The 54,482-nt window shown below is 68.2% G+C and carries 61 protein-coding genes, 4 tRNA genes and 1 pseudogene (1 of these 66 running past the window's edge); 38 read left to right on the top strand and 28 right to left on the bottom strand.

Annotated features, from left to right (window positions below):
* Positions 1–305: the 3' portion of a carboxymuconolactone decarboxylase family protein gene (locus A5757_RS02040; protein WP_066828295.1), read on the top strand. The gene continues 163 nt to the left of window position 1, outside the view; the window shows 305 of its 468 coding nt (coding positions 164–468); its start codon lies off the left edge, out of view; the stop codon is at positions 303–305.
* 1 nt (position 306) lies between these two features.
* On the opposite strand, the gene A5757_RS02035 is transcribed toward A5757_RS02040, so the two are convergent.
* The gene (locus A5757_RS02035) at positions 307–594 is read right to left on the bottom strand and encodes a hypothetical protein (protein ID WP_066828294.1); all 288 of its coding nucleotides are present in this window, start codon (positions 592–594) and stop codon (positions 307–309) included.
* A 54-nt stretch (positions 595–648) separates the two neighbouring features.
* On the opposite strand from A5757_RS02035, the gene A5757_RS02030 reads away from it, so the two are divergent.
* On the top strand, positions 649–1,410 hold the full coding sequence (locus A5757_RS02030; RefSeq protein WP_066828293.1) for a phosphotransferase family protein: 762 nt from the start codon (positions 649–651) through the stop codon (positions 1,408–1,410).
* Here the strand turns inward: A5757_RS02030 and A5757_RS02025 are convergent.
* The 6 genes from A5757_RS02025 to A5757_RS02000 all read right to left on the bottom strand — a co-directional run bounded on the left by A5757_RS02025 (position 1,407) and on the right by A5757_RS02000 (position 6,310).
* A complete protein-coding gene (locus A5757_RS02025) occupies positions 1,407–1,739 on the bottom strand; it encodes a zf-TFIIB domain-containing protein (RefSeq protein WP_066828292.1) in 333 nt (110 codons plus the stop codon). The two genes, A5757_RS02030 and A5757_RS02025, sit on opposite strands and share 4 nt — an antisense overlap.
* Before the next feature lie 39 nt (positions 1,740–1,778).
* Positions 1,779–3,152, bottom strand: a complete 1,374-nt coding sequence (locus A5757_RS02020) for an HNH endonuclease signature motif containing protein (protein WP_066828291.1) — start codon at positions 3,150–3,152, stop codon at positions 1,779–1,781.
* Positions 3,153–3,252: 100 nt separating this feature from the next.
* Complete coding sequence (locus A5757_RS02015; RefSeq protein WP_066828290.1) at positions 3,253–4,083, bottom strand: ABC transporter permease; 831 nt, start codon at positions 4,081–4,083, stop codon at positions 3,253–3,255.
* Positions 4,080–4,964: a glycosyltransferase gene (locus tag A5757_RS02010; protein ID WP_066828289.1), complete on the bottom strand. Its 885-nt coding sequence runs from the start codon at positions 4,962–4,964 to the stop codon at positions 4,080–4,082. The genes A5757_RS02015 and A5757_RS02010 overlap by 4 nt, the downstream gene beginning before the upstream one ends.
* A complete protein-coding gene (locus A5757_RS02005) occupies positions 4,957–5,778 on the bottom strand; it encodes an ABC transporter ATP-binding protein (RefSeq protein WP_066828288.1) in 822 nt (273 codons plus the stop codon). The genes A5757_RS02010 and A5757_RS02005 overlap by 8 nt, the downstream gene beginning before the upstream one ends.
* Before the next feature lie 7 nt (positions 5,779–5,785).
* A complete protein-coding gene (locus A5757_RS02000; RefSeq protein ID WP_066828287.1) occupies positions 5,786–6,310 on the bottom strand; it encodes a bacterial proteasome activator family protein in 525 nt (174 codons plus the stop codon).
* Positions 6,311–6,546: 236 nt separating this feature from the next.
* Here A5757_RS02000 and A5757_RS01995 point away from each other — a divergent pair, with 236 nt between their 5' ends.
* The gene (locus tag A5757_RS01995) at positions 6,547–7,743 is read left to right on the top strand and encodes a cysteine desulfurase-like protein (RefSeq protein ID WP_066828286.1); all 1,197 of its coding nucleotides are present in this window, start codon (positions 6,547–6,549) and stop codon (positions 7,741–7,743) included.
* 16 nt (positions 7,744–7,759) lie between these two features.
* Here A5757_RS01995 and A5757_RS01990 read toward each other — a convergent pair whose 3' ends face one another.
* Positions 7,760–8,743: an NAD(P)H-quinone oxidoreductase gene (locus A5757_RS01990; protein ID WP_066828285.1), complete on the bottom strand. Its 984-nt coding sequence runs from the start codon at positions 8,741–8,743 to the stop codon at positions 7,760–7,762.
* Positions 8,744–8,818: 75 nt separating this feature from the next.
* Between A5757_RS01990 and A5757_RS01985 the strand changes: the two genes are divergently transcribed.
* The 3 genes from A5757_RS01985 (at position 8,819) to A5757_RS01975 (ending at position 10,128) form a co-directional block, all read left to right on the top strand.
* Positions 8,819–9,331, top strand: a complete 513-nt coding sequence (locus A5757_RS01985; protein ID WP_066828284.1) for a MarR family winged helix-turn-helix transcriptional regulator — start codon at positions 8,819–8,821, stop codon at positions 9,329–9,331.
* 19 nt (positions 9,332–9,350) lie between these two features.
* Positions 9,351–9,437: transfer RNA gene (locus A5757_RS01980), tRNA-Ser, on the top strand.
* A gap of 40 nt (positions 9,438–9,477) precedes the next feature.
* Positions 9,478–10,128: an MBL fold metallo-hydrolase gene (locus A5757_RS01975; protein WP_066828283.1), complete on the top strand. Its 651-nt coding sequence runs from the start codon at positions 9,478–9,480 to the stop codon at positions 10,126–10,128.
* On the opposite strand, the gene A5757_RS01970 is transcribed toward A5757_RS01975, so the two are convergent.
* Entirely contained in the window at positions 10,115–10,930 is an 816-nt protein-coding gene (locus tag A5757_RS01970) for a crotonase/enoyl-CoA hydratase family protein (RefSeq protein ID WP_066828282.1), read from the bottom strand. The genes A5757_RS01975 and A5757_RS01970 overlap by 14 nt on opposite strands.
* A 9-nt stretch (positions 10,931–10,939) precedes the next feature.
* Entirely contained in the window at positions 10,940–11,269 is a 330-nt protein-coding gene (locus tag A5757_RS01965; protein WP_197497227.1) for a hypothetical protein, read from the bottom strand.
* Between the two features lie 36 nt (positions 11,270–11,305).
* Between A5757_RS01965 and A5757_RS01960 the strand changes: the two genes are divergently transcribed.
* A complete protein-coding gene (locus tag A5757_RS01960; RefSeq protein ID WP_066828333.1) occupies positions 11,306–11,890 on the top strand; it encodes a TIGR03086 family metal-binding protein in 585 nt (194 codons plus the stop codon).
* Here the strand turns inward: A5757_RS01960 and A5757_RS01955 are convergent.
* Both A5757_RS01955 and hisC read right to left on the bottom strand, forming a co-directional pair.
* A complete protein-coding gene (locus A5757_RS01955) occupies positions 11,887–12,369 on the bottom strand; it encodes a DUF4334 domain-containing protein (protein WP_066828280.1) in 483 nt (160 codons plus the stop codon). The genes A5757_RS01960 and A5757_RS01955 overlap by 4 nt on opposite strands.
* Complete coding sequence (gene hisC / locus A5757_RS01950) at positions 12,366–13,430, bottom strand: histidinol-phosphate transaminase (protein WP_066828279.1); 1,065 nt, start codon at positions 13,428–13,430, stop codon at positions 12,366–12,368. Before hisC ends, A5757_RS01955 begins: the two co-directional genes overlap by 4 nt.
* Before the next feature lie 97 nt (positions 13,431–13,527).
* On the opposite strand from hisC, the gene A5757_RS01945 reads away from it, so the two are divergent.
* Together A5757_RS01945 and A5757_RS01940 are read left to right on the top strand one after the other, a co-directional pair.
* A tRNA-Ser gene (locus tag A5757_RS01945) sits at positions 13,528–13,619 on the top strand.
* Between the two features lie 15 nt (positions 13,620–13,634).
* Positions 13,635–13,707, top strand: a tRNA-Arg gene (locus A5757_RS01940).
* A 4-nt stretch (positions 13,708–13,711) separates the two neighbouring features.
* On the opposite strand, the gene A5757_RS01935 is transcribed toward A5757_RS01940, so the two are convergent.
* Positions 13,712–14,434 (bottom strand): cutinase family protein, encoded by a 723-nt coding sequence (locus tag A5757_RS01935; protein WP_066828278.1) that lies wholly within the window; start codon positions 14,432–14,434, stop codon positions 13,712–13,714.
* Between the two features lie 55 nt (positions 14,435–14,489).
* Here A5757_RS01935 and A5757_RS01930 point away from each other — a divergent pair, with 55 nt between their 5' ends.
* The 12 genes from A5757_RS01930 (at position 14,490) to A5757_RS01875 (ending at position 26,027) form a co-directional block, all read left to right on the top strand.
* The gene (locus A5757_RS01930; RefSeq protein WP_066828277.1) at positions 14,490–14,873 is read left to right on the top strand and encodes a nuclear transport factor 2 family protein; all 384 of its coding nucleotides are present in this window, start codon (positions 14,490–14,492) and stop codon (positions 14,871–14,873) included.
* Positions 14,873–15,376 (top strand): metallophosphoesterase, encoded by a 504-nt coding sequence (locus tag A5757_RS01925; RefSeq protein ID WP_066828276.1) that lies wholly within the window; start codon positions 14,873–14,875, stop codon positions 15,374–15,376. Before A5757_RS01930 ends, A5757_RS01925 begins: the two co-directional genes overlap by 1 nt.
* Positions 15,369–15,809 carry an MmcQ/YjbR family DNA-binding protein gene (locus tag A5757_RS01920; protein ID WP_066828275.1) on the top strand — a complete coding sequence of 147 codons (441 nt, stop codon included), beginning with the start codon at positions 15,369–15,371 and terminating at the stop codon, positions 15,807–15,809. The genes A5757_RS01925 and A5757_RS01920 overlap by 8 nt, the downstream gene beginning before the upstream one ends.
* Positions 15,810–15,822: 13 nt before the next feature.
* The gene (gene zwf, locus A5757_RS01915) at positions 15,823–17,328 is read left to right on the top strand and encodes a glucose-6-phosphate dehydrogenase (RefSeq protein WP_066828332.1); all 1,506 of its coding nucleotides are present in this window, start codon (positions 15,823–15,825) and stop codon (positions 17,326–17,328) included.
* Between the two features lie 167 nt (positions 17,329–17,495).
* Positions 17,496–18,113 (top strand): GntR family transcriptional regulator, encoded by a 618-nt coding sequence (locus tag A5757_RS01910; RefSeq protein ID WP_231983856.1) that lies wholly within the window; start codon positions 17,496–17,498, stop codon positions 18,111–18,113.
* Between the two features lie 93 nt (positions 18,114–18,206).
* Positions 18,207–19,451 carry an ABC transporter substrate-binding protein gene (locus A5757_RS01905; RefSeq protein ID WP_066828330.1) on the top strand — a complete coding sequence of 415 codons (1,245 nt, stop codon included), beginning with the start codon at positions 18,207–18,209 and terminating at the stop codon, positions 19,449–19,451.
* Positions 19,452–19,540: 89 nt separating this feature from the next.
* Positions 19,541–20,404: a branched-chain amino acid ABC transporter permease gene (locus A5757_RS01900; RefSeq protein ID WP_231983855.1), complete on the top strand. Its 864-nt coding sequence runs from the start codon at positions 19,541–19,543 to the stop codon at positions 20,402–20,404.
* Complete coding sequence (locus A5757_RS01895; RefSeq protein ID WP_066828274.1) at positions 20,405–21,388, top strand: branched-chain amino acid ABC transporter permease; 984 nt, start codon at positions 20,405–20,407, stop codon at positions 21,386–21,388.
* Positions 21,385–22,161 (top strand): ABC transporter ATP-binding protein, encoded by a 777-nt coding sequence (locus A5757_RS01890; RefSeq protein WP_066828273.1) that lies wholly within the window; start codon positions 21,385–21,387, stop codon positions 22,159–22,161. The genes A5757_RS01895 and A5757_RS01890 overlap by 4 nt, the downstream gene beginning before the upstream one ends.
* A complete protein-coding gene (locus A5757_RS01885) occupies positions 22,158–22,880 on the top strand; it encodes an ABC transporter ATP-binding protein (protein WP_066828272.1) in 723 nt (240 codons plus the stop codon). The genes A5757_RS01890 and A5757_RS01885 overlap by 4 nt, the downstream gene beginning before the upstream one ends.
* Positions 22,881–22,896: 16 nt before the next feature.
* Positions 22,897–24,108, top strand: a complete 1,212-nt coding sequence (locus tag A5757_RS01880; protein WP_066828271.1) for a RidA family protein — start codon at positions 22,897–22,899, stop codon at positions 24,106–24,108.
* Positions 24,109–24,149: 41 nt separating this feature from the next.
* Entirely contained in the window at positions 24,150–26,027 is a 1,878-nt protein-coding gene (locus A5757_RS01875; RefSeq protein ID WP_066828270.1) for an alkyl/aryl-sulfatase, read from the top strand.
* Here the strand turns inward: A5757_RS01875 and A5757_RS01870 are convergent.
* The gene (locus tag A5757_RS01870; RefSeq protein WP_066828269.1) at positions 26,024–26,785 is read right to left on the bottom strand and encodes an SDR family NAD(P)-dependent oxidoreductase; all 762 of its coding nucleotides are present in this window, start codon (positions 26,783–26,785) and stop codon (positions 26,024–26,026) included. The two genes, A5757_RS01875 and A5757_RS01870, sit on opposite strands and share 4 nt — an antisense overlap.
* Positions 26,786–26,804: 19 nt before the next feature.
* On the opposite strand from A5757_RS01870, the gene A5757_RS01865 reads away from it, so the two are divergent.
* The gene (locus A5757_RS01865; RefSeq protein WP_066828329.1) at positions 26,805–27,407 is read left to right on the top strand and encodes a histidine phosphatase family protein; all 603 of its coding nucleotides are present in this window, start codon (positions 26,805–26,807) and stop codon (positions 27,405–27,407) included.
* A gap of 20 nt (positions 27,408–27,427) precedes the next feature.
* Positions 27,428–28,450, top strand: coding sequence for a phosphotransferase family protein (locus A5757_RS01860; RefSeq protein ID WP_066828268.1), 1,023 nt, complete (start codon positions 27,428–27,430; stop codon positions 28,448–28,450).
* On the opposite strand, the gene A5757_RS01855 is transcribed toward A5757_RS01860, so the two are convergent.
* Positions 28,447–28,830 carry a lipopolysaccharide assembly LapA domain-containing protein gene (locus tag A5757_RS01855; protein WP_066828267.1) on the bottom strand — a complete coding sequence of 128 codons (384 nt, stop codon included), beginning with the start codon at positions 28,828–28,830 and terminating at the stop codon, positions 28,447–28,449. The genes A5757_RS01860 and A5757_RS01855 overlap by 4 nt on opposite strands.
* 96 nt (positions 28,831–28,926) lie before the next feature.
* Here A5757_RS01855 and A5757_RS01850 point away from each other — a divergent pair, with 96 nt between their 5' ends.
* Genes A5757_RS01850 through A5757_RS01830 form a run of 5 tightly spaced genes read left to right on the top strand, consistent with a single transcriptional unit; the run spans position 28,927 to position 33,009 of the window.
* Complete coding sequence (locus A5757_RS01850) at positions 28,927–29,838, top strand: glycine betaine ABC transporter substrate-binding protein (RefSeq protein WP_156618116.1); 912 nt, start codon at positions 28,927–28,929, stop codon at positions 29,836–29,838.
* The gene (locus tag A5757_RS01845; protein ID WP_066828265.1) at positions 29,835–30,932 is read left to right on the top strand and encodes an ABC transporter ATP-binding protein; all 1,098 of its coding nucleotides are present in this window, start codon (positions 29,835–29,837) and stop codon (positions 30,930–30,932) included. Before A5757_RS01850 ends, A5757_RS01845 begins: the two co-directional genes overlap by 4 nt.
* Before the next feature lie 3 nt (positions 30,933–30,935).
* Complete coding sequence (locus A5757_RS01840) at positions 30,936–31,601, top strand: ABC transporter permease (RefSeq protein WP_066828264.1); 666 nt, start codon at positions 30,936–30,938, stop codon at positions 31,599–31,601.
* Positions 31,598–32,356 (top strand): ABC transporter permease, encoded by a 759-nt coding sequence (locus A5757_RS01835; protein WP_066828263.1) that lies wholly within the window; start codon positions 31,598–31,600, stop codon positions 32,354–32,356. Before A5757_RS01840 ends, A5757_RS01835 begins: the two co-directional genes overlap by 4 nt.
* Positions 32,357–32,400: 44 nt before the next feature.
* On the top strand, positions 32,401–33,009 hold the full coding sequence (locus A5757_RS01830) for a putative glycolipid-binding domain-containing protein (RefSeq protein ID WP_066828262.1): 609 nt from the start codon (positions 32,401–32,403) through the stop codon (positions 33,007–33,009).
* Here the strand turns inward: A5757_RS01830 and A5757_RS01825 are convergent.
* A complete protein-coding gene (locus A5757_RS01825; protein ID WP_156618114.1) occupies positions 32,972–33,916 on the bottom strand; it encodes a prephenate dehydrogenase in 945 nt (314 codons plus the stop codon). The genes A5757_RS01830 and A5757_RS01825 overlap by 38 nt on opposite strands.
* Positions 33,917–34,011: 95 nt before the next feature.
* Between A5757_RS01825 and A5757_RS01820 the strand changes: the two genes are divergently transcribed.
* The 4 genes from A5757_RS01820 to A5757_RS01805 all read left to right on the top strand — a co-directional run bounded on the left by A5757_RS01820 (position 34,012) and on the right by A5757_RS01805 (position 35,523).
* Positions 34,012–34,521 carry a tRNA adenosine deaminase-associated protein gene (locus tag A5757_RS01820; RefSeq protein WP_066828260.1) on the top strand — a complete coding sequence of 170 codons (510 nt, stop codon included), beginning with the start codon at positions 34,012–34,014 and terminating at the stop codon, positions 34,519–34,521.
* Positions 34,518–34,970, top strand: a complete 453-nt coding sequence (locus A5757_RS01815; protein WP_066828259.1) for a nucleoside deaminase — start codon at positions 34,518–34,520, stop codon at positions 34,968–34,970. Before A5757_RS01820 ends, A5757_RS01815 begins: the two co-directional genes overlap by 4 nt.
* Positions 34,971–35,019: 49 nt before the next feature.
* A tRNA-Ser gene (locus tag A5757_RS01810) sits at positions 35,020–35,110 on the top strand.
* A gap of 23 nt (positions 35,111–35,133) precedes the next feature.
* Entirely contained in the window at positions 35,134–35,523 is a 390-nt protein-coding gene (locus A5757_RS01805) for a DUF2237 family protein (protein ID WP_066828328.1), read from the top strand.
* Here A5757_RS01805 and A5757_RS01800 read toward each other — a convergent pair.
* Genes A5757_RS01800 through A5757_RS01785 form a run of 4 tightly spaced genes read right to left on the bottom strand, consistent with a single transcriptional unit; the run spans position 35,516 to position 39,503 of the window.
* The gene (locus tag A5757_RS01800; RefSeq protein ID WP_066828258.1) at positions 35,516–35,896 is read right to left on the bottom strand and encodes a hypothetical protein; all 381 of its coding nucleotides are present in this window, start codon (positions 35,894–35,896) and stop codon (positions 35,516–35,518) included. The two genes, A5757_RS01805 and A5757_RS01800, sit on opposite strands and share 8 nt — an antisense overlap.
* A 4-nt stretch (positions 35,897–35,900) precedes the next feature.
* Entirely contained in the window at positions 35,901–37,664 is a 1,764-nt protein-coding gene (locus A5757_RS01795) for a penicillin-binding transpeptidase domain-containing protein (RefSeq protein WP_066828257.1), read from the bottom strand.
* A 38-nt stretch (positions 37,665–37,702) separates the two neighbouring features.
* Positions 37,703–38,836, bottom strand: coding sequence for a hypothetical protein (locus A5757_RS01790; RefSeq protein WP_066828256.1), 1,134 nt, complete (start codon positions 38,834–38,836; stop codon positions 37,703–37,705).
* Between the two features lie 22 nt (positions 38,837–38,858).
* Entirely contained in the window at positions 38,859–39,503 is a 645-nt protein-coding gene (locus A5757_RS01785) for a hypothetical protein (protein WP_156618109.1), read from the bottom strand.
* A gap of 520 nt (positions 39,504–40,023) precedes the next feature.
* Between A5757_RS01785 and A5757_RS01780 the strand changes: the two genes are divergently transcribed.
* From A5757_RS01780 to A5757_RS01770, 3 genes are read left to right on the top strand one after another with little or no spacing between them, the layout of a single operon-like run.
* Entirely contained in the window at positions 40,024–42,243 is a 2,220-nt protein-coding gene (locus A5757_RS01780; protein WP_066828327.1) for a propanediol/glycerol family dehydratase large subunit, read from the top strand.
* Positions 42,240–42,575: a diol dehydratase small subunit gene (locus tag A5757_RS01775; RefSeq protein WP_066828254.1), complete on the top strand. Its 336-nt coding sequence runs from the start codon at positions 42,240–42,242 to the stop codon at positions 42,573–42,575. Before A5757_RS01780 ends, A5757_RS01775 begins: the two co-directional genes overlap by 4 nt.
* Entirely contained in the window at positions 42,572–44,281 is a 1,710-nt protein-coding gene (locus A5757_RS01770) for a diol dehydratase reactivase ATPase-like domain-containing protein (RefSeq protein WP_066828253.1), read from the top strand. Before A5757_RS01775 ends, A5757_RS01770 begins: the two co-directional genes overlap by 4 nt.
* Here the strand turns inward: A5757_RS01770 and A5757_RS01765 are convergent.
* The gene (locus A5757_RS01765; protein WP_304440360.1) at positions 44,268–44,738 is read right to left on the bottom strand and encodes a lipoprotein LpqH; all 471 of its coding nucleotides are present in this window, start codon (positions 44,736–44,738) and stop codon (positions 44,268–44,270) included. The two genes, A5757_RS01770 and A5757_RS01765, sit on opposite strands and share 14 nt — an antisense overlap.
* Positions 44,739–44,862: 124 nt before the next feature.
* On the opposite strand from A5757_RS01765, the gene tgt reads away from it, so the two are divergent.
* A complete protein-coding gene (gene tgt / locus A5757_RS01760) occupies positions 44,863–46,092 on the top strand; it encodes a tRNA guanosine(34) transglycosylase Tgt (RefSeq protein WP_066828251.1) in 1,230 nt (409 codons plus the stop codon).
* Here the strand turns inward: tgt and A5757_RS01755 are convergent.
* From A5757_RS01755 to A5757_RS01735, 5 genes are read right to left on the bottom strand one after another with little or no spacing between them, the layout of a single operon-like run.
* Positions 46,089–46,472: a DUF1304 domain-containing protein gene (locus A5757_RS01755; RefSeq protein ID WP_066828250.1), complete on the bottom strand. Its 384-nt coding sequence runs from the start codon at positions 46,470–46,472 to the stop codon at positions 46,089–46,091. The two genes, tgt and A5757_RS01755, sit on opposite strands and share 4 nt — an antisense overlap.
* Complete coding sequence (locus tag A5757_RS01750) at positions 46,469–47,839, bottom strand: FAD-dependent oxidoreductase (RefSeq protein ID WP_066828249.1); 1,371 nt, start codon at positions 47,837–47,839, stop codon at positions 46,469–46,471. Before A5757_RS01750 ends, A5757_RS01755 begins: the two co-directional genes overlap by 4 nt.
* 24 nt (positions 47,840–47,863) lie before the next feature.
* The gene (locus A5757_RS01745; RefSeq protein ID WP_066828248.1) at positions 47,864–48,628 is read right to left on the bottom strand and encodes an amino acid ABC transporter ATP-binding protein; all 765 of its coding nucleotides are present in this window, start codon (positions 48,626–48,628) and stop codon (positions 47,864–47,866) included.
* Positions 48,625–50,124: an ABC transporter permease subunit gene (locus A5757_RS22630; RefSeq protein ID WP_082929265.1), complete on the bottom strand. Its 1,500-nt coding sequence runs from the start codon at positions 50,122–50,124 to the stop codon at positions 48,625–48,627. Before A5757_RS22630 ends, A5757_RS01745 begins: the two co-directional genes overlap by 4 nt.
* Before the next feature lie 44 nt (positions 50,125–50,168).
* Positions 50,169–50,810 carry a flavin reductase family protein gene (locus A5757_RS01735; protein ID WP_066828247.1) on the bottom strand — a complete coding sequence of 214 codons (642 nt, stop codon included), beginning with the start codon at positions 50,808–50,810 and terminating at the stop codon, positions 50,169–50,171.
* Positions 50,811–50,903: 93 nt separating this feature from the next.
* Between A5757_RS01735 and A5757_RS01730 the strand changes: the two genes are divergently transcribed.
* Positions 50,904–52,154: a KasA/KasB family beta-ketoacyl-ACP synthase gene (locus A5757_RS01730; protein WP_066828246.1), complete on the top strand. Its 1,251-nt coding sequence runs from the start codon at positions 50,904–50,906 to the stop codon at positions 52,152–52,154.
* 4 nt (positions 52,155–52,158) lie between these two features.
* Here A5757_RS01730 and gluQRS read toward each other — a convergent pair whose 3' ends face one another.
* Both gluQRS and A5757_RS01720 read right to left on the bottom strand, forming a co-directional pair.
* Positions 52,159–53,031, bottom strand: a complete 873-nt coding sequence (gene gluQRS / locus A5757_RS01725; RefSeq protein ID WP_066828325.1) for a tRNA glutamyl-Q(34) synthetase GluQRS — start codon at positions 53,029–53,031, stop codon at positions 52,159–52,161.
* Positions 53,028–53,990, bottom strand: a complete 963-nt coding sequence (locus A5757_RS01720; RefSeq protein ID WP_066828245.1) for a squalene cyclase — start codon at positions 53,988–53,990, stop codon at positions 53,028–53,030. Before A5757_RS01720 ends, gluQRS begins: the two co-directional genes overlap by 4 nt.
* A 48-nt stretch (positions 53,991–54,038) precedes the next feature.
* Here A5757_RS01720 and A5757_RS01715 point away from each other — a divergent pair.
* Positions 54,039–54,482, top strand: a pseudogene (locus tag A5757_RS01715) (HNH endonuclease); the annotation flags it as partial.

Here is a 54,482-nt window from a genome sequence, read left to right as displayed (position 1 = left end):
CCTTCTGCCTCGACATGCACACCCGGGACGCGCGCAAGCTGGGTGAGAGCGAACGGCGGCTGGCCCTGATCGCGGCGTGGGAGGAGGCCGGCGATCTGTTCACCGAGCGGGAGCAGGCGGCGCTGGCGCTGGCCGAGGCGATCACCGAGGTCGCCACCCGCGGACCCGTCTCCGACGAGGTCTACGCCCGCGCGGCGGCGGTCTTCACCGATCGCGAACTCGCGCAGGCCGTGGCGATGGCGGTGACGATCAACGCCTGGAACCGCATCAATCTCGCGGCGCCGCAGGCACTTCCGAAGCACTGAGTCAGGGTATGTAGCTCGGTGGGTTGGCCAGCCGGCCGTCAGCAGGCTGCCTGCCGGGTCCCAGGATGTCGCAGATCTTGACCGGGGCCAGGTAGGAACCGAACCCCCTGGGGATGTAGTTGGTGACGCCCGCGCAGCGCTGCCAGGTGCCGTCGAACTGGACGGGTCCGTCGCACTTGCTGATCACGTCGCCGCCGTACAGACATCCGGCGTTGGCCGATGGGGCGGTGGTGAGCAAACCCGCGGCGAGTAGCACCACAGCCGATCCGCCGACGATGCCGCGCTTCATGCTCGCGACGCTACGCCGATTTCGACGTGCTGATCGGTGGTTTACCGTCGCAAGGTGCTCACCCGGTCCGGCGCCGCGATCACCGTCGACGGTGACGTGGTGTCGAAGCTGCACCGACAGGAGACGTCGCCGCGTCAGTTGTGTCGTCGACTCGAGCTCGCCGCGCAGCTGCGGGGTATCGCGGCCGCACCGTTGGCCGTCACGCCGGAAGCGGTTGATGGACGCTGGCTGACCAGGTGGCCGCGGCTGGAGACGGTGGAGCCCGATCCGGATCGATTGCCCTGGGCGCAGGCGGGTGAGCTGCTCGCGCGCCTGCATGCCGCGCCGGTGCGTGCGCGAGTGGCCCACGGGTGGCCGGCGCGGATGCGGCGGTCGGTCGAACGGATGCGCGCAGTCGGCGACGACGTCGCGGAGGTGCGGCGGGCGGCGGCAGAGCTGCCCGATCGGGCATGGCGGGCGGGGTCAACGGATCGGCCGAGAACCTTGGTGCACGGCGACTTTCACCTGGGCCAGCTCGGCCGGCACTCCCCGGCGGACCCGTGGCTGCTCATCGACGTCGATGACCTCGGCGTCGGCGACCCGGCCTGGGATCTGGCCCGGCCCGCCGGCTTGTGGGCTGCGGGCCACATCCCGGATCGCGACTGGACGGCGTTCCTGGCCGCGTACCGGAGAGCGGGCGGCGCTGCGCTCGACGGCGTCGGGGACGACCCGTGGCCGGTGCTCGAACTGTTCGCCCGCGCGGCGGTGATCGCCGCCGCCGCAGCCCATCCCGAAGACCCCCTGCTGGGCGCGGCGTGCGCGCGGATGGCGTCCTAGCTCGAGAAGAAGAGCCGGCCGAAACCCTGCTTGCGGTAGTGCTTGTTGCCGCGGTGACCCCAGCCCGGGCCGTAGTCGTAGCCGGATCCGTAGCCGTGTTGCGGCGGGGGTGGGGGAGGTGGTGCCGCCTGCATGAAGCGGTTCTCCATCTGGGTCAGCGATTCGAGCTCTCCGAAGTCGAGGAAGATTCCGCGGCACGAGTCGCACTGCTCGAGGTGGATCCCGTTGCGCTCGTAGGTTCTCATCACCCCGGCGCATTTCGGGCACAGCAGCGTGTTGCCGGGCCCCTGCGTCGGAGAGGACGGCGGTTGATACGGCGGGATGCTCATATCCGCATCACGCTAGTTCACCGGGCAGAATCCCGGGAGCTAAAACGGTGGCGGATCGGCGGCGTACCGGGCCCGGTTGAGGCCCCGCTCCCACTCGATCCGGTACTCCCGCTCCTGCGTTCGAGTCCGCCGCCGGGTGGGCATCGCCAGCCCGCCGCCCGCCGCCGATCCCGCAGGCACATGTCCGGTGGGCTGCGCCAGCTGAGGGAAGAACAGCGCGCCGTCCGGCACGGTGACGTAGCGCCGCCCGGTGGGCGACGTCCACGTCACGGTGCCGTCGGGCGATTGGCGTTCACTCCAGCCGCCCGGACCGGCGAAGAACGTCTTCAGCAGGTGGTGTGTCCGGCAGTACGCCTTCAGATTCGAGGGATGGGTGGGGCCGGCGGGATAGGGCACCGTGTGGTCCACATCGCAGCGCTCCGCGGGTTCGTCGCAACCGGGGAAACGGCACGACAGGTCGCGGCACCGGACGAAGTCGGCGAGCTTCGCCGACGGCCGATAGCGGTCTTCGCCCGTCGGCGCATGCAGTGCTCGCACCGTCGCGGTTGGTGTCAGCCGCCGGACCGCCTCGGCCGGAACGGTCCCGTAGCCGGCGAGCAGCGCGGGCGCGGCACCGTGACCCTCGACCGTCGCCGCATCGGCCAGCACGTGGATGACGACCTTGCTGCGCGCGACGCCTGCCGGATCGGCCGGGCAGTCCTCCCGACCGCATTCGCACGGCATTGCCGTCCCGCCTGCCGTCAACACGTCGACGGCGTCGGCTCGACGTTGGCCCTTTGTCCTGGGGTCGTCGGCGCACACGGTCGCGGCCAGCTCATCGAGCCGTTGGTCGAGCGCCACGGCGGCCGCGGCGCGGAGGGTGCCGTAGACCTCGGCCGTACCGTTCTGGCCTGGCGTGACTTCGATGTGGCGGTCGGCGTCGCTCTCGCGGGCGACCCGGACGGCTTCCGGATCGAGTTCGATCACCATCCAGTCGACCCGTTCGGTGATCTTCCTCCGGGAGAGTTTGTTCCACCGCCGCACCTGCCGGGCCAGCATGCGATCGATCTGTGCCAGCACGCCCTCGTCGACGACGAGTTGGGTGCGGCTGATCGCGATGTCGACGATGCGGTAGTCGACCTCACCCGTGGCGAAGACCTCGCCGAGCTTCGGCAGCCGCTCGATCAGCGTCGTCCCGTGATGCATCTGCGAGGACGCCCACTGCCGGCTGATGCCCAGTTCGGCTCCGACTTCGGCGGCGACGGCCTCCCAGTCGTCCACACACCAGTTGCCGTGTGCGTCTCCGAGCTCGGCGAGCCGCCGCAGGGCGAAGCGGCCCACTGCGAGCAGGCGTCGCGCCGTTGCCGACCGCTCGTCGCGCTGCGCGGCACACATCGCGTCGAGGAGGGCCGGGGCGGATAGTGTTTCGAACACATCTTCGATTGTCCAGCCTGCGCCGTCTCTGCGCACCCACCGATCGGCGAGCCTGTGGATCAATTCGCCGCTGGGGATAACTCGCCGGTCTCCGCTCGAGTCAGACCCAGTACGGCACCCGCGCGCGGTACTGCTTCATCGCAAACGCCGCCATGATCCAGCCGATGATCGTCAACGTGATCACCACGACCCAGTGCCGCAACTCCTGATCGGCGCCCAGCAGCGGCGCCCGCACGATGTCGAGATAGTGCAGCAGCGGATTGAGTTCGACGATCGTCGCGTAGTTCCCGGCGCCCTGCTGCTGCAGCGTCGCCTCGTTCCAGATGATCGGCGTCATGAAGAACAGCAGCTGCACCAGGGAGAACAGCAGCGGGCTGATGTCGCGGTAGCGGGTGGCCAGGATCCCGAAGCACAACGACACCCACACGCAGTTCAGCACGATCAGCATGAAGGCCGGGATCACCGCCAGCGACGTCCAGTGCCAGGGCTGGGGAAAGATGATCGCGATGATCACGAAGATGATCATGTTGTGGCCGAACAGGATGATCTGCCGCCACACCAGCCGGTAGACATGCACCGACAGCGGCGTCGGCAGCTGTTTGATCAGGCCCTCGTTGGCGACGAACACGTCGGCGCCTTCGATGATCGCGGCGTTGATCAGGTTCCAGACGATCAGACCCATCGTCACGTACGGAAGGTGTTCGGCCAGTTCGAGTTTGAACAGCTTCGAATACAGCAGACCCATCGCGACGGCGGTGGCGCCGGTGGCGATGGTGATCCAGAACGGGCCGAGCACCGAACGGCGGTAGCGCTGTTTGATGTCCTGCCAGCCCAGGTGCAGCCAGAGTTCCCGTTTACCGAACCCGGAGCGCAGGTCGCCCCACGCCCGCGCCATCGTCTTCGACTGCGCCGCCGCGTCAACGATCGTCATCGCGAAAACCTCTCTCGCCGGCCCAGCCTCCGCAACCGGATCCACTCCCGCAGCCCGGCCGGATCGCGCCGCGACACCAGGAAGTACCAGCCGAATCGCACCCATTCCTGCGGAAGCAGTTTCCGCAAACCGGGCTGGGACAGCAGATATCCACGGTTGCGGTAGGTGAAGAACCGTTTGGTGTCGTCGTCGGGATACTGCGTGTGCATCCGCCCACCCAGGATCGGCTTGAATTCATCTGTGCCACAGGGGTGGACGTAGGTCGCGTCCAGACACGTCCCGAACGGCAGACCCGAGCGCACCAAACGCCGGTGCAATTCCACCTCGTCGCCGCGGACGAACAACCGCAGATCGGGTACGCCCACGGCGTCCACGGTGGACGCCCGGAACAGAGCGCCGTTGAACAGCGACGCGATCCCGGGCAGCAGATCACCCGACCCCAACTCGGAGGCGCGCCGCCGCCACACCAATCCGCGGCGCAGCGGAAACGCCAGCCGCGTCGGGTCGGCGATGTCGCACACCATCGGTGACACCTCCGCCAGGCCGTGCCGCGACGCGCAGTTCAGCAGCGTCTGCAGCACCGTGGAGTCCAACGGCCTGCCGTCGTCATCGGCCAGCCAGATCCAGTCGGCCCCCTCTGCCAGTGCGTGCAACATTCCGAGCGCGAAACCGCCTGCGCCACCGAGGTTGCGGTGCGAACCGAGATAGGTGTTGGGTACCGGCTGCCCGGCCACCAGATCGCGCACCGCGAAATCGCAGTCGTTGTCCACCACGATCAGCTTGTCGGGCGGGCGGGTCTGGCTGCAGATCGCCGACAGGGACTGCGCCAGCGAGTCGGGACGACGATGGGTGACGACGACCGCGATGACCGTGTCAGTCATCGGCACCCGCAGTGGCCGGCCAGTCGGCCCGGTGCTCGTCCAGTACCTCGCGCACATGCCGCGCGGCGTCCTCGCCCTCGTAGGCCCGCACGACCTCCTCGATACCGCCGGCCATCCGGATGGTGCCGTGGTCGATCCACATCGCGGTCTTGCACAGCCGGGCGAGGAACTCGTTGGAGTGGCTGGCGAACACCAGGATCCCGGACCGTTCGACGAGCTTCTGCAGCCGCGTCTGCGCCTTCTTCAGAAATTCCGCGTCGACGGCGCCGATGCCCTCGTCGAGCAGCAGGATCTCCGGGTCGATGCTCGTGACCACACCCATCGCCAACCGCACCCGCATACCGGTCGAGTACGTGCGCAGCGGCATGGACAGGTACTCGCCGAGTTCGGTGAACTCCGCGATCTCGTCGACCTTTGCCAGCATCTGCTTGCGCGTCTGCCCGAGGAACAGCCCGCGGATGATGATGTTCTCGAATCCGGAGATCTCCGGATCCATGCCGACGCCGAGGTCGAACACCGGCGCCACCCGTCCGGTGACCGTCGCCGAACCACGGGTGGGTTCGTAGATCCCGGAGAGCAGCCGCAACAGCGTCGACTTACCCGCACCGTTGTGTCCGACCAGCCCGACCCGGTCGCCCAGGGACAGCGACAGCGTGATGTCGCGCAACGCCTCGATGACGACGACGTTGGAGTCGTTCCGCCCGATGGCGCCGCCGGCCTTGCCGAGGAACGCCTTCTTCAGCGAGCGCGTCTTCGCATCGAAGATCGGGAATTCGACCCACGCGTCGCGGGTCTCGATGTGCGGTTCCGACACAGCAGCCCTACAGGTACTGACCCGTGCCGGGGTGCGACGGACCGCCGCGCTGACCCGGTGCCCCCAGACCGGGTGGCAACGCCCCCTGGCGCATCTGCTCGAGCTGCGCGCGGGCAGCCATCTGCTGGGCGAACAGCGCGGTCTGGATGCCGTGGAACAGGCCCTCCAGCCAGCCGACGAGCTGGGCCTGTGCGATGCGCAATTCGGCGTCCGACGGGGTGCCGTCCTCGGTGAACGGCAACGTCAGCCGCTCGAGTTCGTCGCGCAGTTCCGGGGCCAGACCCTCTTCGAGTTCGCGGATGCTGGTGCGGTGGATGTCGCGCAGCTTGTTGCGGCTGGCCTCGTCCAGCGGTGCGGCCCGCACCTCTTCGAGCAACTGTTTGATCATGGTGCCGATCCGCATGACCTTGGCGGGCTGTTCGACCAGGTCGGTCAGGGATTTGCCCTCGCCTCCCGCTGCGGCACGGTCGTCGGTTTCGATGTCGTCGCCACCGATGATCTCGATGTTGTCGTCGTCGTTGTTCAGCGTCATTGAGTCAGCATTCCCTCTTGTGGCTGTCTTACCGGTAGGGCCGTACCGTGCCGGTTCGAATGCGACACTAGTCTCCTCTGCCCCAGCGAACGGCCCACGGCAGCTGTCGCGCGCTCGACTAGTATGGCTGGCCAGGTGCCCGGATCAGGGTTCAGCATCAACGAAGGATGCACGGTCGGGCGCCCGCCAGATTCGTGTCGCTTCCTGTGAAAACCGAACGATCTAAGGTGGCTGGAATGGCATACGACGTCGCCCGGGTGCGTGGGCTGCACCCGACGCTGGGCGACGGGTGGGTTCACTTCGACGCACAGAACGGCATGTTGCTGCCCGATTCGGTCGCAACGACGGTGTCCACGGCGTTCCGCGGATCCATGGCCACGACCGGCGGACCCCATCCGTCGTCGCGCCGCAGCGCGGCGGTGCTCACCGCCGCCCGCCAGGCCGTCGCTGACCTGGTCAACGCCGATCCGGCCGGGGTGGTGCTCGGGGCGGACCGTGCGCTGCTGCTGGCCTCGCTGGCCGACGCCGCATCGGCCCGGGTCGGACTGGGCTACGAGGTGGTCGTCACCCGACTGGACGACGAGGCCAACATCGCACCGTGGCTGCGGGCAGCCAACCGGTTCGGCGCCAAGATCAAGTGGGCCGAGGTCGACATCGAGACCGGTGAGCTGCCGACCTGGCAGTGGGAGGGTCTGATCACCGGCCCGACCCGGCTGGTCGCGATCGCGTCGGCCTCCTCGACGCTGGGCACCGTCACCGACCTGAGCGTGGTCGCCAAGCTGGTGCACGAGGTCGGCGGTCTGGTGGTCGTCGACCATTCGGCCGCGGCGCCGTACCGGCTCTTCGACATGAACGAGGTGGACGCCGACGTCGTCGCCGTCAACGCCGTCGCCTGGGGCGGGCCGCCGATCGGTGCGCTGGTCTTCCGCGATCCGGCAACGATCGACACCCTCGGTTCGGTCTCGCTCGACCCGTTCGCCACCGGCCCGGCTCGACTCGAGGTGGGCGTCCACCAGTTCGGCATGCTCGCAGGCGTGGTGGCCAGCATCGAGTACCTCGCCGGGCTCGACGAATCCGCCTCCGGGACCCGACGCGAACGACTGGCGTGGTCGATGCAGTCGGCGACGGCCTATCTGGGCCGCCTGTTCGACTACCTGGTGATGTCGCTGCGCTCGCTGCCGCGAGTGATGCTGATCGGCGAGCCCGAGGTGCGGATCCCCGTGCTCAGCTTCGCCGTGCGCGACGTGCCCGCGGAGACCGTGGTGCGCCGCCTCGCCGACAACGGCGTGCTGGCGATCGCCGACGCGAGTTCGCGGGTGCTCGACGTCATCGGCGTCAGCGACATCGGTGGTGCGGTGACGGTCGGGTTGGCGCACTACAGCACCACCGCCGAGGTGGATCAGCTGGTGCGCGCGCTCGCCTCACTGGGGTAGGCGATAGGCGGACGCGTCAGTCGCGTACCCGCAGCAGCACCTTGCCGGAGACCTCGCCGGAGTCGAGCATCTCGTGGGCGGCCTGCGCCTCGGCGATCGGATACTCCGCGCCGATGATCGGGCGCACCCGGCCGTCGGCGACCATCGGCCACACGTGGCGCACCACCTCGGCGACGATCTCGGCCTTGCTGTTCGGCCCGGTGACAGGACGGCCGCGCAGCGTCGTGGCGATCACCCCGGCGCGCTTGCCCAACAGCTTGCCGATGTTCAGTTCGGCCTTGGCCCCGCCCTGCGCGGCGATGATGACGAGCCTGCCGTCGAGCGCCAGGGCGTCGACGTTGCGGTCAAGGTAGGCCGCCCCCATGATGTCGAGGATGACGTCGGCTCCGGCGCCGTCGCTCTCGGCGCGCAGCCGCTCGACGAAATCCTCGTCGCGGTAGTTGATCGCGGGATCGGCCCCCAGTTCGCGGCAGAGGTCCAGCTTGTGGCGGGACCCGGCGGTGACGGCGACGCGACAGCCCATGGCGCCGGCCACCTGGATGGCGTGGGTTCCGATACCGCTGCCCCCGCCGTGCACGAGCAGCAACTCGCCGGGCTGCAGCCCGGCGGTCATCACGATGTTCGACCACACCGTGCAGGCCGCCTCGGGCAAAGCCGCCGCATGGTCGAGATCGACCCCTTCGGGCACCGGCATGACCTGTTCGGCCGGCACGTTGACGTACTCCGCGTAGCCGCCGCCGGCCAGCAAAGCGCACACCGGCTGGCCGACCGACCACTGCGTCACCCCGTCGGCGACCGCGGCGATCCGGCCGGACACCTCGAGGCCGATGATCTCGCTGGCGCCCTTCGGCGGCGGATACTTGCCCGCGGCTTGCATCAGGTCCGCGCGGTTCATGCCCGCGGCAGTCACCTCGATGGTCACCTCGCCCTCCCGCAGAGGCGTTTCCGGGACGTCGGACCAGGTCAGGCGGCCGGATTCGGCCGCCACGATGGCGCGCATCCTGGCTACCCTACTCGCCCGGACCCGCTGCGCCTCGTCCTTCCCGGGCTCGGATCGGTGTTTTACGATGATCCGATGGAGGGGATGATCGGGGGGCGCACGGCAAGCGATATGCCGGGGCTCGACATTGCAGAACAACGCTCGTGGCAAAACTTTTTGGACGCCGCACTGCGGTTGCACGCGACACTCAACAAGTCGCTCGTCGAGGAGCATCAGCTGACGCTCAACGACGTACGGCTGCTGGACGTCCTGGACAAGTCGCCGACGGCCTCGGTGCGGATGGGGGATCTGGCCGAGGTGCTGATGTCGTTGCCCAGCAGGGTGACCCGGCAGATCCGGCGCCTGGAGACGGCCGGTCTCGTGCGTCGCGGCGCCAGTCCGGAGGACGGACGCGGGGTGCTGGCGTCGATCACCGAGGAGGGCCGCGCGCAGGTGCGGGCAGCGATGATCACCTACGGTGACGCGGTGCGTGCGCACTTCCTGGGCCGGCTGTCACGTCCGCAGATCTCGGCGATGGGGGAGAACTGCCGGCGCATCAGCGTCGGGCTGCGAAGCGCCGACACGCCCGCCAGAGCCGCCCGGGCCTGAAGCCCGTACGCTGTTGCGCGGTGGCGTGGCAGAGCGGCCTAATGCACTCGCCTTGAAAGCGAGAGACGGCTAACACCGTCCGGGGGTTCAAATCCCTCCGCCACCGCTCTTTACCTCGACAAAGGTTGAGGTTGCAGGCTGGGGTCATGAAACAGATCCGACCCGACCTGTGGGAGACGCGAAGCCACTCGCCCTTCCCGGGACTCAACACCCACGCCTATCTCTGGACGCCGGCGCACGGCGAGAACGTGATGTTCTACTCGCCTGGTACCGACGACGACCTCGGTACCGTCGCCGACCTCGGCGGCGTTGCGCGCCAATACCTCTCACACCGCGACGAAGCCGGTCCGATGCTGGCCACGATCGCCGCACGGTTCGGTGCGCGGCTGCACGCACCGGCCGCCGAGGTCGACGACATCAGCCGATTCGCACCCGTCCACGTCCCGCTGGAGAAGCGCCACGTCGACGATCTCGGGATCGAGGTCATCCCCTCGCCCGGACACACGCCCGGCAGTACGAGCTACCTGGTCCCCGGAATCGGCGGTGAGACATACCTGTTCACCGGCGACACGATGTTCACGCTCTCTGACGGCGGCTGGGCGGCCGGCTACATCCCGCCGGTCAGCGACGCCGACCGGTTGGCGGAGACACTGCGCGACGTGCTGCGCCCGCTGACCCCCGACGTGGTGATCTCGAGTGCGTACCAGGGCGACGCGGTCCATCGGCTCGGGACCGAGCCGTGGTCGGCGTGCGTGGACGCCGCCCTCGAGCGGCTGCGCGCCGCTACTCCCCGGTGAACTCCGGCGGCCGCTTCTCGAACATCGCGGTGACGGCCTCTCCGAGATCCTTCGACGGCAGGAACGCCGAGTTCCACGCCGCGACGTAGCGCAGGCTCTCCGACACCCGGGCGATGCGCTGCTGGTCGAGCACGTCCTTCACGCCCTGGACGGTCAGCGGCGGGTTGGCTGCGATCTCGACGGCGGTGGCATGCGCCGCCGCTAGGGCAGCGTCAGCGTCCTCATACACATCGTTGACCAGGCCGATGCGCTCGGCGCGGGCGGCGTCGATGTCCTTACCGGTCAGCGCGAGCTCCCGCAGGTGACCGTCGGACAGGATCAGCGGCAGCCGGGCCAGGCTGCCGACGTCGGCGACGATGGCCAGCTTGACCTCGCGCACCGAGAACTTCGCGTCGGCGCTGGCGTAGCGGATGTCCACCGCGCTGATCAGGTCGACGCCGCCACCGATGCACCACCCGTGCACCGAGGCGATCGTCGGCGTGCGGCAGTCGGCGACGGCGCTGATCGCGGCCTGCATCTGCTGCAGTCGCCGGTGGAAGCCGGCGCGGTCTTTCGCGCCTGCGGTCAGTCCGGGCAGCTCGGCGCCCATCGCCATCAGGTCCAGGCCGTAGCTGAAGTTGCGGCCGGAGCCGGTCAGCACGATGGCGCGGACCTCGGGGTCGGCGTCGAGGATCTGGAACACCTCGGGCAGCTCGGCCCAGAAGGCCGGGCCCATCGCATTGCCCTTACCGGGTCCGATCAGCGTGACGCGTGCGACGCGGTCGGCGGTCTCGACGGTGACGGATTCGTAGGTGTCGCCCATGCCTGCAGGCTAGCGGCCCAGCAGGATCTCACTGAGCCGGGCCGCAGGCAGGTACTGGCAGATGGCGTCGGCCAGGGTCTTGGCAACCATCACGCCCTGCGATCCGAGCGGATTGCGCTGCGAGCCGACGAGCTCCTGCACGGCGGCGAGCTGGGCCTGCTCGTCGAGGTCGGCGTATTCGGCGCACGTCATGGTCTGCGCGGTGACCAGCGGCGGCCCGGGCTCGGTGGTCTGCGCGAGCGTGCCGGTCGTGGTCCGGGTGCACCCGCTGAGCAGGACCGTCGCCAGCAGTGCCGTGCCCACCCACACTCGCCCAGCCGTGCGCGCCCGCGTACCCATCTGGGCCACCTTATGCGTAGACGTAACGTGGACACCATGCGTAGCGACCTGCCGCAAGGACCCGACTCACCGCCCACCGACGAATTGCGCAGCGCCGAACTCAGTCTCGGGGTGCTGCACAAGGTGGTGCAGGGCATCGCCGAGAGCGACCTGGACAAGCGGACGCCCTGCAGTGATTACGACATCGCCGGGCTGACCGATCATCTGCTGCGATCCATCACCCTGTTGGGCCGCGCCGCCGGCGCCGACCTCCCCGAGCGGGACCCCACCGATTCGGTGGAGCGTCAGGTCATCCTCGCCGGGCGGCCGGCGCTCGATGCGTGGCACCGTCGGGGCCTGGACGGCTCCGTCGCCATCGGCGACCGGGAGATGCCGGCCAAGGCGCTCGTCGGCATCCTGTCTCTCGAATTCCTGGTGCACGGCTGGGATTACGCCTCGGCGATGGGCGTCGAGCTGCCCGCACCGGAATCGCTGTCCGAGTACGTCCTGCACCTCGCCGAGGGCATCGTCACCCCGGAGGGCCGGGCCGTCGCCGGCTTCGACGAGCCGCTCGACGTCGCCGACGATGCGCCCCCGCTGCACCGGCTGCTGGCCTTCACCGGCCGCCGTCCGGACTGTTAGACGCGTTCGAGGTAGAAGTACAGGTGCCGGCTTGCGCCGGAGCTGAAGTCCAGCGCGCCTTTGCCGTTCATGATGCCCAGCACCGCGTTGTCGTCGATCTTCTTGAAGTGGTCGTGGACCGGCGCACCGTCGTAGACCATCGAGGCGGTCACCTCGCCGCGGAACTCCTCGAGCCAGAGGCTGGCCTCACCCTTCATGGCCTCCGTGTTGGAGAACTTGTTCCCGTCGGCGTCCAGGCACACCAGTGGTTTCGCGTCGGTGGCCGAGACGAACGTCTTGCCGAACCAGTTGAGCCGCTCCATGAAACCGTTGGCCTTGTGGCCGGTGTGGAATTCGCCGCCCTTCCACTCGCCGAGCATGAAGTCGATCCCGGCCGGCTCCAGCGTGCCCCAGAACGCGTCGAGTTCGGCGTCGGTCAGGGTGCCGGTGCGGGCCTTGAGCTCATCGAAGGTCTGGCGGGCGGTGCTGACAGTGGTCACGATTCTCCAATCCAGGCGCGGGCGAAGTCGATGAAGGCGTCGTTCTCGTGCTCGGCGGCGACGGTGACGCGCACACCGTCCTCACCGTAGGGGCGGACCACCAGCCGGTGCTGCGCGGCCTTGTCGACGAAGTCCAGGGTGCGGTCGGCCAGGGGCAGCCAGACGAAGTTGGCCTGTGACGGCGGCAGGGTGAAGCCGGCGGCGCGCAAGGCCTCGATGACGCGGGTGCGCTCGGCGACGACGTCGTCGGTGCGGGCGAGGAGTTCGTCAGCGGCGTCCAGCGAGGCGATCGCGGCGGCCTGCGAGATGCTGGTCGCGCTGAACGGTACGTAGACCTTGCCGAGGGCGGTGATGATCTCCGCGTCGGCCACGGCGTATCCGACACGCAGGCCGGCCAGCCCGTAGGCCTTCGAGAACGTCCGCAGCACAACGACATTCGGATACTTGCGGACCAGCCCGAAGCTGTCGGGCACCAACCCGTCGCGGATGTACTCGACGTAGGCCTCGTCGAGGGCGACCACGATGTGCGGCGGCACCGCGGCGATGAAGCGGGCCAGTTCGTCGGGATCGACGACAGTGCTGGTCGGGTTGTTCGGGTTGCAGACAAAGATCAGCCGGGTGCGGTCGGTGATTGCGGCCAGCATGGCGTCGAGGTCGTGGGTGTGGTCGCGCAGGGCGATCGGCACCGGGTCGGCGCCGGCGGTGCGGACCTGCAGCGGGTAGATCTCGAAGCTGCGCCAGGCGAACATCACCTCGTCGCCGACCGAGCTGGTGATCTGGATGAGTTGCTGGCACAGGCTCACCGACCCGCAGCCGACCGCGATGTGGTCGGGGGAGAAGGCGCCGTCATCCAGCCGCTTGGCCAGGTGCTCGCGCAGGTCGAGGTAGCCGTTGTCCGGGTAGCGGTTGAGATTGTCGATGGCGCCCTCGATGGCCGCGCGCACGCTGGGCAGCGGTCCGTGCACGGTCTCGTTGCTGGCGATCTTGATGGCGCCGGGAACCGTCCGGCCCGGCGTATAGGCCGGAATCTCGGCCAACTCGGGGCGCAGGCGGGCAGTCACGCTGACCAGGATAGAGGTGCGGGCGCACCGGCCTGACGGCTGCTTTGCCTCTACCGCCGGCGCTTGTGTACTGTGTGCCCTCGGCGGTAATTCGTCAGGAGGCGTGCCAGAGCGGCCGAATGGGACTCACTGCTAATGAGTTGTCCGCCTTAAAGCGGACCGGAGGTTCAAATCCTCTCGCCTCCGCCAACAACTGAATAGCAAGCGCCCGTAGCTCAACGGATAGAGCATCTGACTACGGATCAGAAGGTTAGGGGTTCGAATCCCTTCGGGCGCACTCTCTACGGCTCGAGGCGTTGCACCGCGTAAGCGGCCGCCTCCTGGGTCATCCCGTTCACCCCGTACAGCGCATGCGCGATGCTCGGCTGCCCGCCGGGCGTGCCGTCGCAGATGGTGTCGCCCTGCGCGCACAACTCGATCGTCTTGGGCTGGTAGGCGGGGCCGATCACCGGTGCCGGTGCGTCGAAGGTGTTCAGGAACGCCTGTGACGGCAGCCCGAACAGGGTGACCGCCGAGACGTGGTCGGCGATCTGCGGCGCCAGCGGCTGTGGCACGAACGACCGGTAGTCGGCGGGCACCGCGTCCGGGACCGTGGCCGACGTCACGAACGCCGCCACGATCGCGCCCTGCGAGAACCCGCCGAGGACGATGTCGGTGTCCGGGCACGCCGCCGCCGTGTTCTCGATGTGGGTGCCGGCGTCACGGATGCCGTCGACGACGGTGCGGGCGAACTCCATGCGCTGATCGAAGTTGTTCGCCGCCGGATAGTTGACCGCGTATACGTTCACCGACCGCGGACCGGCCTGCGCACGGAGCGCATCGACGAAGCTCTGCCCGGTACCGCCCACCCCGGGGGCCTCCCCGGTCCCGCGGGCGAACACCACCTCCACGTCGGCGCACGGCGCGGGTTGTGCGGCCGCGATGGGCGCGCTCACCCCCGCCACGGTGGACCCGGCGGCGAACAACGCTGCGGCGGCGTAGCGGGCGAATCGGCGAGTGTTCATGGGCGCGTGGTTACCCCCGCCTCGAGACACCAAACGACGCGTAATCTCGGACCACATGACCCCACCGGTGATCCAGCGCTGGCACCAGTTCATCGAGGACGGCTCCGGAGAAGACGTGGCCGACCTGCTCGCGCCGGACGCGGTCTTCTACTCCCCGGCGCTGTTCAAGCCGCAGGAGGGCCGTGACACGACGGCGAAGTATCTGCGTGCGGCGGCGAAGGTGCTCGGCGGCGAGGACTTCCACTACGTCAACCAGTGGTACGGCGAGCGCTCGGCGGTGCTCGAATTCGTCGCCGACCTCGACGGTGTCCACGTCAACGGCATCGACATGATCACTTGGAACGACGAGGGGTTGATCACCGAGTTCAAGGTGATGCTGCGGCCGTTCAAGGCGCTGCAGGCGATCATGCCGAAGATGGCCGAGCTGCTGGCGCAGTGATGCGGCTGCTGCTCATCTCCGACACCCACCTGCCCAAGCGGGCGCGCGATCTGCCCGCGCCGGTGTGGGACGAGGTCGAGCGCGCCGACGTGGTCATCCACGCGGGCGACTGGGTCGAACCGCCGCTGCTCGACGAACTGGAGCAGCGGTCGAAACGGCTGATCGCGTGCTGGGGCAACAATGACGGCGACGAGTTGCGCCGGCGGCTGCCGGAGCGGGTGGATGTGACGCTGGAGGGGGTGCGGTTCACCGTCACCCACGAGACCGGTGCGTCCGGCGGCCGGGACGCGCGGATGGCCAAGCTCTATCCCGATACCGACGTGCTGGTGTTCGGGCACAGCCACATCCCGTGGGACACCACTGCCGCGACCGGGCTGCGGCTGCTCAATCCGGGCTCGCCGACCGACCGCCGCAGGCAGCCGTACTGCACGTACATGACTGCGACAGTCACCGACGGGGTGCTCACCGACGTTGAGCTGCACCGGCTGGAGCGCGGTGGCTGACCGGCCTGCCCGCCCCGCCGACGTGCACGAGATCGCCGCCTCGATGCCGCACACCACCAAGGTCGAGGGACCGAAGGGCAACGCGATCTACCAGGTCGGCGGCAAGTCCTTCGTGTATTTCCGGACTCCACAACCCGACGCCGCCGACCCGGATACCGGCGAGCGCTACCCGGACGTGATCATGATCTGGGTGGGGTCCGAGGAGGACAAACTCGCACTGCTGCAGGACCCGCGATCGCTGTTCTTCACCACCGACCGGTTCACCGACCATCCCTCGATATTGTTGCGCGCCAGTCGAATCGGCGGCATCGGTGTGACCGAGCTGACCGAGCTCATCCAGGACGCCTGGCTGGCCCAGGCCTCGAAGCGCCGTGCCCAGCGGTGGCTCGATGAACAGCCGTCGGCTTCGGCTGCGCCGACGCCGCGAGAATGACATCATCGCCAAGGTGGCCAACACCAACCCGCAGACCATCGCCTACCCGGCGCCCGGAGCGCATCCCCACCACCACGACGACGAACACGTCGATCCGCACGTCATCGTATTGTTCGGTGCCACCGGTGATTTGGCGAAACGCAAACTGCTGCCGGGGATGGCCTACCTCGTGCAGTCGGATCTGGCGCCCGCGATCCGGGTGGTCGGCACCTCGCTGGAGGATCTGTCCCACGACGAGTTCAGGGCGCTGACCCGCCAGGCCGTCGACGACTTCGGCAGCCACAAACCCACCGAGGAGGAGTGGGCCAAGTTCGCCGAGCGGATCTGTTACGTGCCACAGAGTGCGGGCCCGGAAGCGCTGGCCGAGGCGGTGCACGAGGCCGAAGGCGCGCTGGGCGCCGACGCGCGGCGGCTGCACTACCTGTCGGTGCCGCCGAAGGCCGCCACGGCCGTCATCACCATGCTCCGGGACGCCGATCTGGTGGATCGGTCGCGGGTGGTGATGGAGAAGCCGTTCGGCACCGACTACGCCAGCGCCGTGGAGCTCAACGATTTCGTGCACGAGACGTTCGACGAATCGCAGATCTTCCGCATCGACCACTTCCTCGGCAAGGAGGCCGCGCAGAACATCCTGGCGTTCCGCTTCGCCAATGGGCTGTTCGAGCCGATCTGGAACCGCAACTTCATCGACCACATCCAGATCGACATCCCGGAGAAGCTGGGCCTCGACCAGCGGGCCAACTTCTACGAGAGCACGGGCGCCTTCAAGGACATGGTGGTCACGCACCTGTTCCAGGTGATGGCATTCGTGGTGATGGAACCGCCGACCGCGCTGGAACCGCGCGCGATCAGCGAGGAGAAGAACAAGGTCTTCCGGTCGATGCTGCCGCTCGACCCGGCCAAGGTGATCCGCGGCCAGTATGCCGGATACCGCGAAACCGAGGGTGTGGCAAGAGATTCGGAGACCGAGACGTTCATTGCCCTGCAGGTCGGCATCGACAATTGGCGGTGGGCCGGCGTGCCGATCTACCTGCGCACCGGCAAGCAGATGGCCGAGGGGCAGCGCATCATCTCGATCGCGTTCAAAGAGGCTCCGCGCACGATGTTCCCGACGGGTTCGGGCGTCGGCGCGCAGGGTCCCGACCACCTGACGTTCGATCTGGCCGACAACTCCAAGGTGTCGCTGTCCTTCTACGGGAAACGCCCCGGCCCGGGCATGAAACTCGACAAGTTGTCGATGCAGTTCTCCACCCAGGAGACCGACCGCGTCGGTGACGTCCTGGAGGCCTACGAACGCCTCATCCTCGATGCGATGTGCGGCGACCACACGCTGTTCACCACCGCCGAGGGCATCGAATCGCTGTGGCAGCGTTCGGCACCGCTGCTGGACGACCCGCCGCCGGTCAAGCTCTACCAGAAGGGCACGTGGGGTCCCAACGCCATCCATCAGCTCATCGCCCCGAACGCCTGGCGGCTGCCGTTCGAGCGCGCCTGGCGGGAGAAGCCCCCGCAAACCTGATCGGCGTAACCGCTGTCTAACTGCGGTTCAAGTTGTATTCGCATACCGGTTGCGACATCCATCACAGCGTGTTTGGATACGAGACATCATCAGCTGTATACAGCAGCGTCGAAATGTATCGGAGGCGCACGGGCATGATGGCGGTATCGGCGGTCGGGAACACCGTGGTGACCGAACTTCGCAACGCGCTACTGACCGGCAGCATCGGCGCCGGTGTGCGCTTGTCGCAGTCGAAATTGGCGGAGAAGTTCGGCGTCAGCCGCATACCGGTCCGCGACGCCCTACAGACCCTCGCCGCCGAAGGGCTGATCGAGATGATCGACGGTGCGCCGTACTCGCGGCGGCTGTCGATCCTGGAGCTGCAGGAACTCTACGAGATGCGGATGGCGGTCGAGCCGTACCTGACGCAGGTGGCTCTCGCTCAGGTCGGTAGGGCCGAGATCATCCAGATGACAGGCTATTTCGAGACGATGTCGGAAACCACCGACGTCGTCGAGTGGCTCGAGGCCAATGCCAACTTCCACGCGACCATGTATCACCGGGCCAACCGGCCGATGACGATCGCCCACGTCGACCAGCTGCGCAAACTGGCCGACCGCTATCTGTACCTGCACCTGGCGGTCATCGGCAATGTCGAGCACCTGCAGGTCGAGCACGCCGCGATTCTCGAGGCGGCCAAAGCCGGTGACGGCCCCCGGCTCAACGCACTGACCCGCACCCACCTGGAGACGTCGCACGAATTCATCGTCCGCTATCTCCTGGCCAACGACGAGGACAACGCGTAGGGGCCAACCCCGTCCCGCGCTCGCATCTGATCCACCCCCGGCGTCGACGCCGGGGGGAGTTCTCGAACCCATTTCTCGATGAAAGGACACCTGATGCTCGGTCGCAGAAGCACTCTCGGCGTCATCGCCTGTGCGGCGATGGTCGCGTCGACCGCCTGTAGCGGTGGATCCGGCGGCGGTGACACCATCAAGTTCGGCTGGCTCAACGGAATCACCGGCGACTACTCGTCGTATTACGAGCCGTCGCAGGCCGCCGTCACCATCGCCATCGACGAGATCAACCAGGATGGCGGGGTCCTGGGCAAGAAGGTCGAGCTGGTCACCGCCGACAATCTGTCCACCGTCGAGGGCGCGGTCCAGGGCTTCTCACGTCTCGTCGACGTCGAGAACGTGGTTGCGGTCGGCGGTGTCGAGTCCACCGGTGGGCTGGCGATCCTCGACAGCGCCAACGAACTCGAGATCCCGGTGTTCTGCCCGGGTTGCGGCACACCGGAACTCGATACCGGCGCCGGCGACTACATGTTCCGCATCACCGGCTCCGACAGCGACGGCGGAACCATCGCGGCTCAGTTCGCGCGGGACCAGGGGGTGAAACGGGTTGCGGTGATGGCACAGAACACCGAGGGCATGTCTGAGCCCGCCGACATCTTCACCAAGGTCTTCGAAGGATCGGGCGGCGAGGTCGTCGCGAACGTCCGGTTCAATCCGGGGCGCTCCTCCTATCAGGCCGAGCTGGCCCAGGCCTTCGACAAGAAGCCCGATGCGGTGTACCTGGCCGCCGGTCACGAGGCTGCCTCGGTGATCTTCCGCGAGTGGCAGCGCCGCGGCTACGGCGGGAAGTTCTTCGTCTCACCGGACCTGGTGACCCCGCCGATCGGCTCACTGATGCCCGAGCTCGAGAACGGTGTCGCCATCGGCGCGATCGCCGCCTACGACACGGATTCCCCCGCCTACAAGAGTTTCGCCGAGCGCTTCAAGGCCAAGACCGGTCAGGAGCCGGCGGCCGGCGTGTACGACGCCAACCAGTACGACGAGTACATCGCGCTTGCGTTGGCCATCACGAAGGCGCAGAGCACCGAAGGCGCTGCGATCGCCGCGGCCATTCCCGAGGTGCTCAATCCGGGTGGTAAAGAGGTGTATTCGTACGCCGAGGGCCTCAAAGAGCTGGAGGCCGGCAATGAGATCAACTATCACGGCGCCTCGGGAACCCTCGATCTGAACGAGAACAACAACCTCGCCGCTCCGCTGTTCGGTGAGCAGTTCATCATCGACGGTGCCTGGCAACAGGTCGAGGTCATCGAACTCGACCCCGCGCTGCGGAGTCTGGTCAGCGGCTGACAGACGCGGGCCGGCGGTGCGGACCGCACGTACCGCCGGCTTTCCCTGCAGCGCAATCGATCTATCCCCGACCGTGAAGGTGGTGTGATGTGCAGTACGTGATCTTCGGCCTGGTGACCGGCAGCATCCTGGCGATGGCGACCGTCGGTTTCTCGATGGTCCGGCAGACCGAGGGTTTCCTCAACATCGCCCACGGTCAGTTCCTGGCGCTGGCAGCGTTTCTCGGCCTGATCGCGTCTCGCGACATGGGGGTTCCGACCTGGGCGGCGGCGCTGCTGGCCGCCATCGCCACGGGATTGGCCGCGGTGGTGTTGTCGGTGGTCATCTTCGAGCCGATCCGGCAACGTGGTGTGCTCGTCCAGCTCTTCTCCTCTGTCGGTGTGGCTTACGTGATCTACGGGTTGCTGATCATGGCCTTCGGCGCGAACCTGCAGCACTACGAGGTCTCGTTCGGGGCCACCTACCGGTTCGCCGGTGTGGAGATCTCCTTCGGAGAGATCGCCATCATCGTCACCGCCGCTGTGGCGATCCTGGCTCTGCATCTGTTCCTGACCAGAACGCCCGCCGGGATCTCCATCCGCGCGGTCGCCAGCAATCCGGATCTGGCGAAGGTACGCGGCATCTCGACGCGCATGGTGTCCTACCAGGTCTGGTTCATCGCCGGGTTCCTCGCCGGACTGGCCGGTGTCATGATCGGCGTCATCGGATCTGTCGGGCCTGAATTGGGCTGGCAGAACATCATTCTCGTGCTGGCGGCCGCGGTCCTCGGAGGCCTGGGCAGCACGTACGGAGTGATCATGGCCAGCCTCATGCTCGGATTGGCGATGGATCTCAGCTCACTGCTGATCCCGACGTCGTACCGCACCGTCGTCGCGTTCGTCGCGCTGATCATCGTGCTGCTTGTCAGGCCGAGTGGGCTGTTCAGCATGAGTCAGAGAAAGCAGGCCGCATAAATGCAGTCACTGATCGTCTTCCTCGTCGGCGTACTCACGCTCGCCGCCATCTACGCGTCACTGGCCATGGTGCTCAACCTCGTCGCCGGGTGGGCAGGCATGTGGGATCTCGGCGTAGCCGGGCTGGTCGCCGTCGCGGCATACACCTTCATCATCCTGACCCAGACCCGGGTCGACACCGGGCTGTTGTTCACGCCCGGATGGCCCATGGCCGTGGGGATCATCGGTGCGGTGGTGGTCACCGGCCTCGCCGCGCTGCTCATCGCCCTACCCTCGATCCGCCTCCGCGGCGAGTACTTCCTCATCACGACACTGGCTTTCGCGGAGGTCATCCACCAGCTGGCGATCAGTGAGAGCGGCCTCACCCGGGGGACCACCGGCTTCTCGTCGATCGACCGGCCCTTCAAGGATCTGGTGCCCGCCAGTGACTATCGATGGCTGCTGCTGGCTGTGGCGATCGTCGTCATGACGGCCGTTTACCTCCTGCTCAACCGCATGTCGAAGGCCCCGTTCGTACGCCTGCTGCGTGCGAGCAGGGACAACGAGGCCGTGGCGCAGTCGTTGGGCAAGAACGTGGTTCGGTACCGGCTCATCACCTATGTACTCGCGGGGGCGCTGATCGGTGTGATCACGCCGCTGTACCTGTGGCATGTCCGCAGCGTCGTGCCGTCGCTGTTCGTCTCGGAGTTGACGTTCGTGGTGTGGACCGCCCTGGTGATCGGCGGCATGGCGAGCCGCAAGGGCCCCATCATCGGGGCCGCCCTGCTGATCACCTGCACCGAACTCCTCACCTTCCTCCAGGGCTCCGCCGAATACGCCCAGCTGCTGGCGGCGACCCGCCCCGTGATCCTCGGCCTGCTGCTCATTCTGGTGCTGCGGTTCCGCCCGGAGGGGTTGATGAGTGAACGTTCGGCGTTCCGGTTCAGCGGCAAGACCCTCGACTCCTTCGTCGCTCCGAAAGAGAAGGTGGTGACTGCGAAATGACCGTCCAAACCAGCGAAGTCGCCTTTCGGGCCGAAGGCGTCAGCAAGTCCTTCGGTGGGGTCCACGCCGTCGACGGGGTGACGCTCGAAGCCCGCGCGGGCACCATCACCGCCATCATCGGTCCCAACGGGGCCGGCAAGACCAGCCTGTTCAACGTGCTCACCGGATTCGACCGGGCCGACACCGGCTCGGTGTCGCTGTTCGGTGAACGCATCGACGATCAAGCCGCATGGAAGATCGCCCGGCGCGGTCTGGTCCGGTCGTTCCAGACACCGGTGGGTTTCCCGCTCCTGTCCGTTTGGGAGAACCTGATGGTCGCCGGCTCCGACGCCTCCGAATCACCCTTCCGGGCGATCCTCGGTCCTCGCGCGTGGCGTCAGCTCGAGCGGGAGACCAGCCGGCGTGCGGACACGCTGCTCGACGAACTCGGGCTGACGGCGGTCAAAGACCAACGGCTCGAAGACCTCACTGCAGGCCAGACCAAACTGGTCGACTTCGCCAGGCTGCTGATGGCCCAGCCGCGCATGATGCTGCTCGACGAACCCGCGGCGGGCGTGGCGCCGAACGGCATCGGCCGCCTCGCGGAGCAGGTCAACAGCCTCCGTGAACGGGGCATCACCCTGCTCATCATCGACCACAACATCCAGTTCGTCTTCGAGGTGTCCGACTACGTGTACGTCATGGCCGAGGGCCGCGTCGTGGTGTCGGGCACCCCGGAGGAAGTCGCCGTACATCCCACGGTGGCCGAGATCTATCTAGGGACCGCCCGATGACCCTTCTCACCGTCGATGGAATCACCGCCGGATACGGCAAACTGCCGGTCATCCACGAGGTGTCGCTGTCCGTCAGAGCCAACGAGACCGTCGCCCTGGTGGGCCCGAACGGCGCAGGCAAGTCGACCCTGTTGAAGACGATCTTCAAGCAGGTCCCGCCGATGGCCGGGCGGGTCACCTTCCTGGGCGACGACGTCGCCGCCATCCCGGCCCACCAGCTGGTCAAACGCGGTATGTCCTATGTTCCGCAGGGCGCCAACACCTTTCCGGGGCTCACCGTGGAGGAGAACATCCGGGTGGCGCTCATGGCGATGGGCCGGACCAAACTGCGGTCCGGGATCGACGCCGCCTATGATCGCTTCCCCGGGCTGGCCAAACGGCGCAACAGCAGCGCCTCGACGCTGTCGGGCGGCGAGCGGCAGATGCTCGCGGTCGCCGGTGCCGTGGCGACCGGGCCGAAGTTCCTCGCGCTCGACGAGCCGACCACGGGCCTCGCTCCGACGATCGTGCAGGAGCTCATCTCACAACTGTCCGAGGCCACCAGGGACGGAGTGGGAGTCCTGTGGATCGTCGAGGAGAACCCGTCGGTGATCCTGCCGCACTGCGACCGCGTCCACATCATGCAGAGCGGCCGCATCAGCGCCGAACAGGACGTCGCCACGGCGCTCGACGACGAAACCCTCCGCAAGTTGTTCTTCGGGATCAACGAGATCCACTGACCAGGAAGGCGATGACATGTCGTACGCAAGCAACGGATCCCATACCGTCGAGACCATCCTCGACGAGCGTGTGGTGATCAGTGACGGACTGGTCTTCGTATCCGGCCTGACCGCCTCCGATCCGAAGGGGGGCGTACCACCGCAGGCCGCCGTCTCCGCCGAATTCCCCTATTACGGCTCGGACATCCAAAAGCAGACGACCTACCTGCTGGAGAAGCTGCAGAACATCCTGACGGCGCACGGCAGCGCGCTCGAGCACGTGGTCAAGACCCAGGTCTTCATCACCGACTGCCGCCTGTTCGACGCCTTCGATCAGATCTGGAAGAAGTTCTTCGAGGTGCCCCCGCCGCGGACGACGGTCGGCGTGGGTCCCGACTCCATGGCGATCCCCGGCACGCTCGTCGCCGTCGACGTCATCGCCGCCCTCCCCGAGGTTCTCGACATCCGGCAGATCGACAGCCCGCGACTGCCCAAACCGCTCGCCAACTACACGCCGTGCGTGGGCGCGGGAGACTGGCTCTTCCTCGCCGGACAGCTGCCCACCGAATTCGGCGATACCGGGCTGGCGCCGGAGGCATCGGTCAATCCACTGTTCCCACACCATAGTTCGGCGCTGCTCGCGCAGGCCAAGTACACCATCGACGTGTGCCAGACGCTGCTCGAGGACTCGGGCAGCGATTGGGATCATGCGCTGCGCGTGGCGATCTTCCTCAAGGACGTCACGCAGGCCCCGCTGATCGACGCGTTGTGGTCGGACATGTTCACCGGCCGCACCGCGCCGCCGTACCTCGTCATCGGAGTCGAGGAACTGCTCACCGGCGGTGCCGAGATCGAGATCGACGTGATCGCGGTCCGGACGGGCACCGCGAGCCTCCGACGTCTCGACGCGAACGGTTCGGCGGTGACGCAGGTCGCCACGACCGGCGTCGATCAGACGACGGTGACGCTCGCCCAGATCGACGTCCCACAGGAGGGTTACCGGCTCTTCGTGATCGAACAGGCGGTCCGTGCCGCGTTCGAGGAAGCGGCCGGTCAGATCGGGCCGAACACCACCCCGGTGAAGGTGCACGCCTTCCTGGCCGACGTCGCCGACATCTACGCGTTCGGCCGGGGACTGCCGCAGGAGTTCGCCGGAACGGCGGCGATCACCACCTCCCCGTCGGTGGGCGACACCCGGATCGGGCTGGAGATCTACTGCCGGGACGACGCCACGATGACGAAGGGCTGAAATACGCGCGCGGGCGTCGGTCCGGTGGCAGGGTCGGCGGTATGGAGCAGAAGCCGCCGACGGCCACCATCGAGTCCGCGCAGCGCGAGGCGCTGAGCGACCTGCCCTTCTCCGACACCCGGGATTTCGACGACGCCGACCGAGGTTTCCTCGCCGCGCTCGACCCGTGCGTGATCACGGCCGCCGACGGCCGGGTGGTGTGGGACAACGACGCCTACGGGTTCCTCGACGGGGATGCACCCTCGTCGGTGCATCCCAGCCTCTGGCGCCAGTCGACGCTGGCGGCCAAACAGGGGCTCTACGAGGTGGTCGAGGGCATCTACCAGGTCCGTGGATTCGATCTGTCCAACATCACCTTCGTCGAAGGCGACACCGGCGTCATCGTCATCGACCCGCTGATCAGCACCGAGACGGCGGCCGCGGCGCTCGCGCTGTACCGCGCCCACCGCGGGGACCGCGCAGTGAGCGCCGTCATTTACACCCACAGCCACGTCGACCACTTCGGTGGGGTGCTCGGGGTGACCAGCCAGGTGGACGTCGACGCGGGCACCGTCGTGGTGATCGCGCCCGAGGGCTTCATCGAACATGCGGTGCAGGAGAACGTCTTCGCCGGGACGGCGATGTCACGGCGCGCGACGTACATGTACGGCACGATGCTCGAGATCGGGCCGTCCGGTCAGGTCGGGTGCGGCCTCGGACAGCGCACGTCGACCGGTGAGGTGGCGGTGATCGTGCCGACTCTCGACATCGCGGCGACGGGCGAGACGCACACGGTCGACGGTGTCGAGATCGAGTTCCAGATGGCGCCGGGCACGGAGGCGCCGGCCGAGATGCACTTCTACTTCCCGCGCTACCGGGCGCTGTGCATGGCCGAGAACGCCACCCACAACCTGCACAACCTACTGACGCTGCGCGGCGCGCTGGTCCGAGATCCGCACGGCTGGGCCGGATACCTGACCGAAGCGATCGACCGGTTCTCCGACCGTGCCGACGTGGTGTTCGCATCCCACCACTGGCCGACGTGGGGCCGCGAGCGCATCGTGGAATTCCTGTCGCTGCAACGGGATCTCTACTCGTATCTGCACGATCAGACATTGCGCCAGCTCAATCAGGGCCGCACCGGCATCGAGATCGCCGAGGACTTCGAGCTGCCGCCTGCCCTGCACGCGGCATGGCACGCTCACGGCTACTACGGTTCGGTCAGCCACAACGTCAAGGCGGTCTACCAGCGCTACATGGGGTGGTTCGACGGGAATCCGGGTCGGCTGTGGCAGCATCCGCCGGAGGCCCTCGGGCCGCGCTACGTGGAGGCGATCGGCGGCGCGGACCGCGTGGTCGAGGTGGCGCGCCATGCTTTCGATGACGGCGACTACCGTTGGGCGGCAACGCTTCTCGATCACGTCATGTTCACCGACTCGGGGCATGCCGCAGCCAGGGAGCTCTATGCGGACACCCTCGAGCAGTTGGCGTACGGAGCGGAGAACGCGACGTGGCGCAATTTCTTCCTGTCCGGGGCGACCGAGCTGCGTGAGGGTAACTTCGGCACACCCGGCCAGACCGGATCACCGTCGATGCTCGCGCAACTCACTCCGGAGCAGATCTTCGACATGCTGGCCATCAACATCAACGGGCCGCGGGCGTGGGATCTCGACATCGCCGTCGATCTGACGTTCGCCGACACCGGCGACAACTATCGGCTGACGTTGCGCAACGGAGTCCTGGTGTCCCGCAAGGCTGCCGCCGACGAGTCGACGGCCCGCGCGACGGTGCGGTTCGCGAACAAGTTGCGGCTGCTGGCGCTGGCTGCCGGGGACGCCACGTCTCCCGGGGTGGAGATCGGCGGGGACGAGTCGGCGCTGCCGGCGCTCCTGGCCGCGGTGGATCGGCCCGATCCGAACTTCAACATCGTCACGCCCTAGGGCAGCCCGCCGTCCACCCGCAGGATCGACCCCGTCGTGAAACTCGAGGCCTCGGACATGAGAAACAGTGCCGCGCCGACGATCTCGGGGGGTTCACCGGCGCGTTCGAGGGCCAGGTGGCCGAACGGCTTCTCCGCCCCTTCGAAGTTCCACGCCTTGCTGATGTCGGTGAGGAACGGCCCGGCCATCAACGTGTTCACCCGCACGGTGGGCCCGTACGCCTTGGCCAGCCCTTCGGTCAGCGCGTTGAGCCCCGCCTTGGCAGCCGCGTACGGCAGCATGTACTGGTCCGGCCGCAGCGAGCCGCTGGAGCTGACGTTGACGATCCGTCCGCCGCCGTCGGCCATCATTCGCTCACCGCACAGCACCGAGAGCCGGAACGGCCCTTTGAGGTTCAGGTTGACCACCGCGTCGAACAGCTTCTCCGTCACCGTCGACAGCGATTCGTAGAGCGGCGACATCCCGGCGTTGTTCACCAGCACATCGAGCTTCCCGAATCGCGCATAGACGGCCTCGACCAGCCCGTCGAGCTGATCCCACCGGCCCACGTGCACCTGGTACGGCATGGCCGCCCGCCCGGTCGCCGCGGTGATCTCTTCGGCGGTCGCCGTGCAGGTGTCCAAATCCCGGCTTGCGATCACCACATCGGCTCCGCACCGTGCGGCACCGAACGCGATCTCCCGGCCCAACCCACGGCTGCCCCCGGTGATGAGGACGACGCGGTCGGTGAGGTCGTACAGTTCGTCGGCGTATCCCATGGGCTCATATGGTGTCACCGTGCAACTGCTTCTGATCAGACACGCCTTGCCGCTGCGCAGCGAACCGGGGGAGGGCTCGGACCCGGACCTGTCCGAAGCGGGTCTCGAGCAGGCCAAACGCCTGCCGGACGCGCTGGCGCGCTATCGGGTCACCCGGCTGGTGAGCAGTCCGCAGAAGCGGGCCATCCAGACGGGCGGGCCGGTCGCCGAGCAGCTGGGCCTGCAGATCGACGTCGACGAACGGCTCGCCGAATACGATCGCGACCTCACCCACTACACGCCGATCGAGGAGATCTCGAAGGAGGACCTCGAACGGCTGGCGTCCGGGCAGCTGCCCGGCGGCGTCGACGAGGATGCGTTCATCGCCCGGGTGCGGGCGGGTATCGACGACATCGTGGCCACGTCGGATCGCGAGGACACCGTCGCGGTGTTCAGCCACGGCGGGGTGATCAACGCGGCGGTGCACACCCTGCTGGGTACCGAACGCCTGCTGTGCGTGCAGGTCGACTACGTCGGCATCACCCGGCTGCTGTGGTCGTCGTCGCGGGAGTCGTTCTTCGTCGCGGGGGTCAACTCGACCGATCACGTCTGGGATCTGCTGCCCCGAAATAAGCAGTGGTAGGCCGGTGGTAGACATTGCGCATGACGTCTTCGCCACCACTCGAGGGGCTCGACCTGGGCGCGCTCGACCGCCATCTCCGCGACGAGGGCATCGCCCGCGCTGGTGAGCTGCGCGCAGAGCTCATCTCCGGTGGCCGCTCCAATCTGACATTCCTGGTCTACGACGACGCGTCCAAGTGGGTGCTGCGCCGTCCGCCGCTGCACGGGCTGACCCCCTCGGCGCACGACATGGCCCGCGAATACCGCGTGGTCGCCGCGCTGGCCGGCACCGCGGTCCCGGTGCCCCGCGCCGTCACGATGCGCGACGACGACTCCGTCCTGGGCGCACCGTTCCAGATGGTCGAGAACGTCGACGGCCGGGTGATCCGCCGCGCCGACGAGCTGGAAGCGCTCGGCGACCAGGCCACCCTCGACGGCTGCGTCGACACGCTGATCCGGGTGCTGGCCGATCTGCACGCCGTCGACCCGGAGGCCGTCGGGCTCGGCGACTTCGGCAGGCCCGTCGGCTACCTCGAACGCCAGGTGCGGCGGTGGGGTTCGCAGTGGCAGCACGTCCGCCTCGACGACGACGCCCGCGACGCCGACGTGGCGCGCCTGCACACCGCGCTCACCGAGCGGGTGCCCGCGGAGAGCCGCGCGTCGATCGTGCACGGCGACTACCGCATCGACAACACGATCCTCGACGCCACCGACGCGACGGTCGTGCGCGCGGTGCTGGACTGGGAGATGTCGACGCTGGGCGATCCGCTCAGCGATGCGGCGCTGATGTGCGTCTACCGCAACCCCATGTTCAACTACGTGCACACCGACGCCGCCTGGACCTCGGAACTACTGCCCACGGGCGACGAGATGGCGCAACGGTATTCGACGGTGTCAGGCCAGGAGCTCGTGCACTGGGAGTTCTACATGGGGCTGGCGTATTTCAAGCTGGCGATCATCGCCGCGGGCATCGCGTTCCGCGCCCGGATGGGTGGCACCGAGGACAACGTGGGCGAGGCGGTCGCCCCGCTCATCGCCGCGGGGCTCGAACAGCTCAGCCCTTAACGCATGGCCGCCTTGTAATTCTTCTTCGCGGCCCGCCGCAGCTGGAAGATGCGCGCGACGCTGGCCAACACGGCGATGAGTCCACCGCCGACGGCGGCCAGCAGGATCGCCACGCCCAACGGCAGGCTCCATTCCCAGCCGAAGAATTGCATGACAGCGGTCTCGGTGTTCTGTGCGATGAAGACCAGTAGGACGATCAGGATCAGGAGTCCGGCGATCACCGAGGACCACACGGCGGCTGCGCGGGTGAAATGAACTTTCTTCACGTCGGGCGGCGTGCGATCCGCAACCTCGAAATCGCCCGGCACGGGCGGGCCCGGATTCGGCGGACCCAGCGGGTCCTGCCCTCCGGGGGGCGAAGCGTACGGATCGGTCGTCATGGCTTCATTCTTGCCCTTTCGGCCCGTGATTGAAACCACAGGAACGTATATGCCGTTACTCTCCGCAGGATGTCGAAGAAGTTCGCGTGGAGCCGGATGAGGATGGCCGTCGTGCTGGCGGTGTCCGCGATCGCCGTCGCGGCCTGCGGCAGTTCCAATCCGCTGGGCGGAGGCGAGATCTCCGGTGACTTGAAATCGATCAAGGTGGGCTCGGCGGACTTCACCGAATCGAAGATCATCGCCGAGATCTACGCGCAGGCGTTGGAAGCCAAAGGTTTTGAGATCACCCGGCAGTTCGGTATCGGCAGCCGCGAGACCTACATCCCCGCCGTGCAGGACCACTCGATCGACCTCATCCCGGAGTACACCGGCAATCTGTTGCAGTACTTCGACAAGGAGACCGAGGTGACCACACCCGACGAGGTGGTGCTGGGTCTGCTCAAGGCGCTGCCCGGCGATCTGTCGATCCTCTACCCGTCGCCCGCCGAGGACAAGGACACCGTCGCCGTGTCCGAGGCGACCGCGCAGCGCTGGAACCTCACCTCGATCGCCGATTTGGCCGCGCACTCGGCTGAGGTGAAATTCGGTGGGCCATCGGAGTTCCTCAACCGCAGCGAAGGCCTGCCCGGACTGAAAGCCAACTACGGCCTCGACATCGCGCCGTCGAACTTCATCGCGATCAGCGACGGCGGTGGACCCGCCACGGTCCGCGCACTGACCGACGGCACCGTCACGGCCGCCAACATCTTCAGCACGTCACCGGCCATCGAGCAGAACAACCTCGTGGTGCTCGAGGACCCGAAGAACAACTTCCTCGCCGCGAACGTGGTGCCGCTCGTCGCCTCGCAGAAGATGTCCAACGAACTGAAGACCGTGCTCGACGCGGTCAGCGCGAAACTGACCACCGAGGCGCTGATCGAGATGAACTCCGCCGTCGAGGGCAACCGCGGCGTCGACCCGGACGAAGCGGCCGAAAAGTGGATCACCGACAACGGATTCGACCAATGATCACCTTCACCAATGTCACCAAGCGCTACCCCGACGGCACCGTGGCGGTCGACGACCTGAGTCTCGAGGTACCCGAGGGCACACTCGCGGTGTTCGTCGGCCCGTCGGGCTGCGGCAAGACCACCTCGATGCGGATGATCAACCGGATGATCGACCCCACTTCGGGCACGCTCGTCGTGGACGGTAAGGACGTCACCAAGACCGACGCTGTCAAGCTGCGCCTGGGCATCGGCTACGTCATCCAGAGCGCCGGGCTGATGCCGCATCTGCGGGTGGTCGACAACGTGGCCACGGTGCCGGTGCTGCTCGGGAAATCCCGGCGGACCGCACGCAAAGAGGCGCTCGCGGTGATGGAGCGCGTCGGCCTCGACCCGAAGCTCGGCGACCGGTATCCGGCGCAGCTGTCGGGTGGTCAGCAACAACGGGTGGGGGTGGCCCGCGCGCTGGCCGCCGACCCGCCCATCCTGCTGATGGACGAACCGTTCAGTGCCGTCGACCCGGTGGTCCGCGAAGATCTGCAGACCGAGATCCTGCGGCTGCAGAACGAGCTGCGCAAGACCATCGTGTTCGTCACCCACGACATCGACGAGGCGATCAAGCTCGGCGAGCGGGTCGCGGTGTTCGGCCGGGGCGGCAAACTGCAGCAGTACGACCCGCCGGCGCGGCTGCTGTCCAATCCCGCCAACGACGCGGTCGCGGAGTTCGTCGGCGCCGACCGCGGCTATCGCGGTCTGCAGTTCTTCCACTCGTCGGGCCTGCCGTTGCACGAGCTGCGTCACGTCGGTGAATCCGAGATCGACGCCCTGCAGCTGGCCCCCGGCGACTGGATTCTGGTCACGCGGCCCGACGGAACGCCGTACGCCTGGATCAACGCCGAGGGCGTCGAGCTACACCGCAACGGCGCCTCGCTGTACGACAGCACGATCGCGGGCGGATCGCTGTTTCGGCCGGACGGCACGCTGCGGCTCGCGCTCGACGCGGCGCTGTCGTCGCCGTCCGGTCTGGGAGTGGCGGTCGACGGCGACAATCAGGTGCTCGGCGGGATCAGGGCCGACGACGTGCTGGCCGCGCTGGACCGGCAACGGCGGGCCTGACCGATGCGCTATCTGCTGACCCACCTCGACGACCTGTGGACCCTCACGGTCATCCACCTGCGGCTGTCGCTGATCCCGATCGTCCTGGGTCTGCTGATCGCGGTGCCGATCGGCGCGCTGGTGCAGCGCACCGCGACACTGCGCAAGCTGACGACCATCACTGCCAGCATCATCTTCACGATCCCGTCGCTGGCGCTGTTCGTCGTACTGCCGCTGGTGATCCCCACCCGCATCCTCGACGAGGCCAACGTCATCGTCGCGCTGACGCTGTACACCGTCGCGCTGCTGGTGCGGGCCGTGCCCGAGGCGCTGGACGCGGTGTCCCCGGCGGTGCTCGACGCCGCCACCGCCGTCGGCTACCGGCCGCTGACGCGGATGCTCAAGGTCGAACTCCCGCTGGCGGTACCGGTGCTCGTCGCCAGCCTGCGCGTCGTCGCCGTCACCAACATCTCGATGGTGGCGGTGGGCTCGGTGATCGGCGTCGGCGGTCTCGGCACCTGGTTCACCGAGGGTTATCAGGCCAACAAGAGTGACCAGATCATCGCGGGGATCATCGCGATCTTCGTGCTGGCCGTCGTCATCGACACGCTCATCATGCTGGCCGGCAGAGCGCTCACACCCTGGACCAGAGCGGGGACCTCCCGCCCGAAGGCGAGGGCGGCCGCATGAACTTCCTGTCCGAAGCGCTGTCGTTCATCTTCACCGCCGCCAACTGGGCCGGCCCGGCGGGACTGGGCGCCCGCATCGTCGAGCATCTCGAATACACGTTCATCGCGCTCTTCTTCTCCGCGCTGATCGCCATCCCGCTGGGCTTGATCATCGGCCACACCGGGCGGGGCACGTTCCTCGTCGTCACCGGCGTCAACGCCCTGCGGGCGCTGCCCACCCTCGGCGTCCTGCTGCTCGGGGTGCTGCTGTGGGGGCTGGGGCTGGTCGGGCCGACGGTCGCGCTGATGCTGCTCGGCATCCCGCCGCTGCTGGCGGGCACCTACTCCGGTATCGCCAACGTCGACCGGACCGTCGTCGATGCCGCGCGTTCGATGGGGATGACCGAGAAGCGGGTGCTGCTGCGCGTCGAGGTCCCCAACGCCATGCCGCTCATCCTCGGCGGGTTGCGCACCGCCACGCTGCAGATCGTGGCCACGGCCACCGTCGCCGCCTACGCCAGCCTCGGCGGCCTGGGCCGCTACCTCATCGACGGCATCAAGGTCCGCGAGTTCTACCTCGCCCTCGTCGGCGCGCTCATGGTGACCGCGCTCGCCCTGATCCTCGACGCGCTCCTGGCGCTGGCGGTGTGGCTGTCGGTGCCCGGCACCGGTCGGCTGCGGGGCTGGCGGGGTGTGGCGGCGCGGATGCCGCAACCGTTCCTGTCCGACGAGGTCGCGCTCGAGTCGCGGACCGGCGGCAGTTCGCACCGGACTTAGGGTGCGGGCTACGAACGGCCGGGTCCGTCGCCTACGGTAGAAGGGTGAGTGAAGCAGACCGCTCTGTTGCGACGACGGTGAACTCCTGGCCCGCCACCCTGACCTGGCGGGCCCATGACGTGGCGCGGATGGAATCTGTGCGGGTCGTGTTGTCGGGCAAGCGAATCAAGGCTTACGGACGGATCGTCGCCGCCTCGACGGAGCTGCATCCGGCATTCTCGGCGTCCTACGACCTGGTGACCGACGAGAACGGCGTCACCCGGCGTTTGTCGCTGACGGTCACGATGGCCGAGCGGGAGCGTCAGCTGTCGATCGCCCTGGACGAAGAAAACATGTGGCTGGTGCAGAACCACCAGAACCAGACGACCCGGGCCGCCTTCGACGGCGCCCTCGACGTCGACGTGGCGCCCAGCCCGTTCTTCAACACGCTGCCGATCCGCCGCCTCGGTCTGCTCGAGAAAAGCCAGTCGGCGGCGGTGCCCGTGGTGTACGTGCGGATTCCCGACCTGACGGTCGAGGCGGCGACGCTCAACTACCGCAGCACCGCGGGGTCCGGCGACATCGCGGTGACCGGTCCCGTCGCCGACACCACGGTCACCGTGGACGGCGACGGCATCATTCTCGACTATCCCGGGTTGGCAGAGCGGATCTGATCACGCCGCCGGCACGGCCGGCCGCGGCGAGCTCCTCGCGCCAGTTCTCCTCGCCGATCACGGTGGCCAGGATCTCCGGGCGGCTGAAGCTCTCGTACCGCATTCGTGCGGCATGCCCGGACTCGACGAGTTCGGCGACCGACCCGCGCTCGGCGAGTGATGCGCGGACGGAGCCCAGCAGCTCGATCGCCCGGTCCAGGGTGGGCAGCAGATCCGCGGCGTTCGCCTCGCACATCGCCCGCACCAGGTCCGGTGAGGTGCCGGCCACCCGGGTGCCGTCGCGGAAGGATCCCGCGGCCAGCGCGTAGGCCAGCGGAATCTCCCCGGCGGTCACGGACAGCGCCTCGGCCAGTAGATGCGGCAGGTGGGAGATCGCGGCGGCGGCGGCGTCGTGCTCGTCCGAGCGGGCGGGAACCACGACGGCATGACAGTCCAGAGCGAGCTGCATGACGTCGGCGAAGACGCCGGGCCGCACGTGATCGTCGACGCTGACGACCCACGGTGCACCGGTGAACAGCTGGGCGTCGCCGGCAGCCCAGCCGGAATGCGCCGTACCGGCCATCGGATGTCCGCCCACATAGTTGTCGAGCAGTCCGTGTGACGTGACCTCCTGCAGCACAGCGCCTTTGACGCTGATCACATCGGTCAGCGGGCAGCGCGGCGCCGCAGCGCTGATGTGGTCGAGCATGAGCGGAAGCGCAGGCATCGGGACGGCCAGCACGATCAGCGCCTCGCTGTCGGCGGCCCTGGTGAGCACCTGGTCGAGGTCCTCGTTGGCGTCGAATCCGTCGAACCGCGCGGCCTGGGCGCCCTCGACCGAGCGGTTGTAACCGAAGGCGTCGCGGTCCGCCGCCTCGGCAGCCCGCAGCAGGGACCCCCCGATGAGGCCCAGACCCAGCACGCACACCGGTGGCTTCGTCACCCGTCCAGGTTGGCACATCGCGGAGGTGGCCGAACGGCACGCCTGGTCAAACGCAGGCCCGGGCGACTACCGTTTGCGAAATGGGAGCACAGGGTGCGCCGGCGCAGGACGCGCCCGACGGATTCGGCGTGGCCGTTGTGCGCGAGGACGGGCAGTGGCGGTGTAGCCCCATGCGCCGGGCCGCGCTGGACAACTTGTCGGACGCTGAGAAGGAGCTGTGCGAGATGCGCAGCGCGGGAGCCGTATTCGGGCTGCTCGACGTCGACGACGAGTTCTTCGTCATCATCCGGCCCGCGCCGTCGGGGACGCGGCTGCTGCTGTCGGACGCCACGGCCGCGCTCGACTACGACATCGCCGCCGAGGTGCTGGAGAAGCTCGACGCCGACATCGAGCCCGACGATCTCGACGACGTCGACCCGTTCGAGGAGGGCGACCTGGGGCTGCTCTCCGACCTCGGGCTGCCCGAGGCGGTGCTGAGCCTGATCCTCGACGAAACCGATCTGTACGCCGACGAGCAACTGGGCCGGATCGCCAGGGAGATGGGTTTCGCCGAGCAGCTGTCGACGGTGCTCGAACGCCTCAATCGGTGACCTCCGACGAGACCATGATCCGCGCGGCGCTCGACGCCGCCCGCACGGCCGGGCCGCGGGATGTGCCGATCGGCGCGGTGGTCTTCGGCGCCGACGGTGTCGAACTGGCGCGGGCTGCCAACGCCCGCGAGGAACTCGCCGACCCGACCGCGCATGCGGAGGTGTTGGCACTGCGGGCGGCGGCGTCGGCTTGCGGTGACGGCTGGCGGCTGGAGGGTGCGACGCTGGCGGTGACCGTCGAGCCGTGCACGATGTGCGCGGGCGCGCTGGTGCTGTCGCGGGTGTCTCGGTTGGTCTTCGGCGCGTGGGAGCCGAAAACCGGTGCGGTGGGATCACTGTGGGACGTCGTGCGTGACCGCCGGCTCAACCATCGGCCGCAGGTGCGCGGCGGCGTGCTCGCCGAGGAGTGCGCCGCGCTGCTGGAGGAGTTCTTCGCGCGGCAGCGGTAGTCCGGCACGCGATTAGGGCGAGCGCACCGGCTTCGGTAAGCTGCCACACGGTGGCGTGTCCGAGCGGCCTAAGGAGCACGCCTCGAAAGCGTGTGACGGGTAACCCCCGTCCGAGGGTTCAAATCCCTCCGCCACCGCCATCTTCACCGGCCATACTGGGCGCGTGTCCGAACGCAACGTGCTCGGCGGCCCGCTGCAGGAGTGCAGCACCGATCCGCTGACCGGCTTCTACCGTGACGGCTGCTGTTCGACCGGTCCGGAAGATCTCGGCAGGCACACGATCTGCGCCGTGGTCTCCGCCGAGTTCCTCGACCATCAGCGATCCATCGGCAACGATCTGTCCACGCCGCGACCCGAGTACCGCTTCCCCGGCCTGAATCCCGGCGACCGCTGGTGCGTCACCGCGGTGAACTGGCTGCGTGCCCACGCCGACGGCGCCGCCGCACCGGTCGTGCTGGCAGCCACCCATGAACGCACGCTCGACGTGGTCCCCCTCGAGGCGCTGCGGGCCCACGCCGTCGACGTGCCCGACGACCTCGGCGGGCTCAGCTGAAGAAGTACTTCGTGTAGTCGACGCTCCAGCCGCCGTCCTTACAGCTGAGCGGCAGTCCGTCCGGGGTCTGCGCGACGCCTGTGGCCTCTCCGCACGGCTGGCGCAACAACCGCACTCCGACCAGCGGCGGCTGCGGCACCCACGCCCGCGATGCGCTGCACGTGTAGGTGTTCCCGGACGCGTCGAGTCCGAACTGCCAACGGCCCTGAGACACGCATTCCGCGCCGGGGTCGATGTTGCGATGGACGTAGGGAACGCACTGGGCGCCGTCACACGCACCGCCCGGCGGCGGGGCGGCAGAGGCGCCGGTGGGAGCCAAGAGCGGCGCGGCGGCGGCACCTGCCGCCAGTGCCAGGACAGCCACGAGTTTCATGCGATCAGCCTGCCATGGCGGGCCGCAGGAAGTCACCGGATACCGAGATCGCCGGCGCGGACGAATCGCCGCCGACCACCAGCGTCGCGAATGCGAGGTCGCCGGCGATACCGGCGAACCAGCCGTGCGAATGGGTGTTGTCCCCGAACTCCGCGGTGCCGGTCTTCCCGCCCAGGTCGCCGATGTCGGCCAGCGCCGACGCGGTGCCGTCGGTGACGGTCGCGCGCATCATGGCGCGCAGGGCGTCGACGACCGAGTGCGGCAGCGGCGTCGACGGGGTGTCGGACTCCGTCTTCTGTCCGGTCACCAGCATCGGGGTGACGGTGGCGCCGCGGGCCAGGCTGGCCTCCGCGAGCGCCAGACCGAACGGGCTGGCGGTGACGGTGCCCTGGCCGATGCCGTTCTCGACCTTCTGAGCCGCGGTGTCGGCGACCGGCACCCGGCCGGTCACCGTCGTCAGGCCCGGGATGACGTAGTCGGCGCCGATGCCGAACTGACGGGCGGTGGTGGGCAGCGCATCCGGTGGCAGCCGGTCGGCGAGGGCGGCCATCGAGGTGTTGCAGGAGCGGGCGAACGCCGTCGTCAGCGGGACGGTGCCGAGATCGAATTCGTCGTCGTTGGGGATCGTGCGGTTCTCGATGGTGAGCCGGCCCGGGCAGGCGACGGGGGTGTCCGGCGTGACGATGCCGGCCTCCAGTGCCGCCGCGGTGGTGATGGTCTTGAACGTCGAACCCGGCGGATAGAGACCCGAGAACGCGATGGCGCCCTGCGCGTCGGCGGCCGGATTCTGCGCCGCTGCGACGATGCCGCCGTCCGACGGCGAGATCGCGACGAGCACCGCGGGGCGCGGCTCGGTGGCGACGGCGCTCTGAGCCAGCAATTGCAGACGCAGGTCGAGCGTGGTGGCGACGGGTGCGGTGGGGGCAGGCGGTGTTTCGGCGAGGCGCTGTGCCGGTGCACCCTCGCCGTCGACCAGATACACCGACCAGCCGGCGTCCGCGGTGACGCGCTGATGCCACAGCTCGGGGAGCCCGGCGAGCGCGGGTGAGGACAGGGCACGGTCGGCGGTGAGCAGCGCGCCCTGTTCGGTGACGGTGACGCCGGGGACCGCGCGCAACTGGTCGGCGACGGGGGCGAGATCGGCTTCGCGCAACCGGATCACGGTGACGGCGGCGTCGTCGTTGCCGTCGAACTGCGCCGAGATCGACTCGGCGGAGATGCCCGGTTCGAAGGGCGTCAACAGGGGAGCAAGTTGCGCGGCCGAACCGCGTTGTGCGCGTTGCAGAGTGACGAGTCCGACCGTCTGCCAGGTCATCAGCGGCTGGCCGGTCCGGTCGAGCACCGGGGTGTTCAGGTCGCTGTCCTGGCTGTACTGGAACGTCATACCCGGCTGCAGATCCGGATGCAGCAGCGTCGGTGACCAGATCAGCCGCCAGGCGTCGCCGCTCCGCTCGGCCGTACCCGTGGCCTCGTAGCCGAACTCGCGTCCGGGTGCGGCTGTCCACCGGTAGGTCAGCGTGGCGCCGGTCTCCTCACCCTCGATGGCGGCGGGCTCGACCTGCACGGTCGCCGTGGAGCCCATCCCGTCGAACATGGTGGTGATGACGGATTCGGCGGCGGCGGGGTCGTCGGTCTGTGCTGCCGCGGCTGCCGCGTCGCGCTTGTTCAGCGCATCGGCGAACGCGCGGAACGGATCCTCGGGACTCGGGGAGGAACAGCCGACCAGCGAAAGGACGAGTGCGCAGACGATCGCGAACGCGGGCTTCATCCCGCCATCGTGTCAGCTCGCGGCGAGCCGAGTCCCGGTCATGCGGCGACGGGACGTTGCGGTGCGACACCTGCTGCGACTGGCCTGGCGGTGATCGTCTGGAAGCGACTGGCCCTCCACGCCTCCATGAAAGCGGCGACCGGTATCGGTATCCCCTGCCCGAATCGCGGAGCACTGTCGTTGAGGTAGACCATCCCGTGCCGCTCGTCGACCTCCAGCACGATCACCGCGTGATTACCCCAGGTCTCCCGTGCGATCGGGCTGAAGGGTTGACCCCAGTGGTCGACTCCGGAGCCGAAGAACGTCCTGTTGTACCCGGTGTAAGCGGTCAGGTTGTGGATGTTGACGATCACGCCCTGTCCCTCGGCCAGCGCGGACTTGAGAGCGGTCATCGCCAGCGTGCCCTGACCCCTGGTGTACTCGGTGACCTCCGCGTCGATGTCGTACAACCGCAGCAGCGTGACTGCGTCGACGAACGAGGCGCCACTGTGCTTTTTCGCTGGGTTGGGGCCGTCACTGTCGGGTTCGTAGATGTTCTGACCGAGGGTGACGTCGCTGGCGATGCGGGACGCCCGCTGGATGATCTCCTGTTGGCCGGGCATCCGGTGGTCCGGGCTCAATTGCCCGATGACGCCTGCGACCGACATCAACGTACAGGTGCCACACCGTCCCTGGTAGTACCGGTACGGCCTGTTCGCCTCGAAATCACCGAACGTCGTCGCCGGCTTGTCGGTCTCGACGCCGCTGTGTGCGCGGGCGAGATCGGCGCTGAGAGCGGCGAGGCCGCTCTGCGGATCCTCGACGGCGCTGCCGGTGGTGACCTGGACCGGCGGAACCGATGGCGCCGCCTCAGCACGTTGCAGCACGCGCGTCGACGGTTCAGCGACCGCCCCGGGCTTCGGCCGATCGGTGCGCGAGGTCGTGCCACGGGGGCTGCCGACACCCGATGTCGGTGCCGCGACGCGCGCGGGCGCGACCGACGGGCCCTTGTCGGCGGGGTGGGTGCGACCGACCGATGAACTGGGTCCGGGATCTGCTGCGGCGGAGGACGAGACGCCGGACCCCTGGCCCGACTCGCCCGGCGCCGCGGCGGCCACACCGGCGCTGCCGGCGAGCAGAACGCCGGCTCCGAGGGCGAATCCGAAGAGCGCGATACGGCCCGACTGCTTCACGGAGCACCTTCTGAGCCTCATCTCAGGCGGCCATCGTGTCGACGGATGTCATCGGCTCGCGGCGCGACGCCGCCGGCGGCAACTGCGCGACAGTGGTGGAGAAGTTGTTCGCCCAGGCGGCCAGGAATTCGGCCAGTGTCATCACTTTGGCTTTTCCGGAGGTCGGTGACCAAGCGTCGTTCAGATACACCTGGCCGTTGGTGGCGTCGAGTCCCAACACCACAACCTCGTGGGTGTGCGGCTTGTCCCAGCCGTCGATGGGCGTGGAAACGTTGACCGCCACGGCCTTGCGCGGGTCTTGAAGTGCTGCTTGAAGGTCCGCCAGGGCGCGACCCTCCTGCGCTTTGGGATGGGTGCGGGTGACCAGCTCCACGCCGCGGTCGGACAGCAGTTCCTGAGCGTCGTACCACATGACCCTGTCGTTCACACCCGGCCCCAGATAGGCCTTTCTGCCGGTGCGGTACCTGCTGTCGGTCGAGAGACCCTGGTCGACCAGGTCTTGGGGATCGACCATGGCGCCGGTGAGCTGTCGGAGGATCATCGTCGCCGACATCAGTGGCGCGGTCTCCCAGTTCCCACTCGCGAAGTAGTCCTGGTTCTGCCTCGGATTGCCGTACACCACCGGCTCGGCCGGTGCCTCGGGTTCGACAGGTTTGACGACCCGCACGACCGCCGGTTTGGTGACTGTGGGCCTGTTGCCTCGCACCGGCTTCGCCGAAACCGGTCGGACCGGTGGACGCTTCGCGGTGGTGGAGCCGGTCGTCCGCACGCCGCTCGTGACCGGCGACCGGTCGGAGTCGCCACCGCGACGGCTCACCGTCGTTGACACCGAGCGCCCCGGGTCGGCGGATGAACTTCCCGACGAGTTCCCCGCGGAGACACCGGAATCGGCGGCGGCTACGCCGGTCGCACCAGCCAGCAGTATCCCGCCGCCGAGAACGAGTCCGGACAGGGTTCTTCGCAACGCATGCTGGACCGAGGTCAACGTAAGCCTCCAGGAAAAGATCCACCACGCGGAAAATGTCGAGCCTGACGATAGCGCCCCGCAGCAACGTTGTCAGCTAATTCGAGAGACGTGACAGCCAAACCCGGTGCGAATACCCGGTGAGGGATGGGTGTCGCCCCTCGCCCGCGGCACTGGCAGGATCAGGACCATGACCGAACACGGCGACCTCGACCAGGGTCGGATGCGGATTCTCGATGCAAAAGCGGTCAATCTCGACGGATTCAGTGTCACCGATCCGGCGCTGGGTCTGGTCGCGATGCGCAGTCCCCACGATCCGGAGCCGTCCCTGGTGATCCGCGACGGCGCGGTCGTGGAGTTGGACGGCAAACCCGCGGCCGAGTTCGACGTCATCGACGAGTTCATCGCCCGGTACGGCATCGACCTTGCCGTCGCAGGTGAGGCGATGGCGTTGTCCGACATCGAGCTGGCCCGACGCGCGGTCGATCCGAACGTGTCGCGCGCCGAGGTGGTGCGACTCGTCGGCGGCACCACGCCTGCCAAGCTGGCCCGCGTGCTCGCGGTGATGACGCCTGTTGAGATGCAGATGGCGATGAGCAAGATGCGGGCCCGCCGCACACCCAGCAACCAGGCCCACGTCACCAATCAGCTCGACGATCCGCTGCTGATCGCCGCCGACGCCGCCAGCGCGGTGGCCTACGGCTTCCGCGAGGTGGAGACCACGGTGCCGGTGCTGTCCGACGCGCCGTCGAATGCCGTTGCGCTGCTGATCGGTTCGCAGGTCGGGGTGGCAGGCGCGATGGCGCAGTGTTCGATCGAGGAGGCACTCGAGCTGCGGCTCGGACTGCGGGGGCTCACCAGCTATGCCGAGACCATCTCGATCTACGGCACCGAGCAGGTGTTCGTCGACGGTGACGACACCCCGTTCTCCAAGGCGATCCTCACCTCGGCGTACGCCTCGCGAGGTCTGAAGATGAGGGTGACCAGCGGCGGTGGCGCCGAGGTGCTGATGGGCGCGGCCGAGAAGTGCTCCATCCTGTACCTCGAATCCCGTTGTGTCGCACTGGCTCGCGCACTCGGATCGCAGGGCGTGCAGAACGGTGGCATCGATGGTGTCGGTGTCGTGGCCTCGGTTCCGGAGGGTATGAAGGAGCTGCTGGCCGAGAACCTCATGGTGATGATGCGCGACCTCGAATCCTGTGCCGGCAACGATAACCTGATCTCCGAATCCGACATTCGCCGCAGCGCGCACACGCTGCCGGTGCTGCTGGCGGGCGCCGACTTCATCTTCTCCGGCTTCGGCTCGATCCCGCGGTACGACAACGCCTTCGCGCTGTCGAACTTCAACGCCGACGACATGGACGATTTCCTGGTGCTGCAACGGGACTGGGGCGCCGACGGCGGTCTGCGCACGGTGTCGACCGAACACCTGGCCCGGGTGCGGCGCCGCGCGGCGACCGCCGTGCAGGCCGTCTACCGCGATCTCGGACTCGCCGACTTCGACGACAGCCGCATCGACGCCGTCGTGGTGGCCAACGATTCACGCGATCTGCCCGCCGGTGACCCGAAGGCGGTGGCCGAGGCGGCCAATGCCATCGAGGCCAGGCAGTTGACGGTGTTCGACGTCGTCGCAGCGCTGCACCGCACCGGATACGAACCGGAGGCGGAGGCCATCATGCGCCTGACGCGGGAACGGTTGCGCGGCGACCAGTTACAGACGTCGGCGATCTTCGACGAGGAGTTCCGGGTGTTGTCGAAGATCACCGATCCCAACGACTACAGCGGGCCGGGCACCGGATACGCCCTCACCGAGGACCGTCGCGCGGAGATCGACGCCATCCGCCAGGCCCGCAGCGCCGCCGAGCTGACCGCCGATCAGGACGTACACCACGGCCACATCACGTTCACCGATGTCGAACCGGCGCGTCAGGGCAGTGATCCGCGCGAGGTCTGCATCGGACTGTCGCCGGCACTCGGGCGTTCGGTGTGGCTCACGCTGTGCGGGCTGACGGTCGGCGAGGTGCTGCGCCAACTCGGGGCGGGCCTCGAGGAGGAGGGTTGCCTGCCACGGCTGGTGCGGGTGCGGTCCACGATCGACGTCGGGATGATCGGGCTGACCGCGGCCCGGCTCTCGGGCTCGGGCATCGGAATCGGATTGCAGGGCAAGGGGACCGCGCTGATCCATCGCAGAGATCTCGCCCCGCTGGCCAACCTCGAACTGTTCAGCGTCGCGCCGCTGCTGACGGCCCAGATGTATCGCGAGTTGGGCCGCAACGCCGCCCGGCACGCCAAGGGGATGGCGCCGCTGCCCATCCTCGCCGGCGGAACCGACGAATCGATCTCCGCGCGCTACCACGCCAGGGCGGTGGCCCTGGTGGCACTAGAACGTCAGGCCTGCGAACCCGGACAGGCGCCCGTCACCGTGGAGGCCGTACGCACATGAGCGAGCAGAGATTCACCGTCGCCGCAGCCGTCGACGGCGAACTCGGACTGTCCGACCTCCGGATGGATCCGACCGCTCTGGCCCACCAGGCCGTCGTCGCGGAGGAGAACGGCAATCCGCAACTGGCCGAGAACTTCCTGCGTGCAGCCGAATTGGCCGTGTTCGGCGACGAAGAGGTCATGAGCCTCTACGAGGCGTTGCGACCGCACCGCTCGACCGCCGACGAATTGGAAGCGCTGCGCGTCTCCCTGGAGGCGCGGGGCGCATCCCGCTGCGCCGAACTCGTCCGGCAGGCTGCCGTCGTCTACGCCCGGCGGGGCCTGCTGAGGTGACGGTCGTCGCGGGTGTGGACGTCGGCAACCACACCACCGAGATCGTCGTGGCCCGAATCAGCGACGGCGCCGTCGAGACCGTCGCGCACGGCCAGACCCCGACACGGGGCCGCAAGGGGTCCAGAGAATCGCTCGAGGCCGCGGCCGCGCTCCTGCACCGCCTGGAGGTGGACGCTGCCGTCGCCGTCGACGAGGTCGTGCTCGCCACAATCCGGCCGGTCGACACCGCCACCGCACCGCTGGCCCCCGCCGCGTCGCCGCACGCGCCGGTGCGGAGCCTGCGCCGCCACGACGCGAGTACTCCCGCCGGTGCGGGACACGGTGTGGGGCAGCATTTTCGGATCGCGGATCTGAACGGTGACCCAGCCACCGGTCCGGTGGTCGTCTCCGTCGGGCGCGACGTCGACTTCGAGGACGCCGCACGGTCGATCACCGAGGCGGTCGGCCGCGGCTGGCAGGTGGCCGGTGTGCTGGCCGCACTGGACGATGCGGTGCTGATCCGCAACCGCATCCCGGTCGACGTACCGGTCGTCGACGAGGTCAACCTCGACGGGGTGGAACGCGGTGCGCTGATCGCCGTCGAGGTGGTCGCCGAGGGACGCGCCTACCGGGCGATGGCCGACCCCATCGCGCTGTCGGCCGCCCTCGGTCTCGGCCACGAGCGACTGCACGAGATCGCGGACTTCACCAGGGAACTGGCGGACGCCCCTGCCATCGCCGTCACTCCCCGCACCGGTCCACCCCCACCGCCGACCGTCGACGACGACTACGTCGACTGCCGCGTCGGCGACACCGTGATTCGCTATCCGCCGGTGGCCGCCCACGACGTGGTGCGCCGTGAACCGCCCGGCAGCGTGGTGGCCGTGCGGATCCGCGCCTTGAAGGCGGCCGCCGACGGAACCGGGGTCGACGACGCGTTCTTCACCGACCTGTCGGTGATCGACAACGGCGCGTGGCTGCGGCGCGGTGTGGTCGACGCGCGCGGCACCGTCGTCGCCCTCCTGGCCGCAGATCCCGTGACCGACGCCGCCGCGACGCTCAGCGCGCTGACCGGCCGGCCGGCGCACACCATCGCCTCGGAACCGACGGCCGCCGCGCGCGGCGCCCTGACCACACCGGGGCTGCCGCCCGACGCGGTGGTGTGCGACATCGGCGGTGGCACGGTCGATCTCATCGGTCAGGGCCGCATCATCACCGCCGCGGGCGCGGGGGAGACGATCACCACCGCGGTGGCGCGGGTACTCGGTGTCCCGCGGGCGCTGGCCGAACGGGTCAAACGCACACCCGCGCTGCGCGTGGAGGGACCACACGTCGCCCACGAGGAGGACGGACGCCGGCTCTTCCTGGACAGCCCGGCCCCGTCGGAGGCCATCGGCAGGCTGTGCACCCGCGGAAGCGCCGGTCTGGTGCCGTTCTCACACCGGCTGGCCGCCGAGGAGTGGCGCAGCCTGCGGCTGGCGATCAAACAGGAGACCGTGGCGGCCAACATCGCCCGCTGCCTACGCGGATTCGACCGGCCGCCGGCCGTTCTCGTGCTGGCCGGCGGCGGGGCGCTCGACGACGAACTGCTGCGCACCGTCGCAGAATCGCTGCGGCCCGACCGCGTCGTGGTGGGTCGGGCCGACATCGACGGGCTGCACGGCCCGCGGTTTGCCGTCGCGTCGGGTCTGGTGCGGCTCTACGCCGACATCGCTACGGGCAGGTGACCTCGATCTCGAACGGTTTCGTCACCGGCTGCATGGGATTGGCCATGTCCACCCCGGTGGCGTTGCCCTTGATGGTGTAGGTCTTGTCGTCTTTCTCGACCTCGGCGTTGCCCTGGCCGGTGCCCTGCTGGAATCCGAGGGTGACGCCGTTGACGTTGCCCAGTCCGACCGACTGCACGGCGGGCGGGTCGGCCTCGGTGACCACCGCACCGATTCCGGTGGTGGCCTGACCGATCGCGATGTTGAGGTTGCCGCCCATCGAGGTGCAGGCGACCGTGCCCTGAATGTTCTGATCCTGGCCGTCGATGGTCACCTTGGCCTCTGACTGCGCCGAGGTGGCGTTCGCCGTGTTGCTCGACGAGGTCGACTCCGACGATCCGCTGTCCGAGGAACAGCCCACGAGGCCGGCGATGAGCGCCGCGGCGCCACCGGAAACCACCAGCAATCGTTGCATCACACCTGTTCTCCTTCGTTCGGCGATCCGGGCTCGGGACCCGGACCATCCTCAGCAGTATGGTGCGGCGCATATTCGCAGGTCATGCGATTCGCAGAAAACCGGTCAGCGGTGTTGAATACCCCGGGTGGATCAGCAGTTCTTCACGATCGAGGCAGAACTGGCCGAACGGGCCGGACGCGTGGGGGTGATCCGCACCCCGCACGGCGACATTCACACCCCCGCGTTCATCGCCGTCGGCACCCAGGCCACCGTCAAAGCCGTACTGCCAGAGACGATGCATCAGCTCGGCGCACAGGCCGTCCTCGCCAACGCCTACCACCTCTATCTGCAGCCTGGTCCCGAGATCGTCGACGCCGCAGGCGGGCTCGGCGCGTTCATGAACTGGCCCGGCCCCACATTCACCGACAGCGGCGGATTCCAGGTGCTCTCGCTCGGCGCCGGATTCCGCAAGGTGCTGGCGATGGACACCGAGCGCTTGCAGGCCGACGACGTCATCGCCGAGGGCAAGGAGCGCCTCGCCGTCGTCGACGACGACGGCGTGAACTTCCGGTCACACCTGGACGGCTCGACGCACCGGTTCACGCCCGAGGTGTCGATCGGGATCCAGCATCAGCTCGGCGCCGACATCATCTTCGCGTTCGACGAGCTGACCACGCTGGTCAACACCCGCGGCTACCAGGAGCAGTCGGTACAGCGCACCCACGCGTGGGCGGTGCGCTGCCTGGCCGAACACCGCAGGCTCAGCGTCGAGCGGGCAGACAAGCCGGCGCAGGCACTGTTCGGCGTCGTGCAGGGCGCGCAGTACGAGGATCTGCGCCGGCAGGCCGCGCGCGGGCTGACCGAGATCCGGGACGCCGATGGAAACGGCTTCGACGGCTACGGCATCGGCGGGGCGCTGGAGAAGCAGAACCTCGCCACCATCGTCGGCTGGGTGACCAGTGAGCTGCCGCGCGACAAGCCCCGGCATCTGCTCGGGATCAGCGAACCCGACGATCTGTTCGCCGCCGTCGAGGCCGGTGCCGACACCTTCGACTGCGTCTCGCCGTCGCGAGTCGCGCGTAACGCCGCGGTGTACTCGGCGACAGGCCGCTACAACATCACCGGTGCCCGCTATCGCCGTGATTTCACCCCGATCGACGGCGAATGCGACTGCTACACCTGCGCCCATTACACCCGCGCCTACATCCATCATCTGTTCAAGGCCAAGGAGATCCTGGCTTCCACGCTGTGCACCATCCACAACGAACGGTTCATCGTCCGCCTCGTCGACCAGATCCGGGCGTCGATCGTCGCCGGGGAGTTCGACGAACTCCGTGAGCACGTGCTGGGTCGGTACTACGGGTCGAGACCCTAGAGCAGCGCCGCCACCAGCAGGATGACGGCGATCGCCGGCAGCGTCCCCTGCGTCAGCGCCGCGCGCGCCTTGTCCGGCGACGACGCCAGAAGTACCACCGCCGCCGCAGCCATGGAACCGGCGCCCGCGAAGATCAGCGCTGCTCCGATGCCGATGTGGCCCAACACGACTGCGATGATGCCCACCGTGGCGACCACAGCCAGGAACAGGTTGTAGAAGCCCTGGTTGAACGCCATCAGCCGGGTGGTCTCGGCTTCCTCGGCGGTGGTGCCGAACGTCGCACGGGTCCGTGGGCTCGTCCACGTCAGGGACTCCATCACGAAGATATAGACGTGTAGCAGCGCCGCCAACGCGGCGAAGATCAGTGCTGCAACGGTCATTTCGCCACCTCCGTGAGTTCTCCGATCACTTCCCGCGCCGCCCGCTCACCCGCCTCCACCGCACCCTCCATGTAGGCACTCCACTGTGTGGCAGTGTCGGTGGAGGCCCAGTGGATGGGGCCGATCGGTTCCGCGAGCGCGGGGCCGTACGTCGTCCACACCAGCGGCCCGCAGTTGGCGTTGTAGCAGCCGCGGGTCCACTGTCGGCTGCCCCACTCACCGTCGATGTACTGGAGCGGCTGCGCGGCGCGCTCGCCGAAATGGCGCACAAGTTCGGCGGTCAGCGCGGCTCGCCGGTCCTCCTCAGACCAGTGCGCGTGGGTGCGGGCCTGTTCTCCTTCGAGGAACAGCAGGATCACACCGTGATCGTCGCCCTGGATGCAGGTGTCGTTGGACATCCGGGCGGGTCCGACGTCGGAGATCAGCTGCCCGTTGAGTCCGTCGTGCCGCCAGAACGGCTCGTCATAGACGAAGAACGCCTTCATCGCCGCCGAATTCGGCATCCGCTGCGTGAGCTGGTCGCGGTATCCGGACAGCGGCGGGTCGTACATGATCCGGCCGGCGAGCATGGGGGAGACCGCCACGATCACCCGGCGCCCGCGGGCGGTCCGGCCCCCGCGGCAGTGCACCGTCACGCTGTCGGGGCGGTATTCGATGAGCTGGACCGGTGATTCCATGACCAGATGCTCGGAGAGCAACGCGGCCAACCGGTTCGGGATCTCCGCGGTGCCGCCGACGAAGCGGGTGGTTTGGGCGCCGCCTTCGGACTCGGCGAACAACTCTGCGGTGACGCCGCATGTCTGAACCGTGAAGAGCAGATGCAGGAACGACACCTCGACGGTCGGCACGGCGAGGATGCCGACGGTGCAGATCTCCAACAGCGTGCGGGCCACCGGTGACAGCCCCTGCGCGTCGTACCAGGCGCCCGCGGTGATCGCATCCCATTCGGCGGCCTGCGGCGCCGTCCATGGGGCCGCAGGGTCGACGTCGGCGGCCAGTTCGTCGATCCGGCGCAGCACCTTCTCGAGTTCGGTGAGCTCCGCGCCGAACCGGTCGTGGAATTCGTTGCCGCGCAACACACCCGTGCCGGCCAGCTCGTAGGTGGTCTCACCGTCGTCGAACTGGGGATAGGTCTCGACGCCGAGTTCGGCGGCCAGGGCGAACATCCGGTGGTGGGTGTCACCGATCCACTGTGCGCCCAACTCCATCGGCAGCCCGCCGAGCTCCTCGGTGAGTATGCGCCCACCGACCCGGTCGTCGGCCTCGAGGATCAGCGGGGTGAGTCCGGCGGCCAGCACCGTGCGGGCAGCGATCAGCCCCGACAGTCCCGCACCGACGATGAGGACGTCCGCTTCGTGGCTCGCCATGGGGGACACCTTCTCACGGCAGCTCTACAGCGGGTTGAGGATTCGGTCGAGGAACTGCCTGGTGCGGTTCTGTTTCGGCGCACCGATAACCTGCTCGGGCGGGCCCTGTTCGAGGATCACGCCGCCCTCGGTGAACAGCACCTGATTCGACACCTGGCGGGCGAACTGGATCTCGTGGGTGACGACCACGAGCGTCCACCCCTCGACGGCGAGATCCTTGATGACCGACAGCACTTCACCGACGAGTTCGGGGTCCAGCGCGGAGGTGGGCTCGTCGACCAGCACGACCTTCGGCCGCAGCGCCAGCGCTCGGGCGATGCCGACGCGCTGCTGTTGACCGCCGGAGAGCTGGTACGGGTACTGATCGCGTTTGTCGGCGAGCCCGACCTGGTCGAGCAGTTCGACGGCGGCGGCCTCGGCTTCGTCCTTCGGCCGCTTCTGCACGATGATCGGGCCCTCGGTGACGTTCTGCAGCACGGTCTTGTGCGGGAACAGATTGTGTGACTGGAACACGAACCCGCTCCGGGCTCGGTACCGCCGGAGCTCGTCTTTGGACACCGGTTTGGAGAAGTCGATCTCGACGCCGTCCTCGCCGCCCACCCGGATCACGCCGGCGTCAGGTACCTCGAGAGCGTTCAGCGCGCGCAGCAGTGTCGTCTTCCCCGAACCCGACGGTCCGATCACCGTCGTCACCGATCCGGCGGCGACACGGAACGAGACGTCCTTGAGCACCTGCAGGTCTCCGAAGGCCTTTCGCACACCTTCGGCGACCACCTGATCGTCGCTCATCTGGCCACGTACCTTTCCAGTCGGTGTTCGACGCGGCTCTGGCCGAACGACAGCACCAGGCAGATCACCCAGTAGTACACGGCGGCCGTGCCGTACAGGGCGAAGAACTCGAAGGTGGGCGCCGCGACGATCTGGGCCTGGCGCAACAGCTCGGTGACCAGGATCGTCGAGGCCAGCGAGGTGTCTTTGACCAGCGAGATCAGGGTGTTCGACAGCGGCGGCACCGCCACCCGGGCAGCCTGCGGCAGGATGATGCGCCGCAACGCCCCGGTGTAGGTCAGCCCGATGGTCTGCGCGGCCTCCCACTGGCCCTTGGGGATGCTCTGGATGGCGCTGCGGATGATCTCGGCGGCGTAGCCGCCCACGTTCAGGCTGAACGCGATGACCGCAGCGGGGAACGGGTCGATCCGCACGCCGAACTCGGGCAGCGCGAAGAACACGATGAACAGCTGGACCAGCAGCGGGGTACCGCGGATGACGGAGATGTAGAAGCGGGCGACATTGGTCAGCACCACATTCGTCGACAATCGCGCCAGCGCCACCGCCAGCGCGATGACCAGGCCGATCGCGAAGCTGATGATCGTCAGCGGAATCGTCATCGTCAATGCGGCCCGGGCCAGTGGCCACAGGTTGTCCAGGACGAGCTGCCACGTGGAGCGCGCCTGCGGTGGCTGCGCCTGGGCACCGGCGGGTGGGGGCTCGGCGCCCTGCGGGCCGCCCGTGGCGTCGGCCTTGAGGTAGCGCTGCGAGATCTCGGTGAGAGTGCCGTCGGCGCGCAGTCGGTCGAGGGCTTCGTTGAGTTCGGGCAGCAGACCGCTGTCCTTGCGCGCGGCGAAACCCTGTTCGCTCTTCTCTCCCACGGTGGCGGCGATCTTGACGCTCTGGTCGCCGGTCTCGGCGAGATAGGCGTACACCGCGATGCTGTCATTGATGACGACGTCCACCCGGCCCTGGTTGAGCAGGGTGATGGCCTGGGTGAAGCCCTCGACCGCCTCGACGTTCGCGCCGGCGTCGCGGGCCACCTGCGACCAGTTGCTGGTGGCGTTCTCGGCGGCGGTCTTACCTCTGACGTCGGCCAGCGAGGTGATCGAGTCGTCGTCGGCTCGCGTGACGATCACGCCCTCACCCACCGAATACGGCTGGGAGAGATCGTATTTGGCCTGCCGCTCGGGGTTGATCGTGACTTGGTTGGCGACCACGTCGAACCTGTTGGCCTCCAACGCGGCGAATATCGAATCCCAAGGCGTCTCGACGAACTCGACGCGCACACCCAGGTTGTCGGCAACAGCCTTCGCCACGTCGACGTCGTAGCCGACGAGTTCGCCGGTGGCCGGATCGTGGTAGCTGAACGGTGCGTACACACCCTCCGTCCCGACGCGCAGCACACCGGCGGATTTGATGGGATCGTCGCCGCGGTCGGCCGAGCCGCCGCAGGCGGATACGGTCAGCACCACGAGCAGGACCGCCGCCAGTACGGCTTTTCGCGCAAACCTCACCGCCGGACGCTAGCAAGCAGCGGGGCGGGAGAGAAGACTTCAGCTCACCCTGAGCGGTTGCGGTCGTCGGGACGCACCATCTTGAACATCGAGTCCCGCTCCACGGCAACGTAATCGGCCGGGCCACCGGCCCGCAGGATGGGGACCGGGCCGGCGGTGTCGTACACGCCGTCCACCAGATACCGCCTGTCGATGTGCGCGGCGACGACCTGCCCCAGCACCAGCCAGCTGGGGATCTCGGCGCCGTCGGCGTCGGTGAGCTGGATCAGCTGGGTGAGCACGCACTCGAAGTTCACCGGGCTCTCCAGGACCCGCGGTGCGTCGACCAGTGCGGACGGTACGGCCGAGAGTCGCCCGAGTTCGAATTCGTCGTCGGAGGCCGGGACGGAGGCGGACGTCTCGTTCATCGCCTCGGCGAGGTCGCGGGTGGCGAGGTTCCACACGAAATTGCGGGTGGCCTCGATGTTGGCGACGCTGTCCTTCCAGCCGATCGAGGCGAAGCCGACCACCGGTGGGCGGTAGTTGAAACCGTTGAAGAAGCTGTACGGCGCCAGGTTGGGTGTGCCGTTCGCGTCCACCGTCGATATCCACCCGATGGGCCGCGGTCCGACGATGGCGTTGAACGGATCGTGCGGCAGACCCGTGCCGTCGGCCGTCCGGTAGAAGTGCGCGTCTTCACTTGCCATGGTCTCCCTCGCCTGCCGATCATGCCCGCCGGACCTGTTAGGTTGCCCAGCAGTACCCATCGACGAACCCTTTCGAGGAATCAAGTGACGGAAATGGCAGCGCTGGCCACCGGGGCCGGCTTTCCCGACGTCGTGGTCACCGGCATCGCATCGACGACCCCGCTGTCGGTGGATGCGGAGGACACCTGGCAGAAACTGCTCGCCGGACAGAGCGGTATCCGGGCGCTGGACGCGCCGTTCGTCGAGGAATTCGACCTGCCGGTGCGCATCGGCGGCCAGTTGCTGGAGAACTTCGAATCCGAACTGAACCGCGTCGAACTGCGCCGGCTGTCCTACCAGCAGAAGATGTCGACGGTGCTGGGCCGGCGCGCCTGGGCGAACGCCGGTGACCCCGAGGTGGACGCCACCCGCCTGATGGTGTCGATCGGTATCGGCCTCGGTGCCTCGGAGGACATCCTCAACCGCTACTTCGCGTTGCAGGCCAAGGGGCTGCGGGCGGCATCACCGCTGGACGTGCAGATGTTCATGCCCAACGCCCCCGCCGCCGCGGTGGGGCTGGATCACAAGGCCAAGGCGGGTGTGCTCACCCCGGTGCTCGGTGATGCGGCCGGGGCGGCCGGGATCGCCGAGGCGTGGCGCCAGATCGTCCTCGGTGAGGCCGACGTGGCGATCTGCGGCGGTGTCGAGATCAAGATCGAGTCCGTGCCGATCGCGGCGTTGGCGCGGCTGGGCCGGCTCTCGACCCACAATGACGACCCCGCGGGCGCGTGCCGCCCGTTCGACGCCGCTCGCGACGGACTGGTGTTCGGCGAGGGTGGGGCGTTGATGATCCTCGAGACCGAGGAACACGCCAAGGCGCGTGGCGCGACCGTCCTGGCCCGGTTGATGGGTGCAGGCATCACCTCTGACAGCTACGACCCGGTGACGAACGATCCGTCCGGCGAGTCCGCCACCGAGGCGATCCGGCGGTCGCTACAGCGTGCCGGGCTCTCACCGGGTGACGTCGATCTGATCAAGGCCCACGCCACCGGGACCGTCGACGGCGACCGGACCGAGGCCACCGCGATCACCGCGGCGCTCGGCTCGCATTCGTCTGCCGTCTACGCGCCGAAGGCGGCGCTGGGCAACTCCATCGGGGCCGCCGGTGCGGTGGAGGCGGTGGTGACGGTGCAGGCGCTGCGCGACGGCGTGGTGCCGGCGACGCTCAACCTGACCGAACTCGATCCGGAGATCTCCCTCGACGTGGTGGCCGGAGAACCGCGCCGGGGCGATTTCCGCTACGCGGTGGCCAACTCGTTCGGTTTCGGCGGCCACAACGTCGCACTGGCCTTCGGGAAGTACTGACCGCTCAGGCCGGCGAGTAGATCCACGGCTCGCGGGGGAGTGCGGCCGGGTCGAACTCGGCGAGCATGCTCTCCAGGTCCGCAGCCGCATAGCCGAGCGAATCGGCGATCTGACGCAATGCGGTGGGCACTCCGATCTCGGCGAGGGTGACCGCACCGTCGCGTTTGGCCAACCGCGCGCCGTCCTCGTTGAGCACCAGGGCGACGTGGGCGTACGTCGGTTCGGGGTGGCCCAGCAGGTGCGCGAGATGTGCCTGCCGCGGCGACGAACTGAGCAGATCATCGCCGCGCACCACCTGGTTGACGCCGGAGGCGGCGTCGTCGACCACCACGGCGAGGTTGTAGGCCGGGACACCGTCACCCCGCCGAATGACGAAATCGTCGACGATGCCGGTGTATTCACCGTGCACCAGGTCGTGGACGGTGTGGGTGAGGACGTCGGTGCGCAGGCGGAGCGCCGGTGGGCGGCCGGTCTCGGCGCGGCGCAGGGCCCGCTGGTCGGGGGTCAGGTCGCGGCAGGTGCCCGGATACGCGCCCTGCGGGGCGTGTGGGGCGCGCGGTGCCTGAGCGATATCTTTTCTGCTGCAATAGCATTCATACAGCAGGCCGCGGCCGGTGAGTTCGGCGATGGCGCGGTCGTAGCGGGCGCGGTGGCCGGTCTGCCACTGCGGCGGTTCGTCCCAGGTGAGCCCGATCGCCGCGAGATCCTCGAGTTGCCTGCGGCCGATGTCGGTGGCGGTGCGATCGTCGAGATCCTCGACGCGGATCAGGAAGCGGCGGCCGGTGGAGCGGGCGAACAGCCACGCCAGCACCGCGGTGCGCAGATTGCCGATGTGCAGGTCCGCCGACGGGCTGGGCGCGAAGCGGCCTGCGGTCATTCCCACCACGCCAGCGTCCTCGAGGCGATGAGGGTGAGCCACTTCGATGGCCGGCCCTCCGGTGCGTCGACCTCGAACCAGACCCGGCCGGAAAGCCGTCCGCCCTGCAACCAGGTGCCGTCGGGTTGCGCTGCGGCACGGATGGTCTCGATCGCCTCGGCCATTCGAGGATCTGGACCGGTGCCGTCGAACTTGGAAGACGTCCGGAAATAGTCGGCCGCGTTGAGCACGCTGTAGACCCAACGGTCGGGATAGGTGAATCGGCTCACCCACGGCCCGACCGGTTCTCCGGTGGATAGCCGGCGGAACAGGTTGCGTTGCAACAGGTATTCCTCACCGGCGTGGCGTGCCGCACGGGTCGTGGCGTCACCGCCGGTGGCGATCTCCCAGGCCAACAGGCCCTTCAGCGCGTTCAGTGTCGAATGGAACGACGATCGGACCGAACCCTCCACCCAGTCGCAGTTCCAGCCGCCGTCGGCCAGTTGGTGGGCGGTGAACCAGTCGGCGATACCGGCGACGTCGGCGCCCAACCACACCCCGTTGGCGAGCGTCCAGGCGTTGATGCAGCAGTCGACCTCACCGCCCCAGTAGGGCAGCTCGTCGTACTCCCAGCGGCAGTGCGCGTCGAGACGCTCTACGGTGCGGCGCTCACGCAGAATCGCGGCGTCGACGCCCCATTCCCGCAGTGAGTTCAGGCTCCACGTGGTCGCGGTCCAGGGTTGTCCCGGCTCCGGTGCCGGATCGTCGAAGCGGAAGTCGGCGGGAAAGAACGCGCCGCCGGCCCACTGCCCGTCGGCGTCCTGCAGGGCCAGTAGTCGCGCGCCGAACCCCTCAGTCGCTGTCCGTGCACGGGTGGCTGCCCAGACCGCCGGTGGCTCGCCGAGGAGATCCCGTTCGACCTGCCAACGCAGGGCGGGGTCTGAATCCAGTAGCCATGCGGCGAGTCGGTCGTCGACCACGGATCGAATGTAGCTGGCGTGTGTTGGCGCTCTGGTACAATCGAACATGTGTTCGATACGCTGGTGGCGGTGGACCCCGACGCGGATGAAGCCGCGCTGATCGAGCGCATCGCCGCGCTGGAGACCTCCAAGGCCGTCGCCGCTGCCGCGCAGGCCCGCCTCACTGCTCTGCTGGACGAGAAACGCCGGGCCGCCGAAGCCGCCGCCGGCGTACCGGCCGACAAACGCGGACGCGGGTTGGCCGGCGAGATCGCCCTGGCCCGACGGGACTCCCCGAACAAGGGTGGACGCCACCTCGGGTTCGCCCGCGCCCTGGTCCACGAGATGCCCTGCACGTTGGCCGCCCTCCAGGCCGGGGAGCTCTCCGAATGGCGCGCCACCGTGATCGTGCGGGAATCGGCGTGTTTGAGCGTGGAACACCGCCGCCAACTCGATGCCGAACTGTGCCACGATCCCCGCCGTCTGCAGGGCTGGGGTGACAAAAGGGTCGAG

Origin of the sequence: Mycobacterium sp. 852013-51886_SCH5428379 (genome assembly GCF_001665575.1) — a bacterium.
Classification (GTDB): domain Bacteria; phylum Actinomycetota; class Actinomycetes; order Mycobacteriales; family Mycobacteriaceae; genus Mycobacterium.
This window is presented reverse-complemented; position numbering and strand designations above follow the sequence as displayed.

Coding starts and splice junctions, on each gene's coding strand:
- A5757_RS02035 (WP_066828294.1), bottom strand. CDS start 594: ATGAAGCGCGGCATCGTCGGCGGATCGGCTGTGGTGCTACTCGCCGCG.
- A5757_RS02025 (WP_066828292.1), bottom strand. CDS start 1,739: ATGAGCATCCCGCCGTATCAACCGCCGTCCTCTCCGACGCAGGGGCCC.
- A5757_RS02015 (WP_066828290.1), bottom strand. CDS start 4,083: ATGACGATCGTTGACGCGGCGGCGCAGTCGAAGACGATGGCGCGGGCG.
- A5757_RS02010 (WP_066828289.1), bottom strand. CDS start 4,964: ATGACTGACACGGTCATCGCGGTCGTCGTCACCCATCGTCGTCCCGAC.
- A5757_RS02000 (WP_066828287.1), bottom strand. CDS start 6,310: ATGACGCTGAACAACGACGACGACAACATCGAGATCATCGGTGGCGAC.
- A5757_RS01995 (WP_066828286.1), top strand. CDS start 6,547: ATGGCATACGACGTCGCCCGGGTGCGTGGGCTGCACCCGACGCTGGGC.
- A5757_RS01990 (WP_066828285.1), bottom strand. CDS start 8,743: ATGCGCGCCATCGTGGCGGCCGAATCCGGCCGCCTGACCTGGTCCGAC.
- A5757_RS01985 (WP_066828284.1), top strand. CDS start 8,819: ATGGAGGGGATGATCGGGGGGCGCACGGCAAGCGATATGCCGGGGCTC.
- A5757_RS01975 (WP_066828283.1), top strand. CDS start 9,478: ATGAAACAGATCCGACCCGACCTGTGGGAGACGCGAAGCCACTCGCCC.
- A5757_RS01970 (WP_066828282.1), bottom strand. CDS start 10,930: ATGGGCGACACCTACGAATCCGTCACCGTCGAGACCGCCGACCGCGTC.
- A5757_RS01965 (WP_197497227.1), bottom strand. CDS start 11,269: ATGGGTACGCGGGCGCGCACGGCTGGGCGAGTGTGGGTGGGCACGGCA.
- A5757_RS01960 (WP_066828333.1), top strand. CDS start 11,306: ATGCGTAGCGACCTGCCGCAAGGACCCGACTCACCGCCCACCGACGAA.
- A5757_RS01935 (WP_066828278.1), bottom strand. CDS start 14,434: ATGAACACTCGCCGATTCGCCCGCTACGCCGCCGCAGCGTTGTTCGCC.
- A5757_RS01930 (WP_066828277.1), top strand. CDS start 14,490: ATGACCCCACCGGTGATCCAGCGCTGGCACCAGTTCATCGAGGACGGC.
- A5757_RS01925 (WP_066828276.1), top strand. CDS start 14,873: ATGCGGCTGCTGCTCATCTCCGACACCCACCTGCCCAAGCGGGCGCGC.
- A5757_RS01905 (WP_066828330.1), top strand. CDS start 18,207: ATGCTCGGTCGCAGAAGCACTCTCGGCGTCATCGCCTGTGCGGCGATG.
- A5757_RS01895 (WP_066828274.1), top strand. CDS start 20,405: ATGCAGTCACTGATCGTCTTCCTCGTCGGCGTACTCACGCTCGCCGCC.
- A5757_RS01890 (WP_066828273.1), top strand. CDS start 21,385: ATGACCGTCCAAACCAGCGAAGTCGCCTTTCGGGCCGAAGGCGTCAGC.
- A5757_RS01885 (WP_066828272.1), top strand. CDS start 22,158: ATGACCCTTCTCACCGTCGATGGAATCACCGCCGGATACGGCAAACTG.
- A5757_RS01880 (WP_066828271.1), top strand. CDS start 22,897: ATGTCGTACGCAAGCAACGGATCCCATACCGTCGAGACCATCCTCGAC.
- A5757_RS01875 (WP_066828270.1), top strand. CDS start 24,150: ATGGAGCAGAAGCCGCCGACGGCCACCATCGAGTCCGCGCAGCGCGAG.
- A5757_RS01870 (WP_066828269.1), bottom strand. CDS start 26,785: ATGGGATACGCCGACGAACTGTACGACCTCACCGACCGCGTCGTCCTC.
- A5757_RS01860 (WP_066828268.1), top strand. CDS start 27,428: ATGACGTCTTCGCCACCACTCGAGGGGCTCGACCTGGGCGCGCTCGAC.
- A5757_RS01855 (WP_066828267.1), bottom strand. CDS start 28,830: ATGACGACCGATCCGTACGCTTCGCCCCCCGGAGGGCAGGACCCGCTG.
- A5757_RS01850 (WP_156618116.1), top strand. CDS start 28,927: ATGAGGATGGCCGTCGTGCTGGCGGTGTCCGCGATCGCCGTCGCGGCC.
- A5757_RS01845 (WP_066828265.1), top strand. CDS start 29,835: ATGATCACCTTCACCAATGTCACCAAGCGCTACCCCGACGGCACCGTG.
- A5757_RS01840 (WP_066828264.1), top strand. CDS start 30,936: ATGCGCTATCTGCTGACCCACCTCGACGACCTGTGGACCCTCACGGTC.
- A5757_RS01835 (WP_066828263.1), top strand. CDS start 31,598: ATGAACTTCCTGTCCGAAGCGCTGTCGTTCATCTTCACCGCCGCCAAC.
- A5757_RS01820 (WP_066828260.1), top strand. CDS start 34,012: ATGGGAGCACAGGGTGCGCCGGCGCAGGACGCGCCCGACGGATTCGGC.
- A5757_RS01800 (WP_066828258.1), bottom strand. CDS start 35,896: ATGAAACTCGTGGCTGTCCTGGCACTGGCGGCAGGTGCCGCCGCCGCG.
- A5757_RS01795 (WP_066828257.1), bottom strand. CDS start 37,664: ATGAAGCCCGCGTTCGCGATCGTCTGCGCACTCGTCCTTTCGCTGGTC.
- A5757_RS01780 (WP_066828327.1), top strand. CDS start 40,024: ATGCGGATTCTCGATGCAAAAGCGGTCAATCTCGACGGATTCAGTGTC.
- A5757_RS01775 (WP_066828254.1), top strand. CDS start 42,240: ATGAGCGAGCAGAGATTCACCGTCGCCGCAGCCGTCGACGGCGAACTC.
- A5757_RS01755 (WP_066828250.1), bottom strand. CDS start 46,472: ATGACCGTTGCAGCACTGATCTTCGCCGCGTTGGCGGCGCTGCTACAC.
- A5757_RS01750 (WP_066828249.1), bottom strand. CDS start 47,839: ATGGCGAGCCACGAAGCGGACGTCCTCATCGTCGGTGCGGGACTGTCG.
- A5757_RS01745 (WP_066828248.1), bottom strand. CDS start 48,628: ATGAGCGACGATCAGGTGGTCGCCGAAGGTGTGCGAAAGGCCTTCGGA.
- A5757_RS01735 (WP_066828247.1), bottom strand. CDS start 50,810: ATGGCAAGTGAAGACGCGCACTTCTACCGGACGGCCGACGGCACGGGT.
- A5757_RS01730 (WP_066828246.1), top strand. CDS start 50,904: ATGGCAGCGCTGGCCACCGGGGCCGGCTTTCCCGACGTCGTGGTCACC.
- gluQRS (WP_066828325.1), bottom strand. CDS start 53,031: ATGACCGCAGGCCGCTTCGCGCCCAGCCCGTCGGCGGACCTGCACATC.